We start from the raw sequence: 57671 nt of genomic DNA on the forward strand, positions 1-57671 counted from the left end.
CCTGGACCTGCTGCGTCCGATCTACGCGCAGACCGCCGCGTACGGCCACTTCGGCCGTGAGCTGCCGGACTTCACGTGGGAGCGCACGGACCGCGTGGAGGCCCTGAAGAAGGCCGCCGGCCTCTAGGCACCCCGGGGTACGCCCCGATCACTGCCGTCCTGAACGCCGGGCGGGCCGGAACTCCGGCCCGCCCGGCGTTGTCAGTGGCGTCTGGTAGGACTGTGGCTGTGAGCAGCGAGAACGGGCGGTCCCAGGGCAAGCCTCCGGAGCACGGGGAGCAGCTCGCGCTCATACGGGAGAGCGTGCGCGAGGCCAAGGCGAAGGCGCCCAAGGCCAAGCCGCGCACGTGGCGGAACGCCCCCCTGGCCAAGACGCTGCCGGTCGCGCGGGTGCTCGTGGACAAGGGGCCCGTCCACCTGGACCGGCTGTGGGACTACGCCGTGCCCGAGGAGCTCGACGCCGACGCCCGGCCCGGGGTGCGGGTGCGGGTGCGCTTCGGCGCCGGGACGCGCAATGTGCGCGGGGGCCGCCGCGAGGGCGGCGGTCTCCTCGACGGGTACATCGTCGACCGGGTGGCCGAGTCCGACTACCAGGGGCCGCTCGCCGCGATCGCCCAGGTCCTCTCGCCGGAGCCGGTGCTCGGCCCCGCCCTCTACGACCTCTGCCGGTCGGTCGCCGACCGGTACGCCGGCTCGCTCGCCGACGTGCTGCAGCTGGCCGTCCCGCCCCGGCACGCCCGCATCGAGGCCGAGCCCTCGCCCGCGCCGCTGCCTCCGCCGGGGGTGCCGGAGCCCGGGAGCTGGGCGCGGTATCCCACCGGGCCCGCCTTCCTCGACGCCGTGGCCCGGGGAGACGCCCCGCGGGCCGTGTGGACGGCGCTGCCCGGCCCGCACTGGCCGCAGGAGCTCGCGCGGGCCGCGGCGGCGGCGCTGTCGTCCGGGCGCGGCGCGCTGGTCGTCGTGCCGGACGGGCGGGACGCGGCGCGCGTCGACGCCGCCCTCGGGGAGCTCCTGGGGGAGGGCCGGCACGTGCTGCTGACGGCCGAGCTCGGGCCCGAGGAGCGGTACCGCCGCTGGCTCGCGGTCAGCCGGGGCTCGGTGCGGGCCGTGGTCGGCACGCGGGCGGCGATGTTCGCGCCCGTGCGGGACCTCGGGCTCGTCGCCGTCTGGGACGACGGGGACGGGAGCCACAGCGCGCAGAACGCTCCGCACCCGCATTCCCGCGAGGTGCTCGTGCAGCGCGCGGTGCACGAGAAGGCCGCGTTCCTGCTCGGCGGCTTCGGCTGCACGGTGGAGGCCGCCCAGCTGGTGAACACGGGGTGGGCCCTGCCGCTCGCCGCCGCCCGCGAGACCGTGCGGGCCGTCGCCCCCGCCGTGCGGACCGTCGGCGACTCCGACGAGGCCCGCGACGCGGCGGCGCGTGCCGCCCGGCTGCCCAGCCACGCCTGGCAGGCCGCCCGCGAGGGCCTCAAGCACGGGCCGGTGCTGGTCCAGGTGCCCCGCCGCGGCTATGTGCCCCGCCTCGGCTGCGAGCGGTGCCGCGAGCCCGCCCGGTGCGGGCACTGCGCCGGCCCCCTGGAGGCCGGCGGCGCCGAGGGTGCGCTGCGGTGCGGCTGGTGCGGGCAGGAGGCGCCCCCGGGCTGGCACTGCACGGAGTGCGGCGGCTCCCGGCTGCGGGCCCGGGTCGTGGGCGCGGGACGCACCGCCGAGGAGCTCGGCCGGGCCTTCCCGTCCGTGCCCGTACGGACCTCCGGGCGCGACCACATCCTCGACACGGTGCCCGACCGGCCCGCGATCGTCGTCTCCACGCCCGGCGCGGAGCCCGTCGCCGAAGGGGGTTACGCCGCGGCGCTGCTCCTGGACGGCTGGGCCCTGCTGGGCTTCCCCGACCTGCGGGCGGGGGAGGAGGCGCTGCGGCGCTGGCTGTCCGCGGCCGCGCTCGTGCGCGGGCAGGCGGAGGGCGGGGTCGTCGTCGTGGTCGCCGAGCCCACGCTGCGGCCCGTCCAGGCGCTCGTGCGCTGGGATCCCGCCGGGCACGCGATGCGCGAGCTCGCCGACCGCGCCGAGCTCGGCTTCCCGCCGGTGTCCCGGATGGCTTCGGTCACCGGCCCGCCGGAGGACGTCGCCGACCTGCTCGCCGCGGCGGAGCTGCCGGAGGACGCGGAGGTGCTGGGGCCGGTGCCGCTGCCCGTGACGGCCCCCGGCCGCCCGCGCCGCCCCGGCGACCCGCCGCCGGGGGAGCGGTGGGAGCGGGCCCTGCTCCGGGTCCGCCCCGGGCGGGGGGCGGCACTCGCCGCCGCCCTCAAGACAGCCCAGGCGGCCCGGCTCGCCCGCCGCGACGGCGAACCGGTGCGCTTGCGCGTCGACCCACCGGACATCGGCTGACGGCTCGCCGGGCGCCTCCGGAGGGGGTGCGACCGCGTCGCCCGCGGTCCGGCTCGGCACCGCCGGTCACCTCGCGGTGGGCTGAGCGCCGTTGCGGCGGAGGGGATGGGGGCGGCGCCCCCATCACCAGGCCACAGCGCGAGCCGGGGGGCCCGGCGCGTGGCACGCAGGATTCGGGGCTTCGCCCCTTGAATCCGCCGCGATGGCGATCAACCCCGATGGCGGGGTTCGGCGGTGCCGAAGCGACCTGAGGCGGGCCCGGCACCGCCGGATGCGTCGTTTGCGGCTGCTCGCCGCTGCGGCGGGAGTGGGGGCCCGGCGAGCAACCCCCGGCAACGTGCCCGGCGATGCCGGCCCGGGCCCGGGCCCGTCGTCCTGGGAGCCGCCCGCAGGGCTAGCCGTTGCGGGGGCCGGGGAAGGCCGGGGGGCGTTGTTCCTCGCGGTGGGCGGGGGCGGGCGCCTGGCCGGGGACCGTGCGGGCCGCCGGGACCACCGGCACCGGCGCCGGCTCGGCGGTGCGCACCGCCTCCGCGGCCTCCGCCGTGCCCTGCCCGTTGGCACGGCGCGCCCCGTAACGCCGGTGCACCGCCTGCTTGGTGACCCCGAGGGCCGAGCCCACCGCGTCCCACGAGAAGCCCAGCGAGCGGTCGAAGTCGACCGCGGCCGTCACCAGGGTCTCGACGCTGTCCCGCAACTCCTGCGCCAGCCGTACGGTCGGCGCGGGTGCCCGCCCGTAGACGACGAAGCCGGCCGAGGGGCCGGTGCGCCGCGGGCGGTAGACGTTGCCCAGCTGAGCGGTGAGGGTGCGCAGGGCGTCCACCTGCCTGCGGACCCGCTCGATGTCCCGGACCAACAGATGCAGGCTGGCCCGTGCCTGGGCGTCGTGGGTTGCGTGGTCGGCCATGAAGAAGCCTCTCGGACCGGCGGGGTAAAAGGACGGAAAAAGACGAGAGTTGACGCGTCAGTCGACGAGCAACGGACAGAGGGCCGCGGATGCGGCCCGATTCGGTCAATCTCTCTTGACCACAACGCGCCATTGGCCGCCGGGTCACGGTATGGGGGCGCACATCCGCCGGAATGAGGCGCGTGACAATCCGTACGCCCCCTCGGGGCCGGGCCCTTTAGACTGGTGGGCCGTTCCGCTCGGCGCTCGAGGAGAGGTAGTTCGCCACCCATGAGGCTCGTCTTCGCCGGTACCCCCGAGGTCGCCGTCCCCGCCCTCGACGCCCTGCTCGCCTCGGACCGCCACGAGGTCGTCGCCGTCGTCACGCGGCCCGACGCCCCCGCCGGCCGCGGCCGCCGCCTGGTGGCGAGCCCCGTCGCCGAGCGCGCGGAGGAGGCCGGCATCGAGGTGCTCAAGCCCGCGCGCCCGCGCGACGAGGACTTCCTCGCCCGGCTGCGCGAGATCGCCCCGGACTGCTGCCCGGTCGTCGCCTACGGCGCGCTGCTGCCGAAGGCCGCCCTGGACATCCCCGTGCACGGCTGGGTCAACCTGCACTTCTCGCTGCTGCCCGCGTGGCGCGGCGCGGCCCCGGTCCAGCACTCGATCCTCGCGGGCGACGAGGTCACCGGCGCCTCCACCTTCCTGATCGAGGAGGGCCTGGACTCGGGCCCCGTCTACGGCGTGGTCACCGAGGAGGTGCGGCCCACCGACACCAGCGGCGACCTGCTGACCCGGCTCGCGTTCGCCGGCTCCGGGCTGCTCGCCGCCACCATGGACGGCATCGAGGACGGCTCGCTCAAGGCCGTGCCGCAGCCCGCCGAGGGCGTCTCCCTCGCCCCGAAGATCAATGTCGAGGACGCCCGGATCGACTGGTCCGCGCCCGCCCTGCGCGTGGACCGGGTGGTCCGCGGGTGCGCCCCGGCGCCGGGCGCCTGGACGCTCTTCCGCGGCGAGCGGCTGAAGGTCATGTCGGTGGTGCCCGCCCCCGCCCAGGACGCTCTCGCGCCCGGCGAGATCGCCGCCGCCAAGAACTCGGTGCACGTGGGGACCGGTTCCCACGCCGTCGAGCTGCAGTGGGTCCAGCCGCAGGGCAAGAAGCCGATGAAGGCCGCCGACTGGGCCCGAGGGGTCCGTATCGCCGCAGGCGAGCGGCTCGGCGCGGCCTGAGGGCAGAGCGTAGGCTGGACACCTTCGCCACCCCAGCCCCGGAGCACATTTCGTGAACGACCGTCCCGCCCGCCGCCCCGCAAAGCCCTACCGCCGGCCCAAGAAGGACCCGGTGCGGATCCTCGCCTTCGAGGCGCTGCGGGCGGTCGACGAGCGGGACGCGTACGCGAACCTGGTCCTGCCGCCGCTGCTGCGCAAGGCCCGGGAGAAGGGCGACTTCGACGCGCGCGACGCCGCGCTCGCCACGGAGCTGGTCTACGGGACGCTGCGCCGCCAGGGGACGTACGACACGATCATCGCCTCGTGCGTCGACCGGCCGCTGCGCGAGGTGGACCCGCCGGTCCTGGACGTGCTGAGCCTCGGCGCGCACCAGCTGCTCGGGACGCGCATCCCGCCGCACGCGGCGGTCTCCGCCAGCGTCGAGCTGGCGCGCGTCGTCCTCGGCGACGGCCGGGCGAAGTTCGTGAACGCCGTGCTGCGGAAGATCACCGCGCACGATCTGGAGGAGTGGCTGGAAAAGGTCGCCCCGCCGTACGAGGACGATCCCGAGGAGCACCTCGCCGTGGTGCACGCGCACCCGCGCTGGGTCGTCTCCGCCCTGTGGGACGCCCTCGGCGGCGGCCGCGCCGGCATCGAGGACCTGCTGGAGGCCGACAACGAGCGGCCGGAGGTGACGCTGGTCGCCCGGCCGGGGCGTTCCACCACGGACGAGCTGCTGGCGGCCGCCGGTGAGGAGTCGGCGCTGCCCGGCCGCTGGTCCCCGTACGCCGTGCGGCTCGCCGAGGGCGGGGAGCCCGGGGCGCTGGAGGCCGTGGCGGAGGGCCGCGCCGGCGTGCAGGACGAGGGCAGCCAGCTGGTCGCCCTCGCCCTCGCCTCCGTGCCGCTGGAGGGGCCGGACGCGCGCTGGCTCGACGGCTGCGCGGGCCCCGGCGGCAAGGCGGCGCTCCTCGGTGCGCTGGCCGCCGAGCGGGGGGCGGCGCTGCTCGCCTCCGAGAAGCAGCCGCACCGGGCCCGCCTGGTCGGGCGTGCGCTCGCCGGGAACCCCGGCCCGTACCAGGTCATCGCCGCGGACGGCACGCGCCCGCCGTGGCGCGAGGGGGTCTTCGACCGCGTCCTCGTCGACGTGCCCTGCACCGGTCTCGGTGCCCTGCGCCGCCGCCCCGAGGCGCGCTGGCGGCGCCGCCCCGAGGACGTGGCGGGCTTCGCCCCCCTCCAGCGCGACCTGCTGCGGGAGGCGCTGCGCGCCGTGCGGGTCGGCGGTGTCGTGGGGTACGCGACGTGCTCGCCGCACCCGGCCGAGACGAAGGCCGTCGTCGACGACGTGCTCAAGCGCGAGGGCGTCGGCGCGGAGTGGATCGACGCGCGTCCGTACATGCAGGGCGTCCCGGCCCTGGGCGAGGGCCCGGACGTCCAGCTGTGGCCGCACCTGCACGGCACGGACGCGATGTACCTGGCCCTCCTCCGCCGCACCGCCTAGCGGCGGGCTTCCGGGTCCGCCCCAGCGGCTGGGTCCGGCACGGCCGGTCCGCGCCGCGGTGGCTGATCGCCGTTGCGGCGGAGGCAAGTGAAGCGGTTGCGCCGCTTCGGCCCGTCGTCGCGAGCCGGGGCCGGCCTCCGGCCGTGGCCCACGGCGGAGCGGTCGTGGCACCGCCGGTCCGCGCCGCGGTGGCTGATCGCCGTTGCGGCGGAGACATGTGAAGCGGCTGCGCTGCTTCGGCCCGCCGCTGCGAGCGGGTGCCGAAGAGGCCCGCGCCTCTTCTTGCCGCTGCCGCGGCGGCATACAAGTGAAGAGGCACCGCCTCTTCATTCCGGCCCCGGGGCCGGGGCCCGGGGAGAGCCCCGGGGGTGCGGAGGGCGCCGCACCGGTGGAGCCCGTGTCAGCGCCGCGCAGCGGACATGGCAGGCTTAAGGCATGGCCGCGCAGATCAACCCCAGCATCCTGTCCGCCGACTTCGCCCGGCTCGCCGACGAGGCCGAGGCGGTCAAGGGCGCCGACTGGCTCCACGTCGACGTCATGGACAACCACTTCGTCCCCAACCTCACCCTCGGCGTGCCGATCGTCGAGTCGCTGAGCCGGGCCACGGACACCCCGCTGGACTGCCACCTGATGATCGAGGACCCGGACCGCTGGGCACCGCAGTACGTGGAGGCGGGCGCGGGTTCGGTGACCTTCCACGCGGAGGCCGCGGCCGCCCCGGTGCGGCTGGCGCGGGAGATCCGGGCGAAGGGTGCGCGGGCCTCGATGGCGCTGAAGCCGGCGACGCCGATCGAGCCGTACGAGGACCTGCTGCCCGAGCTGGACATGCTGCTGATCATGACCGTCGAGCCCGGCTTCGGCGGCCAGGCGTTCCTGGACATCATGCTGCCGAAGATCCGCCGCACGCGGGAGCTGATCTCGCGGCACGGCCTGCAGATGTGGCTGCAGGTCGACGGCGGGGTCTCGGCGGAGACGATCGAACGGTGCGCGGAGGCCGGCGCGGACGTGTTCGTGGCCGGATCCGCCGTCTACGGTACGGAGGACCCGGCGGCGACCGTACGGGCCCTGCGCGCCCAGGCGGAGCGTGCCACGGCCGGTGCGGCCTGGGCCTGCGGGCACTGAGCGGGGTGCCGCGCTCGCCCGAAATGCTGAGCGCGAAGGTCAAGGTCTGATCAAGGACCGCCGTTTCTGACAGGATGACGGTGGAGTCCAAGCACGAACAGCGTGAAAACAGTGAGGAGACGGTGGTGTCGACGGGCCGTTCAGCCACGCCGATGGGGCCCGCCGAGCTGGTGCAGGCGGCGGCCATGGCCCGCCGCTTCTACCTCGAGGGCAAATCGAAGATCCAGATCGCCGAGGAGTTCGGCGTGAGCCGCTTCAAGGTCGCCCGGGTGCTGGAGACAGCGCTCGAACGCGATCTCGTGCGGATCGAGATCAGGGTCCCGGCCGAGCTGGACGCGGAGCGCTCCGACGCGCTGCGCGCCCGCTACGGCCTGCGCCACGCGGTCGTCGTCGAGTCGCCGGCGGACGCCGCGGACGACGCGCCCGACCCCGAGAACCTCGGCGAGGTGGCCGCGGACCTGCTCGGCGAGCTGGTGCACGAGGGCGACGTGCTGGGCCTGGCCTGGGGCCGCTCGACCATTCACATGGCCGCGGCGCTGCACCGGCTGCCGCCGTGCACGGTCGTCCAGCTGACCGGCGTCTACGACGCGGGCACGGCGGAGCGCGGCTCGGTGGAGGCCGTGCGGCGTGCCGCGCAGGTCTCGGGCGGCGAGGCGCACCCGATCTACGCGCCGATGCTGCTGCCGGACCCGGCCACGGCCGCGGCGCTGCGCGGCCAGACGGGCATCGCGCGCGCCTTCGACTACTTCGACAAGGTGACCGTCGCGGCCGTCTCCATCGGCTCGTGGGCGCCGGGCATCTCGACCGTCTACGACATGCTCACCGAGGAGGAGCGGGCCCACTACGCCTCCCTGGGCGCCGCCGCGGAGATGTCCGCGCACCTCTTCGACGCCGAGGGCCGCCGCATCGGCCGTGACCTGGGCGAGCGCTGCATCACGGTCGAGGCCGACCGGCTGCGCCGCATTCCGGAGGTCGTCGCGATCGCGGGCGGGCTGCGCAAGGCGGCGGCGATCGGTGCGGTGCTGCGCTCCGGGCTGGTCACCAGCCTGGTGACGGACACCGCGGCCGCGGACCACCTGCTGCTGGAGACGGGCCCGGGGCCGCGTCCGGCGCTGGACCGGGCGGATCCGGACGGCGCGTAGCGGGCGGGAGCGGGGATCCGTGCCCCGCGGGAGACGGAGTGAGCGGGCGGCGTGCCGGGGGCACGCCGCCCGCTTTTTCCTTTTCCTATTTCGGCGTTGTGAAAACGCAGGGCGGAACTTTGCATTCCATTGGTGATTTCACCGGTCGGCAGTCCGGTTTTTCTTTGTGTGACCGAGGTCATGAAGCGGCCTCCGGTTACCCCGGCAGCCGATTCCAGCTGCGAAGATAAGCAAACCCGAATAGTGTGAGTAGGCAAGATAGCTTGACACTACAAATTTGCCTCAGCAGACTCAATTTCCGTGCGCAGCCTCTTCCGGAAAGGACGTCCTGAAGGTGAATGACGACAAGACACTCCAGGTGCGGTCCTACCCATTCGGCGAGCCGGCCGGACTCGAATTGTGCCCGCTTTATGCGGAGCTCCGGGAGAACGAGCCGCTGAGCCGGGTGCAGCTGCCCTACGGGGACGAGGCCTGGCTGGCCACCCGCTACGCCGACATTCGCAAGGTGATGACGGACAACACCTTCAGCCGGGCGGCCACGCTCCACCGGGACGAGCCGCGGATCGGCGAGGAGGTCGTCGACCGCGGGCTGCTGTCGATGGACCCGCCGGACCACACCCGGCTGCGCCGGGTCGCCAACGCCGGCCTGACCCCGCGGCAGACCGAGCGGCTGCGTCCGCTCACCGAGCGGATAGCCGACGAACTGCTCGACGAATTGTCCCGCAAGGAATCCCCGGCCGATCTGATGGCCGAATTCATCAACCCGCTCGCCGTCACGGTGATCTGTGAACTGCTCGGCGTCCCCTTCGAGGACCGCGCGGATTTCCAGGAATGGTCGCAGGCGGTGGTTTCCACCACGTCGCTCCCGCCGGCGAAGATGAATGAATACATGGGGAACCTGCACAGCTATATGGCGAAGCTGGTCGCCGTCCGCCGCGACGAGCCGACCGACAGCCTCCTCAACGGCATGATCCAGGCCCGGGACGAGGACCCGGAGCGGCTCACCGAGGACGAGCTCGTGCTCGTGGCCGTGCGCCTGCTCGCCCCCGGCGTGCAGAACACCGTGCTCACCCTCGCCAACTTCGTGCTCGTGCTCATGCAGCACCCGAAGGAGTTCGAGCGGCTGCGCACGGACCCCGGGCTCGTGCCCGCGGCCGTCGAGGAGCTGATCCGCTACACCCCCTTCCACACCTCCACGATGTTCCCCCGCTACGCGACCGAGGACGTCGAGCTCGGCGGGACCGTCGTGCGCGCGGGCGAGGCCGTCGTCGGCTCGATCTGCGCGGCCAACCGGGACCGGGACGTCTTCTCCTCGCCCGAGGAGCTCGACTTCGAGCGCGGCCCCAACCCGCACCTGGGCTTCGGTCTCGGCGCCCACTTCTGCCCCGGCGCGCACCTGGCCCGCATGCAGCTGCAGGTCGCCATCGCCGCGCTCGCGCGCCGCGTGGAGGGCCTGCAGCTCGCGGTCCCCGAGGAGGAGCTGAGCTGGAAGCAGGGCATGGTCGTGCGCTGGCTCGACGCCCTGCCCGTCACCTGGTCCCGCATCACCGGCTGACCGCCCGCAACAGCGGCTGACCGGCCCGCGCCGCCCGGCCCATCGGCCCGCGCCGCCCGCACCCGGCCCCGCCGTCCTTCACCCTCACTCCTCTTCCACTCCTCTTCCCCCACGAAAGAGACGGGAACGACCGATGAACGCTGCGTCCACGGCCCTCGCGGCCCCCTCTTCCGCCCCTCTTGCCCCTCCCACCGCCCCTGCCGCCGACCCGTTCCCCCTCCTCGGCAACGACGCCGTCGTCTTCGCCGTGGGCAACGCCCGCCAGGCGATGCACTTCTACCGCACCGCGTTCGGCATGCGCGTGACCGCCTACCGCGGCCCGGAGACCGGCACGCCCGAGACCGTCTCCTACGTGCTGGAGTCCAAGGGCGTCCGTTTCGTCGTCACCTCGCCGGTCCAGCCGCACACCGAGGCCGGCCGCGTGCTCGCCGAGCACATAGCCGCCCACGGCGACGGCGTCACCGACGTGGCTCTGCAGGTCCCCGACGCCCGCGCCGCCTACGCCCGCGCCGTCGAGCGGGGCGCGCACGGCCTGGTCGAGCCGTACGAGCTCACCGACGGGTCCGGCACGGTCGTGCTGGCCCGCATCGCCGCCTACGGCGACACCGTCCACACCCTCGTCGACCGCACCCGCTACCACGGCCCCTACCTGCCGGGCTACGAGGCGGTCGAGCCCGGGCGCTTCGGCCCGCAGAGCGAGCCGCTGTTCGAGCTCATCGACCACGTCGTCGGCAACGTCGAGCTCGGCGCCATGGACAAGTGGATCGAGTTCTACCAGCGCGTCATGGGCTTCACCCAGATCCAGGAGTTCACCGACGAGGACATCGCCACCGAGCTGTCCTCGCTGATGTCCAAGGCCCTGGGCGACGGCAGCGGCAAGGTGAAGTTCAACGTCAGCGAGCCGGCCATCGGCAAGCGCAAGTCGCAGATCGACGAGTACCTGGAGTTCTACGGCGGCCCGGGCGTGCAGCACATCGCCCTCGCCACCGACGACATCGTCGGCACCGTCCGCGCGATGCAGGCGGCCGGCGCGGAGTTCCTCACCACCCCCGGCGCCTACTACGACGTCCTCGCCGAGCGCATCGGCGGCATGCGCGTCCCCGTGGAGGAGCTGCGGGAGCTGAACATCCTCGCCGACCGCGACGAGGACGGCTACCTGCTGCAGATCTTCACCAAGCCGGTCCAGGACCGCCCCACCGTCTTCTTCGAGATCATCGAGCGGCGCGGCGCCAAGGGCTTCGGCCGGGGCAACTTCCAGGCGCTGTTCGAGGCCATCGAGCGGGAGCAGGCCCTGCGCGGCAACCTCTGACCCGTCCCGCGAACCGGCAACCCCGTACCACCTCTGGAGAAAGCTGATCACATGACGGTGTGGTTCATCACCGGCGCCTCGCGCGGCCTCGGCCTGGAGCTCGTCCGGGCCGCGCTCGCCCACGGCGACCGGGTCGTCGCCGCGGTCCGCGACCCCCGCGCCTTCACGGGCACCGTGCCGGACGCCTCCGGCAACCTCCTCGTCCTGCCGCTCGACGTGACGGACGAGGAGCAGGCCCGGACCGCCGCGGCCCGTGCCGCCGAGCACTACGGCCGGATCGACGTGCTGGTGAACAACGCCGGGTACGGGGTGGTCGGGGCGGTCGAGGAGACCTCGGACGACGAGGTCCGCGCCCTGTTCGAGACCAACGTCTTCGGTCTCCTCAAGGTCACCCGCGCCGTCCTGCCCGTCCTGCGGGCCCAGCGCGCCGGCCACGTCATCAACATCGGCTCCGTCGGCGGCTTCGCCCAGGGCGCGGGCTCGGGAATCTACGGGGCGAGCAAGTTCGCCCTGGAGGGCATCACCGAGGCCCTGCACGCCGAGGTGGCCGCCCTCGGCATCAAGGTCACGGTCGTCGAACCCGGCCAGATCCGCACCGACTTCTTCGACCCGTCGAGCCTGCGCCCCGCGGCGCACACCATCGACGACTACGCGCAGACCGCCGGCGCCCGCCGCACCGACTTCGCCCGGACCAACCACCGGCAGCCCGGCGACCCGGTCAAGGCCGCGCAGGCCGTCGTGGCCCTCGCGCACAGCGCCGAGCCCCCGCTGCGACTGCCGCTCGGCAGCGACAGCGTGGCCCGTATCGAGGCCAAGCTCGCGCACGTCACCGGCGAGCTCGCGGCATGGCGGCACGTCGCCCTGTCCACCGATCACGACACCGCGGAGGCCCGGGCGTGACCGACGACCCCACCGGCAGCGCCACCGGCGATCCCGCCCGCCGGACCACCGGCGATCTCACGGAGCGGATCGAGAAGGCCCTCGCCGCGCCCGCGACCGACGACGCCTTCGACGTCCACGCCGCACTGGAGGACGTCCTCGCGGGCGTCGGCATGACGGCCGCGGACACCGGCGGCGCCATCACCTTCGAGGGCGCCGACCCCGTCGTCCCCTCCACACTGCGCCTGGGCGCGGCCGCCGGCATCGCCCTCGTCGCGAAGTCCGCCGCCGTCGCCAAGCTCTGGCGGCTGCGCGGCGGGCCGGGCCAGGACATCTCCATGGACCTGCGGGTGGCGCCGCACCGGCTGTGCCCCTTCTACGACCGCAAGTGGGAGCTGATCAACGGCAGCCCCCTCAGCGAGTCCTCCAACCCCAGCAACGCCCTGGGCTGGGCCTTCTACCGCAGCCGCGACGGCCGCTGGATGATGCCCCAGAACATGTACCCCAAGATCAAGGTCGAGGCGCAGCGGTTCCTGGGGGTCCCGGACGACGCCGACGCGGTGGCCGCCGCCATAGCCGCCCGCGACGCCCGCGAGCTGGAGGAGGCCGGCAACGCCGCCGGCATCGTCATGGCGATGCTGCGGGAGACCCGTGAGTTCCTGGCCGAGCCGCAGTACCGCGACGTCCTCGCCCACGCCCCGCTCATCGAGATCGAGAAGATCGGCGACAGCGACCCCGAGCCCCTGCCGCCGGGCGCGGCCCAGCCGCTCTCCGGCATCCGCGCCCTCGGCATGGGCCACGTCATCGCCGGCGCGGGCGTCGGCCGGGCCCTCGCCCTGCACGGGGCCGACGTGCTGAACCTGTGGCGGCCGGACGAGCTGGAGCACGAGCGCAGCTACATCAGCGCCAACGTCGGCGTCCGCTCGACCTACCTCGATCCGTACGCCGCCGAGGGATCCGGGCGCCTGCGGACCCTCCTGCGCGACGCGGACGTCTTCTACGCCAACCGCCGCCCCGGCTACCTCGAGCGCATCGGCCTGTCCGAGGAGGAGGCCACCGCGGCGCGCCCCGGCATCGTCTACGCGACGAACTCCCTGGCCGGGCGCACGGGGCCGTGGGCGGGCCGGATCGGCTTCGACCAGACGGCCGGGAGCCTCGTCGGCATCATGAACCTCGAAGGCGACGGCGAGCGCCCCCAGCTGCCGCCCGTCCAGGTCGTCAACGACTACATCACCTCCTGGCTCACCACCGTGGGCGTCGTCGAGGCGCTCAACCGCCGCGCGCAGGAGGGCGGCAGCTACCGCGTCCACGTCTCGCTCGTCCGGGCCGCCCTGTGGATCCTGAGCATGGGCGTCTTCGACCGGGACTACGCCCACCAGGTCGCCGGGGCGAGCCCCCGCCACCTCTACCTCGACCCCGAGACCTTCACCGCCGACACCCCGCTCGGCGCCTACCAGGGCGTCACGGACCAGGTCCGGATGTCGGCCACGCCCGGAAGCTACCGGCACGTCCTCGTGCCGCGCGGCTCCTCCCGGCCCGAGTGGCTGCCAGACGGGAGGAGGACCGCATGACCGGCCCGAGCAGAAGGTCCCTCCTCGCCGGGACCGTGGCGGCCGCGGCGGGCACCGCCGGCGCGCTCGCCGCCCGCCCCGCCGCGGCCGCCGCTCCCGCCGGGAGCCCCGCGGGCGGGTCCGGCTTCCCGGCCGTGACGGTCGGCCCCGGCGACCCCCGCTACGGCGACCTCGTCGTGGGCAACAACGCCCGCTGGGTGGGCCGGCCGGAGACGGTGCGGCTCGTCGCCACCACCGAGCACGCCGTCCGCGCCGTGCAGGACGCCGTCGACGGCGGGAAGCGGATCTCCGTGCGCGGCGGCGGGCACTGCTACGCCGACTTCGTCTTCAACCCGCAGGTGCAGACGGTCATCGACATGACGCCCATGAACGGCGTCTCCTACGACGCCGGGCGCAAGGCGTTCTGCGTCGAGGCCGGGGCGACCCTCCTCGACGTCTACGAGGCCCTCTACAAGGGCTGGGGCGTGACCATTCCCGGCGGCCGGTGCCACTCGGTCGGCGTCGGCGGGCACGTCAGCGGCGGCGGCTACGGCATGCTCTCGCGCAAGCACGGGCTCACCGTGGACCACCTGTACGCCGTCGAGGTCGTCGTCGTGGGCGCCGACCGCAGGGCGCGCGCCGTCGTCGCCACGCGCGAGGAGGGCGACCCGCACCGGGACCTGTGGTGGGCGCACACCGGGGCGGGCGGCGGCAACTTCGGCGTCATCACCCGCTACTGGTTCCGCTCGCCCGGCGCCCGGGGCGCCGACCCGGCCGGCCAGCTCATCCACCCGCCGAAGGAGGTGCTGGTCAGCGCCCTGGCCCTGCCGTGGAGCGCGCTGGACGAGAAGGCATTCACCGGCCTGGTGCGCAACTACGGCGCGTGGCACGAGAAGAACGCGGGTGCCGATTCGCCCTACGCCTCCCTGTGCAGCTTCCTGACCCTGTGCCACCAGGCCAACGGCACCGTCAGCCTGCTGACCCAGATGGACGCCGGCGTGCCGGACGCCGAGCGGCTGCTCCACGACTACGTCGCCTCGGTCACCGCTTCCCTGGGCAAGGGCGCGGCGCGGCCGCTGACGGCCCCGGTGGGGGAGAACCCCCCGATGCCGGACCTCTTCCACCCGCGCCGGCTGCCGTGGCTGACCGCCACGAAGTTCCTCGGCACGAACAACGCGGCGCTCGTCAACCCCACCCTGCGCGGCGCGCACAAGTCCGCGTACATGCGCAAGGGTTTCACCGACGGGCAGATCGCCGCCGTCCGCCGGCACCTGACCCGGACCGACCTGCGCAACCCGAGCTCGATGGTCTCGCTGCTGTCCTTCGGCGGGCGGATCAACGCGGCGCGGCCGGGGGACACCGCCTCCGCCCAGCGCGACTCCGTCTTCAAGGCCCTGTTCCAGTCGATGTGGGCGGACCGGGCCGACGACGACGCGAACGTGCGCTGGACCCGCGAGTCCTACGCGGAGGTCTTCGCCGCGACCGGCGGCTACCCCGTCCCGGGCCCGGCCACGGACGGCTGTTACATCAACTACGCGGACACCGACATCACCGACCCCGCGCACAACCGGTCCGGCGTGCCGTGGCAGACGCTCTACTACGGCGCCAACTACCCGCGGCTGCAGCGGGTCAAGGCCGCGTACGACCCGGGGAACGTCTTCCGGCACCCGCAGTCCATCGCTCTGCCGGCCACCCCGTAGCCCGGGCGCGGCACCGCGCCGGACAGGGCTTCACCGGCTCCATCCGAAAGAGGGCGTGAACCCGTGATTCGCACGATGGCAGTAGTCGGCACCGGACTGATCGGCACGTCCGTGGGGCTCGCGGTGAGCCGCCACGGCGTGACCGTCCACCTCATGGACGAGGACGAGACGGCGGCGAGGACCGCGGCGGCGCTGGGCGCCGGGGTGCTGGCCGCCCCCGCCGGGCCGGTGGACCTGGCGGTGCTCGCGGTGCCGCCCGGCCGGCTCGGCCCGGTCCTCGCCGAGCAGCAGCTGCGCGGCCTCGCCCGCGCCTACACCGACGTCGCGAGCGTGAAGGCCGCGCCGGAGCGGCACGCCCTGGCGGGCCTCGCCGACGCCTCCTCCTACGTGGGCGGCCACCCGCTCGCCGGCCGGGAGAAGTCGGGGCCGCTCGCGGCCCGGGCGGACCTCTTCGAGGACCGCTCGTGGGTGCTCACCCCGTCGGAGGCCACCTCGCAGGAGACCCTCAACCGGGCCCTGGAGACGATCGCGCTGTGCGGCGCCGTGCCCGTGCTGATGGGCAGCCAGGCCCATGACAGCGCCGTGGCGCTGACCTCGCACGTGCCGCACGTGGTGGCCAGCCTGATGGCCGCGCGCCTGCAGCACGCCCCGCGCGAGGCGGCCCGGCTCGCCGGGCAGGGGCTGCGCGACGTCACCCGCATCGCGGCGGGCGACGCCCGCCTGTGGGGGGACATCCTGCAGTCCAACGCCGCCGCCGTGGCCGGCGTCCTGCGGGAGCTCCAGACCGACCTCTCCGACCTCCTGGCCGCGCTCAACGAGCTGTCGGCCGCCCCGGCGGGCGAGCCCTCGCCCGGTCTCGCGCGCCTGGTCGACCTCCTCGACCGCGGCATCGCCGGGATGGGCACGATCCAGGGGCGCGGCGGTGCGCAGGCCGCCGGCCCGGTGCGGCTGCGGGTGGCCCTGGGGGACCGGCCGGGGGAGCTGGCGCGGATGCTCGCCTCGGTGGCCGACTTCGGTATCGGGGCGGACGACGTGTCGCCGCGCAGCGGGGGTGCTTCCGGGCTGGAGGTGGAGCTGGGCGTGGCGCCGCTCAGTGCGGAGGACGTGCTGCGCAGGCTCGTACGGGACGGCTTCGAGGCGGCCCGGGCCGACCGGCGCGTCCTGACGGGCGCCATGCCGTAACCCACCCACCGACGCCGGGCGGGGGCGGACCGGATTCATCCGGTCCGCCCCCGCTCTGTCGTGGGGAGGGGTCAGTGCGCCGACCGGGCCTTGCGGTGCTGTGCCGCCTTCGCCCGGTTCCCGCAGATGGCCATCGAGCACCAGCGGCGCCGCCTGCCCACCGACTTGTCGACGAAGCGGCCGCTGCAGTTGTGCCCGTCGCAGATGCGCAGCCGCGCGCGCGTGTCGCCGCTGCCGAGCAGGGTCGCGGCGTCGACGGCGATCCGGCACAGCGCGCGGCGGGCGTCGGACGGCGCGGTGTCCGTGCGGAAGACGGCGGTGCCGTCCTGCACGTCGAGGCGCGAGGGGTGCTCGCCGAGGCGCGCCAGCCACACGTTGATCGTGCCGGCCGCGGCCTCGGGGAACGGCTCGTCCGCGACGCTCGCCCGGTACCCGGCGTCGATGGCCTCGCGCAGCTCCCTGGCCTCCCGCAGCAGCGCGTCGTCCACGGCGACGTCCTGCGGGGTCACGCCCGCTTCGGCGAACCACTCGGCGAGGTCGCCGGGGCCCACCAGCAGTTCGCGGCCGCCTTTGAAGCGGTCCCGGAGCGTGTTGACGAAGTCGACGCTCAGCCGCCCGCCGTACCAGACCCAGCGCTCCGGCACTTGGCGATCTTGCACCTGTTCCACAGCCATAACCCCATGATAGGTTACGCGGACCGAGTAACCGTACTACCGGTTAGCAACCGGGGAAGAGGTTGTGCGATGACCCAGCAGGCAGCGGCGCAAGCGCCGAAGGGCGGGTGGGCGGGCGCGGCGAAGGTCTGGCTCCTGGCCCTCGGCATGTTCGCGATCGGCACGGACCTGTTCATCGTGTCCGGGCTGCTGCCCGCGCTCGGCGACGAGCTGGACCTGTCGACGGCCGCGGCCGGCCAGACGGTCACCGTTTTCGCCATCACCTACGCCGTCGCCGCCCCGATCCTGGCCAGCGTCACCTCCCGGCTCGACCGGCGCACGCTGCTGCTGGCCGTGCTCATCGTCTTCGCCGTGGGCAACGCCCTCTCGGCGTTCGCCCCGAACTACGCGGTGCTGCTCCTCAGCCGCGTCGTCGCCGGCGCGTCCGCCGCGCTCTACGCCTCCACCGCCTCCGCCGTCGCCGCCCGCATCACCGCGCCCGAGCGGCGCGGGCGGGCCCTCGCGATCGTCTACGCGGGCATGACCAGCGCCATCGCCCTGGGCGTCCCGATCGGCAACGCCATCGGCGAGCTCTCCTCGTGGCGCTGGGCGTTCGGCTTCGTCGCCCTGCTCGCCCTCGTCACGGCGCTCGGCGCCGCGGCCGGCATCCCGTCGGTGGAGGGCAACGCGGGCCTGGGCGTCCGCGAGCGCCTGGGCGCCGTGCGCATCAAGCGCGCCCCCACCGCCATGCTCACCACCACGCTGTGGGTCGTCGGCACCTTCGTCGTCTACACCTACCTCGGCACCGTGCTGGAGAAGGTCAGCGGCGCCGCCGACGCGGACCGGACCTGGCTGCTCCTGCTGTTCGGCATCGGCAGCTTCGCCGGCGTCATGGGGGGCGGCCGGCTCGCCGACCGCGTCGACTCCACCCGCGGCCTCGCCGCCACCGTCGCCCTGCTCGCCGCCGTCCTCGCGGCGCTCACCCTCGCCCTGCACTCCGTCGTCGGCGCCGCGGTGGGCCTCACCGTCTGGGGCCTGGTGCACTGGGCGAGCTTCCCGCTCATCCAGCACCGCCTGCTGGCCATCGGCGGGAAGAACGGGGACATGCTCCTGGCGCTGAACAACAGCGCCGTCTACATCGGGCAGACCGCCGCGGCCGTGGTGGGCGGGCTCTTCGCCGACGCCGGCCACCTGCGCCAACTGCCGCTGGCCGGCGCGGGCTTCGAGGTACTCGCCCTCGTCGTCCTCGCGATCGGCGCGCGGGCCGCCCGCCCGGCGGTGAGCGCCGCCGCCACGGTGACGGCCGCGCCGCAGACGTCCGCCGGAGCGGTGGACAGCCGCCCCTGACGACCGGGGCCAACTCATCGGCACACAGCGCCACAAAGGGGGATCCGGGCCACATGATGAACCTGCGACGCCTGAAATACTTCGTCGTGCTCGCCAAAGAGCTCCACTTCGGACGGGCGGCCGAATCGCTGGGGATCACGCAGTCGGCACTGTCGCAACAGGTCAAGGCCCTGGAGAAGGACGTCGGCGTCGATCTCATCACCGGCCGCGGGGCCAAGGGGGCCGAACTCACCGAGGCCGGCCGGGAGCTGGTGGAGGGCGCGGACCGCATCCTCTCCCTCTGCGACGACCTCACCGCCCGCCTGCAGGAGGTCGCGACCGGCCGGGCCGGCTCGATCGGCCTGGCCTACAGCCTCTCCGGCGCGTCCCTCGGGCAGCAGGACATCGTCGAGGAGTTCCGCAAGCGCTTCCCGGCCGTCCGGGTGGAGACCGACTCCGGCTGCTCGGCCCGCAACATCGAGATGCTGCGCGACGGCCGGGTCGACGTCGCCTTCATCCGGCAGGAGGCCAGCTGCCCCGAGGTCGACTCCTTCGTCCTCGCCGAGGAGGAGCTGGTGGCCGTCCTCCCCTCGGGCCACCGCCTCGCCTCCTCCCTGCGCATCACGCGCGAGCAGCTGCGGGAGGAGCCGCTCGTGATGTGGCCCAGGAAGCTCGCGCCGGAGCTGTACGACCGCATCGTCGGCCAGGTGTGGGGCGAGGTCTCGCCGCACATCGTCCAGGAGGAGCCCGACTACGAGAGCGTGTGCGCCTTCGTCGAGCGGGGCACGGCCGTGGCCGTCATGGACCGGCGGGTGGCCGAGCGGTTCGTCCGGCACGGCATGGCCGTACGCCGCTTCACCGGGCCCGTCCCGGTGACGAAGATCGCCGTGGCCTGGCGCCGGGCCACCCGGTCGCTGGTGGTGGACAACTTCCTCACCGTGGCCCGTTCCAACAGCCACCAGCTGGTCGGCAGCCACCGCACGCCGCGCGGCGTGCAGTACACGGATCTGGCAGGGGTGGAGCTCTCCGGCACCGCCACCGCGTAAAAACGGGCAAGCCGGGCGGCTCGGGCGAAGCCACAGGGCGCGCCCGGGCCGCTTGGCCGAAGTCACAGAATGCGACGCCAGTTCGCCACGGCGACCGGAAATCGTGGATGATGGGTCCAGGAACCTCAGCCCGATCCGGTGTCGGCCCGGTCTGACTCCCCACCCGCTCTGTACGTAAAACCGCAGGTGAGAGAGCCAGTATGCGTTTCCTTAATGACCAGAAGCCGCCGTACGACCTGACGTACGACGATGTGTTCATGGTGCCGAGCCGCTCCGCGGTCGGATCCCGCCAGGCCGTGGACCTCTCCGCGCCGGACGGGACCGGCACCACCATCCCCCTCGTCGTCGCGAACATGACCGCGATCGCCGGCCGCCGCATGGCGGAGACCGTCGCCCGCCGCGGCGGCCTGGTCGTCATCCCGCAGGACATCCCGATCGAGGTCGTCACCGACGTCATCTCCTGGGTCAAGAGCCGCCACCACGTGCTCGACACCCCGATCGTCCTCAGCCCCTCCCAGACCGTCGCCGACGCGCTGTCGCTGCTGCCCAAGCGCGCGCACGGCGCCGGCGTCGTCGTCGACGCGGACCACCGCCCCGTCGGCGTCGTCACCGAGCACGACCTGACCGGCGTGGACCGCTTCACCCAGCTGTCCGAGGTCATGTCCAAGGAGCTGCTCCTCCTCGACGCGGACATCGACCCGCGAGAGGCCTTCAACCAGCTCGACGCCGCGCACCGCAAGCTCGCCCCCGCGGTCGACAAGGACGGCCGCCTCGCGGGCATCCTGACCCGCCGGGGCGCCCTGCGCGCGACGCTCTACACCCCCGCCACCGACGCCGAGGGCAAGCTGCGCATCGCCGCCGCCGTCGGCATCAACGGCGACTTCGTGGGCAAGGCCAAGCTGCTGCTCGAGGCGGGCGTGGACACGCTCGTGATCGACACCGCGCACGGCCACCAGGAGTCGATGATCTCCGCGATCAAGGCCGTCCGGGCGCTCGACCCGCAGGTCCCGATCGTCGCGGGCAACATCGTCGCCGCCGACGGCGTGCGCGACCTCATCGAGGCCGGCGCGGACATCATCAAGGTCGGTGTGGGCCCGGGCGCCATGTGCACCACCCGCATGATGACCGGCGTGGGCCGCCCGCAGTTCTCCGCCGTCCTGGAGTGCGCCGCCGAGGCGAAGAAGTACGGCAAGCACGTGTGGGCCGACGGCGGCGTCCGTCACCCGCGCGACGTCGCCATGGCCCTGGCCGCGGGCGCGTCCAACGTGATGATCGGCTCCTGGTTCGCGGGCACCTACGAGTCCCCGGGCGACCTCCAGCAGACCGCCGACGGGCGCTTCTACAAGGAGTCCTTCGGCATGGCCTCGGCCCGCGCGGTCCAGAACCGCACCTCCGAGGAGTCCGCGTACGACCGGGCCCGCAAGGGTCTGTTCGAGGAGGGCATCTCCACCTCGCGCATGTTCCTCGACCCCGCCCGCCCGGGCGTGGAGGACCTGATCGACTCGATCATCGCGGGTGTCCGCTCCTCCTGCACCTACGCGGGCGCCGGCTCCCTGGCCGAGTTCGCCGAGCGTGCCGTCGTCGGCGTCCAGAGCGCCGCCGGCTACGCCGAGGGCAAGCCGCTGCACGCCAGCTGGCAGTAATCCCGCACGGCCCTGAGAAGGGGCGCGGTCCGATCCGGACCGCGCCCCTTTTTCGTGTTTTCCGGGGGAGTGTTCCGGTTCGCCGGGTCGCGCCCCTTTTTTGCGCCCCATGTACCGATTCATAATGTGACGTGCAACGATCACCTGTTCTGGCCACCCGGACGCAATGATCAGCCGGGCATACGCAAGAATGGTGCATTACGAGCGTGGGCCCTGACCTCGTAGGGTCTGCGCAGAACGTGGAGTGGCGGGTACCGCTTGCTCGGCGGTACCCCTCGCTACGGGATTGCTCTGCCATGTCGGCGCGCCCCGGGTATCGCCGCGGAATCCCCGCTTCCGGACCGGTACCCCCGACCGGCAGTCATGAACGGAGCAACCCCGTGTTGGACCAAGGCACTGCGCCACCTGCCACCGGCGGCAAGCAGCTTCCCCCGCTGCAGTCCACCGGCTTCGGCGCCCGCCTGATGCGCCGCAAGCCCGTCGAGCGTCTGGTCGCCGAGGGCGGCCAGGGCGAGGGCGGCAGCCTGCGCCGCTCGCTCGGCATGTGGCAGCTGACCATGATCAGCATCGGCGCCACGCTCGGCACCGGCATCTTCGTCGTGCTCGGCGAGGCCGTGCCCGACGCCGGCCCGGCCGTCGTGATCTCCTTCGTGCTCGCCGGCATCACCGCCCTGTTCTCGGCCCTGTCCTACGCCGAGCTCGCCGGCACCATCCCGGTCTCCGGCTCCTCGTACTCGTACGCCTACGCCACCCTCGGCGAGATCATCGCCTGGGTCTGCGGCTGGTGCCTGATCCTGGAGTACGGCGTCTCCGTGGCGGCCGTGGCCGTCGGCTGGGGCCAGTACCTCAACGAGCTCCTCGAAGGCACCATCGGCGTCACCATCCCGGCCGCCCTGGCCAACCCGCCCGGCGCCGACGGCGGCATCTTCAACCTGCCCGCCCTGCTCGTCGTGCTGCTCTGCATGGCCTTCCTGATCGGCGGCGCCAAGGAGAGCGCCCGCGCCAACACGATCATGGTCGGCGTGAAGATCGTGGCCCTGCTGCTCTTCTGCGCCGTCGCCTTCATGGGCATCCGCGCCGGCAACTACGCCCCGTTCATGCCGCTCGGCCTCGGCGGCGTCAGCGCCGCGGGCGCCACGCTGTTCTTCTCCTACATCGGCTTCGACGCCGCCTCCACCGCCGGTGAGGAGGCCAAGAACCCGAAGAAGGACCTGCCCAAGGCGATCATGCTGTCGCTGCTGATCGTCACGGTGCTGTACGTGCTGGTCGCGGCCGTCGCGGTCGGCGCCATGCCGTGGGGCGACTTCGAGGGCTCCGAGGCCGCGCTCGCCGGGATCATGAAGGACGTCACCGGCCAGAGCTTCTGGGCCGTGCTGCTCGCCGCCGGCGCCGTCATCGCCATCGCGAGCGTCGTGCTGACCGTCCTGTACGGCCAGACCCGCATCCTCTTCGCGATGTCCCGCGACGGTCTGGTCCCCAAGGCCTTCGCCAAGGTCAACCGCAAGGGCGTGCCGATGGCGAACACCGTGATCGTCTCGCTGTTCTGCGGCATCCTGGCCGCCGCGGTCCCGCTCGGCCAGCTCGCCGACGCCACCAGCATCGGCACACTCTTCGCCTTCGCCCTGGTGAACGTCGCCGTCATCGTGCTGCGCTTCACCCGCCCGGACATGCACCGCAGCTTCCAGGTGCCGCTCTCGGGCGTGCGCGTCCGGATCGGCTCGGCGAGGGTTCCGCTCGGCCTGATCTTCCCGGTGCTGGGCTTCGCCATGTGCCTCTACATGATGGCCAGCCTGGACGTCATCACCTGGCAGGTCTTCGGCGGCTGGATGCTCGTCGGTCTGCTGATCTACTTCTTCTACGGCATGCGCCGGTCGCGCCTGTCCGTCGAGGGGGTTGCCGGGGCCGTCCTGACGAAGGAGCCGGTGGCCGCCGAGGCCGGTGCGAAGCCCGCGGCGAAGTCCGTGGCCAAGGCCGGTACGACGCCCGCGACCAAGGCAGGTGCGAAGCCGGCGGTGAAGCCCGCGGCGAAGGCCGGCGCGAAGGCCGGTGCGAAGACCGGGGCCACGGCGGCCAGGAAGACCGCCGGCAAGAGCCGGCCGAAGTCGCGGAAGAAGGCGCGCGGCAAGAAGAAGTGATCTTCTCCGCGTCACTCCCGTGATCCTGCCCGCCGGGTCCGCCGTCCGCGGACCCGGCGGGCGGAGCGGGAACACGTGTCGGGATCACGGCCGGGTACGTGATCTACTGCTGGTAGTAGCAGTAGCTGGTTACCCGTAGAAATGTGATCCACCCGCCGTGCGATTGAATGAGCTCGACGAACGCATCGTGCACGCCCTGGCCGAAGACGCCAGGCGCTCCTACGCCGACATCGGCGCGGAGGTCGGTCTGTCGGCGCCCGCCGTGAAGCGGCGCGTGGACAGGCTCCGCGCCGAAGGCGCCATCACCGGGTTCACCGTCCGCGTGGACCCGGCGGCCCTCGGCTGGGAGACCGAGGGGTTCATCGAGATCTACTGCCGCCGCAACACCTCGCCCGAGGCCATCCACCGCGGCCTGTCGCGCTACCCCGAAGTGGCGTCCGCCTCCACCGTGACCGGCGAGGCCGACGCCCTCGTGCAGGTCTTCGCCTCCGACATGCGCCACTTCGAGCGCGTGCTGGAGCGCATCGCGGGGGAGCCCTTCGTGGAGCGGACCAAGTCCGTGCTCGTGCTCTCCCCGCTGCTGCGCCGCTTCAGCTCCGGCGCTCCCTCCTGAGCCCCGCAGCCACCGTCGCCGCCGGCCCTACGATCACCACGGCGGCCACCCGGTAAGCCGGCGCCACCGCGCCCGTGCACGCCGAGAGCACCTCGGCGCGCACGGCGCCGCCGTCTTGCTGTCAAGCGCAAGGCGTGAACGCCATACTTGCGTTATGAGCAAAGAAGCAGCTGAGAGGCGCGTCCCCGGATCGCCGACCGACCAGCTGGCCAGGATCGACCTGAACCTGCTCGTCGCCCTCGACGCCCTGCTCGCCGAGGAGAGCGTCACGGCCGCCGCCGAGCGGCTGTGCCTGTCCGGCCCCGCCATGAGCCGCACCCTCGGCCGTATCCGGCGCGCCCTCGGCGACCCCGTGCTCGTCCGTGCCGGCCGCCGGATGGTCCCCACCCCCCGCGCCCTGGCCATGCGGGCCGACGTGCGCCGCGTCCTCGCCGACGCCCGCTCCCTCTTCGCCCCCGCCGCGCCCGCCGACCCGTCCGGCCTGCAGCGGGCCTTCACCCTCAGCGGCCACGACAGCCACGTCCTGGCCTTCGGTGCCGCCCTCCTCGGCCGCGCCTCCAGGGAGGCACCGGGCGTCACCCTCCGCTTCCTCGCCGAGGACGCCGCCGGCGTCCCCTCCCTCCGTGACGGCCCCCTCGACCTCGAGATCGGCGTCATCGACCGCAACGAACCCGAGATCCGCGTCGAGCCCCTCACCACGGACCGCATGGTCGGCGTCGCCCGGCTCGGCCACCCCCTCCTCGACGGGCCCGTCACCCTGCGCCGCTACGCCGCCGCGAGCCACCTCCTCGACTCCCGGCGCGGCCGTCTCTCCGGGCCCGTCGACGAGGCCCTCGCCGCGCACGGCCTGCGGCGGCGCGTCGTCGGCACCGCCCCCACGCTCGCCTCGGCCCTCTTCGTCGTCGCCGGCAGCGACGCCGTCGGCCTCGTCCCGGAACGGGTCGCCCGCCCGGCCGCGGACGCGCTCGGCCTCGTGACCTTCGAAGTCCCCCTGGACCTCCCGCCCATCGAGGTCTCCATGGCCTGGCACCCCCGCCACGAGGCGGACACCGGCCACCGCTGGCTCCGCGACGTCGTCCGCGACACGGTCCGCGCGGTGGCCTGAGCCTCCCCGCACGCGCGGCCGGTCCGGCACCGCCGGACCGGCCCCGGGCACGGCTCCGCGCGCCTCGGCGAGGCCCCACGCAACGAATCGCGCCGAAACGGCGGAAAGGCGCAACGAATCATCCACCTCCACGCAACGGAGGCGCCTTGTCCGGTCAGGACGGCGGACCGTACCGTCAAGGCGTCTTAACGCGACGCCCCCGCAGGGGTACCGCACGCCCCCTCCGGACCAGGTGAAGTGAGGCCGTATGACGCCGCCGCGTATCGCGCTGTACCAGGGCCCCGCCGGCGTTCCCTCCTCCACCTCGGACAGCCTCGCCGCCCTCGACGGCGCCGCCCGCCGGGCCGCCGCCGCGGGAGCGCGGATCCTGCTCACCAACGAGCTGTTCCTCACCGGCTACGCCCTCGGGGACGCGGTCCGCGAGCGCGCCGAGCCGGCCGACGGCCCCGGCGCCCGCGCGGTCGCCCGCATCGCCGCCGAGCACGGCCTGGCCGTCGGCTACGGCTACCCCGAGCGCGACGAAGCCGACGGCGGCACGGTCTACAACGCCCTGCAGCTCATCGGCCCCGACGGCGCCCGTCTGGCCAACTACCGCAAGACCCACCTCTTCGGCGCGTACGAGACGGCCCACTTCCGGCCCGGCTCCGAGGCCGTGGTGCAGGCCGACTTCGCGGGCCTCCGCCTCGGCCTGCTGATCTGCTACGACGTCGAGTTCCCCGAGCCGGTGCGGGCCCACGCGCTGGCCGGCACCGAGCTGCTGCTCGCGCCCACCGCGCTGATGCGCCCGTACGAGATCGTCCCGCAGACGATCGTCCCGGCCCGCGCCTGGGAGAGCCAGCTCTACATCGCCTACGCCAACCGCTGCGGCGACGAGGGCGACTTCACCTTCGCCGGCCTCAGCTGCCTCGCCGCCCCCGACGGGACCGTACGGGCGCGGGCGGGCAGCGGGGAGGACCTGATCGTCGCCGACGTCGACCCGGCGCTGCTGAAGGCCTCCCGCGCCGAGAACACCTACCTGGGCGACCGGCGTCCGGAGCTGTACGCCTCACTCGTCTGACCCACCGCCTCCGGGCCCCTCAGAGCCGCAACCCCCACTTTTCGCAGGAGAGTTCAGCCGATGACGTCCATGGTGCCCACCGCCGCCCACGACGAGCCGTCGGAGCCGGCCCTGCCGCCGATCACCATGGTCGGCCCGGACTTCCCCTTCCCGTACGACGACTTCCTCGCCCACCCGGCGGGCCTCGGGCAGATACCGGCGACCGAGCACGGCGCCGAGGTCGCCGTCATCGGCGGCGGCCTGTCGGGCATCATCTCCGCCTACGAGCTGATGAAGATGGGCCTCAAGCCCGTCGTCTACGAGGCCGACAAGATCGGCGGCCGGCTGCGCACCGTCGGCTTCGAGGGCTGCGACCCCTCGCTGACCGCCGAGATGGGCGCGATGCGCTTCCCCCCGAGCTCCACCGCGCTGCAGTACTACATCGACCTGGTGGGCCTGGAGACCAAGCCCTTCCCCAACCCGCTGGCGCCCGACACCCCGTCGACCGTCGTGGACCTCAAGGGCGAGTCGCACTACGCGCACACCATCGACGACCTGCCCCCGGTCTACCGCGAGGTCGCCGAGGCGTGGAACGCCTGCCTGGAGGAGGGCGCGGACTTCTCCGACATGAACCGCGCCCTGCGCGAGCGCGACGTGCCGCGCATCCGCGAGATCTGGGCGAAGCTGGTCGAGAAGCTCGACAACCAGACCTTCTACGGCTTCCTGTGCGAGTCGGAGGCGTTCAAGTCCTTCCGGCACCGTGAGATCTTCGGCCAGGTCGGCTTCGGCACCGGCGGCTGGGACACCGACTTCCCCAACTCCATCCTGGAGATCCTGCGGGTCGTCTACACCGAGGCCGACGACCACCACCGCGGCATCGTCGGCGGCAGCCAGCAGCTCCCGGTGCGGCTGTGGGAGCGCGAGCCGGAGAAGCTCGTCCACTGGGCCCCGGGCACCTCGCTGTCCTCGCTGCACGGCGGCGACCCGCGCCCGGCCGTGACCCGTCTGCACCGCACCGCGGGCAACGGCATCACCGTCACCGACGCCTCCGGCGACATCCGCACCTACAAGGCGGCGGTCTTCACCGCCCAGTCGTGGATGCTGCTGTCGAAGATCGCCTGCGACGACTCGCTGTTCCCCATCGACCACTGGACGGCGATGGAGCGCACCCACTACATGGAGTCCTCCAAGCTGTTCGTGCCGGTGGACCGGCCGTTCTGGCTGGACAAGGACGAGGAGACCGGGCGGGACGTCATGTCGATGACGCTCACCGACCGGATGACGCGCGGCACCTACCTCCTGGACGACGGGCCCGACAAGCCGGCCGTCATCTGCCTCTCGTACACCTGGTGCGACGACAGCCTCAAGTGGCTGCCGCTGTCGGCGAACGAGCGCCTGGAGGTCATGCTCAAGTCGCTCGGCGAGATCTACCCCAAGGTCGACATCCGGAAGCACATCATCGGCAACCCGGTCACCGTCTCCTGGGAGAACGAGCCCTACTTCATGGGCGCGTTCAAGGCCAACCTGCCGGGCCACTACCGCTACCAGCGGCGCCTGTTCACCCACTTCATGCAGGACCGCCTGCCCGAGGACAAGCGCGGGCTCTTCCTCGCGGGCGACGACATCTCCTGGACCGCCGGCTGGGCGGAGGGTGCCGTGCAGACCGCGCTCAACGCCGTGTGGGGCATCATGCACCAGTTCGGTGGAGAGACCGACCCGTCCAACCCGGGCCCGGGCGACCGCTACGACGAGCTCGCGCCGGTCGAGCTGCCCGAGGACTGACCCGGGCTCCCTGACCGAGGCCCCCCGAGCCCCCCAGCTCGGGGGGCCTCACCCCAAGGGCGTGAGCAGGCAGCGCCCCACCAGCCCGACGCTCGAGTCGATCCGGCCGGTCAGCTCCTCGGCCACGTCGGGCAGGCCGCGCACGGCCCACAGCGCGCGGAAGGACGCCCACGCCCCGCGCCGCGCCGCCTGCAGGGACCACGAACCCACCAGGTGCGTGAGCGGATCGGCGACGTCCAGCAGATCCGGCCCGGGCATCAGGTCCTCGCGGATCCGCTCCTCCATGGCGACCAGCAGCCCGCCCACCCGCTCGAAGTCGGCCTCCATCAGGTGGGGTCTGCCGCGCAGTGCGCGGCAGGTGTCGACGAGGGCCAGCGCGAGGTCGTGCCCGATGTGGGCGTTGATCCCCGCCAGCGCGAACTGCAGGGGCTGGACGGCCGGATGGCCCCGCAGCTGGAACAGCGGCCGCCAGCACGCCGGCGGCTCCCGGCCCGCCGCCGTGTGGTCGACAGCGGCCAGGTAGCGGGCCGCGAACCGCACGGCGAGCTCCGTGGCCGCGGCCCCGTCCGTGAACCCTCCGGCCCCCGCCTGCTCGGCGACCCGCTCCGTGACCCTCAGGTACACGCGGTTGAAGACGTGCACCCCGTCCCGCGGCGGCAGGGCCCCGTCCAGCATCCGCATCTGCGCCAGTACGTCTTCGATGCCGGCGGGTGCCGCGGGCTTCGCCCAAGTCAGCGTCATGCACACAGAGTGACATGTGAATACGTAGAGTAGGGGATCGTGCGCGGTAGTTGACCGGAACGGATGAACGGGCAGGCCCTCCCGGCATATGCGCGCAGGTCCGCGAACCCGTACCCCCGTGCCCGCGCACCCGCGACGATCCGCGGCAGCGCCAGGGCGTCGAGCACGGGCCCGCCGTCGTCGCTGCCGACGTGCATCTGGATCACGGCCCCCGGCGTCAGTGCGTCAAGGGCGCGGCGGACGGCCCGGTCGACGGTCATGCCCCGGGAAGCGCCGAGGTAGCCCTTCGTGTCGGCCGTGAATTCGAGGTCCGCGAAGCCCAGCGAGTTGACCAGTGCGACCTTGTCCGCGGGCGCCTCGCTGTACGGGAAGCGGAAGAACGGCAGGGGTTCCACCCTCCCGGCCCGCCGGATCGCCCGGTCCGCGCGCAGCACCTCCTCCTGCGCCTCCCGGGCGCCGATGCGGTCGAAATACGGGTGGCTGTACGAATGGTTGCCCAGCCCGAACCCGTGCTCCGCCATGGCCCGCACGGCGCCGGGGTGCCGGTCGGCGAAGTCCCCCGTGGGGAAGAACGCCGCGGGCACGCCCAGCCGCGTGAGCGTACCGAGCACCTCCGCGATCCCGGCCTCGTCCCACGCCGCGTTGAACGTCAGCGCGACGACGGGACGGGTGGCCGGCAGGCGCCTGACGTCCGAGCCGTAGAGGTCCGAGACGGGGGAGGGGGCTGTGGCGCGGGACGGGGGAGGGACGAGGGCGAGCACGGCGGCGAGGACCAGGAGCAGCGTGACGACCGGCGTCCTGGGCGGAACGGATGCGGTGAGTGGTCTCATGCCCCGTCAACGACGCGCCCGCGGGCGGCGGTGCGCGGCCGACGCCCGGCGGAGGAGCGCGGTGGCCTCGGCCGTACGGCCCAGCTGTTCGAGGCAGTGCGCCTCGTCGTTGAGGCTCGCGAGGGTGTCGCCGTGCGCGGGCCCGAGCACGCGCTCCCGGCCCCGCGCCACATGCTGGTAGGCGACGAGCGCTTCCTCCCAGCGGCCCAGCCACCCCAGGGCGACGGCCACTTCGCGGCGGCTGACGAGTGCGTCGGGGTGCTCGGGGCCGAGCACGTGTTCCCGGAGCTCGCAGACCAGACGGGCCTCCGCCAAGGCCTCCTCCCAGCGGCCGAGCCGGCCGAGGTTGACGCCCCGCACGTGCCGGGCACGCAGGGTCTCCGGAGCCTCCGGGCCCTCGACGCGCTCACGGTCCGCGACGAGCGCCTCGTAGACCTCGAGGGCCTCCGCGCTGCGGCCCAGGCGCCCGAGGCAGATGCCCGTCTCGTAGCGGGCGGCGAGGGTGTCGGGGTGGTCGGGGCCGAGCACCCGGCCCCGGGCCTCGGCGACACCGGCGTACATCGCGAGGGCCACTTCCCACCGGCCGAGCGCACCGAGCGCGCAGCCGACCTCGCAGAGCGTGGCGAGGGTGTCGGGATGCTCCGGGCCGAGCGTACGGGTCCGGGCGGCCGCCACCTGGCACGCCATGGGGTACGACTCCTCCCAGCGCCCCAGCCGCCCGAGGCTGTGCGCGAGATTGTGCCGGCAGAGCAGCGTGTCCGGGTGCTCCGGGCCCATCGTGCGCTCCCGGGCGCCCAGCACCTCGGAGTACAGCTGGAAGGCCTCGAAGTGCCGCCCCAGCCTGCCCATGACGTAGGCCATCTCCTGGCGTGCCGCGAGCGTGTCCGAATGCTCGGGGCCGAGCACCCGGGCACGGGCACCGGCGAGCTGCCCGAAGAACCCCAGCGCGTCGGCGTGACGGCCCAGCCTGGACAGCGCCAAGGCCATCTCGTACTGACTCTCCAGGGTTTCGGGGTGCTCCTGCCCGAGCAGCCGCTCGCGGGCCGCCGCAACCCGCCGGTGCGCGCTGAGCGCCCGGCTCCAGTTTCCCTGCCGGCTGTGGGAGAGCGCGAGTGCGTGACTCTCCTGCAGGAGGCCGAGTAACTCCAGCGAGGCGGAGGCGGGATGCGGCGGGGCGCCGGACTTCAGCACCCGGGAAGCGACGTCCGGGGACACGAGCTCCTCACGGGGATGCCACTCGCCGCCGACGGCCGTGCGCACCAGCGTGAGCCGGCTTCCGTAGCCGATCGTCGTCCCGTCCATGCCCTGCATCCGGCGGCACGCCTTCAGGGTCCCCTTCAGCAGCAGCGCCATGGGGTGCTCCGCTCCGAAGCCGGCCGTGGCGATGCGGCCGGCCTCGTCGAGGGCCTCCTCCGCGTACGCCATGCGACCGGGCGACTCCATGGCCCGCGCGAGGTCGAGCTCGGCGCACGCGTGGTTCGTCCGCGCGGTGATGGTGAGGGGGTGGCGGTCGCCGAAGCAGTCCGAGGCCTGTCGCGCAGCCTCCTCCAGTGCCCGTACCGCGCGCTGCAGCCGTGGAAGATCGTCCGTCCGCCGCACGGTCTCGTACTCCGCGCAGGCCAGGTCGGCCACCACGGTCACGGTCTGCGGGTGGCGGGCGCCCAGCTCGGCGGCCGCCCGGGCCGCGACGGTGGCCAGCACGTCGGTGACCTGCGCCATGCGCTCGTGGGCCCGCAGCGACCGCGCCCATTCGAACTCCACCGCCGCCCGGAAGGCGAGCGCCGAGATGTCCGCGGACTGCTGCGGCTCCGGCGCGCCCAGCGCCCGCCGGTCGGCTTCGCGCACGCCGTCGGCCACTTCGCTGAGCTGTACCGGGTCGTTGCTCCAGCGCGCGAGCGCCAGGTCGACCGAGGAGAGAAGGAGGCGCACTTGACGCTCGTCGCCTCCGTCGAGCGCGAGGCGCGCGAGCCCCACCACGAGCTCGGCCTTCTCGAAGTCGCCGGCGCGCGCGTGGACGGCGGCCAGGTTGGCGAACGTCTCGGCCCGTACGTGCTGTTCGGCGTCGTGTTCCCGCGCGGCTTCCAGCGTGCGGCGTGCCTCTTCCAGCTCCCCGAGGTCGACCATCCTCGCCGCCAGCTTGTTGAGCGCCGCGGCTTTGGCGGAGCTGTCGAGGGCGGGGGAGTGCGGCACGGCGAGAGACCCGGAGCACAGGATCAGCAGAGCGTCCCGGCGCCATCCCAGCGCCTGCAGGAGCGTCGCCAGATAACAGACGTCCTCGACGGCGCCGGGGCGTCCCGTGGCAACGACGCGGCGCGCGGCCCCGGCGGTCACGGCGAGTGCCGTCCACCCCACGCCCCCACCGGTCACCGCCTCCTCCGCCCGCCCGATGGCTGCCCGCAGTTCGTCCGTCACGACGCCTCACCCCCCAGCGCCAGGTCGACGACGTTCTTTGCGATGTGCACCTGCAGCCCGGCGACCTGCCCCGGGTCGATGAGGCCCCGTTCCGACCACTCCTTGAGCGCACTGAGCAGCGCCTCGCCCTTGGCGACCGCCATGTCGACGGAGACGGGAGCGGGCTCCGCTCCGGGAGGGTCGTTCACCGGGACCGGCACCGGGACCGCGACCGGCGGCGGAACCGCCGCCCCTCTCGTAGCGGACTGCTCCTCGTGCCGGCCCACCGGTTCCGCGACGGTCGAGGGCGGCTCCAGCGCCCGCAGCAGGTGGTCCGTCCGGAAGTGGGGGAAGCGGCTCATCACCTCCCGGAGCGGCACGGCGAACAGCACGTTCGCCGCACGGTCGGGTGCCTGCCGGTCCGGGTACTGCTCGATCAGGACGCCCAGCAGGGCCGCCCCCCGCTCCGCCGTGGTCACGCGCTCGACCGGCCCGCCGGAGTACCCCGAGTAGTCGCCGAGCGCCTGCTCCGCCACGAGTTGCATCGCCTGGATGCGTCCGCCGCCCACGCACGTGTAGTCGACGGCGTCCGCGTCGACGCGCCCGCCCAGGTGGGGATCGCTCAGGGACGGCCGGTGCAGGCCGCGCCAGCGGTCGCCGCGGCGGGGGAGGTCCCCGACGGGCAGCGTCAGCGGCACCAGTTCCGGTTCGAGGACCTCGATCAGGGCGAGGTCGGCCTCTTCGATGCGCCGGCAGACGCGCCCGCCGACCGCGGTGCCGTCGCCGAGGCGCACGCTGACGCGCTCCTCGTCGCCGGACAGGTACCGCAGGCAGTGGTCCGCCGTCAGGACGAAGCACCGCGTGAGCAGGAACCCCGCGCCCAGGGGCCTGTCCGCCTGGTAGAGGTCGACCGCGTAGCCGGATCCGGGCACCGCGGGCCCCTCAGGCGCGTTCCACCGTCAGCGTGACTTCGAAGGACGCCTCCGCGGACGCCTTCGAGAGGATCACCCCGGCTTCGGCCGTGAGCGTCACCCCGAAGGTGACCTGCAGGCTGCCGACGCGCCAGCCGTCGCGCTCCGGGATACGGGCGAGGGCGTCCTGCGCGATCGAGGACGCGGAGGTGATGGCCTGCTCCAGCTCCTCGGAGCGCTCCTCCAGGGAGGCGGTGCGGCGGGTCCGGCTGCTGATCTGCCGGGACCCCTGCGCGTCCAGTTCCACCGTCTCCACCCGGACCAGCGGTACGGACATGGCAGGCTCCCCCGATTACTCCATGAGCTTCACCGGCCGTGACGCGGCGGCTCGTTCAGCCTAGCCACGCGGGCCACTCGCGGCAGGGGAATCGGGGGAGTTCCCGGCGGGGAGGACGGACGGGCCGCCCTCCCCGCCGGGCAGCCCCTAGCCCGCAAGGACGCCGCTGCGCTCCCGGGGCCTGCGCGGCACCCGCGGGTCGGCGACCCGGACGGCCGCCGCCGGGACCTCCTCCCGGTGGGAGGGGTCGCGGACCTCGCCCACGAGCTTCTCCAGGACGTCCTCCAGGGCCACCAGGCCCAGCACCCGCCCCGAGGCGTCCGTGACCGCCGCCAGGTGGGCCGCGGCCCTGCGCATCACCGTCAGGGCGTCGTCCAGGGGCAGTTCGGCCCGGAGGGTCTCCACGCGCCGCCACACGTGCTGCGGCACCGCGCGCTCACGGTCCTCCAGGTCCAGGACGTCCTTGACGTGGAGGTAGCCCATGACGGCGCCGCCGGGCGCGCACACGGGGAAGCGGGAGTAGCCGGTCCGTACCGTCAGCTCCTCGATGCCGCGCGGCGTGACGGACGGGTCGACCGTCACCAGTGAGGCCGGGGCGAGGAGCACGTCGGTGACCGGGCGGCTGCCCAGCTCCAGGGCGTCCTCCAGGCGCTCCTGCTCGGCGGGTTCCAGCAGCCCCGCCTGGCGGGAGTCCTCGACCAGGTGGGTGAGCTGCTCGCTGGTGAACACGGCCTCCACCTCGTCCTTGGGCTCGACGCGGAAGAGCCGCAGCACGCCGTGCGCGCACGCGCCCAGCAGGCGGGTGACCGGCCGGCAGACCCGTGCGAAAGCCACGAGCCCCGGGCCCAGCCACAGCGCCGCCCGGTCGGGCGCCGACATGGCCAGGTTCTTCGGCACCATCTCGCCGATCACCAGGTGCAGGAAGACCACCGCGGCCAGCGCGATGACGTAGCCCAGCGGGTGGATCAGCCCGGCGGGCACCCGGGCCGCCTCGAAGACGGGTTCCAGGAGCGCCGCCACCGTCGGCTCGGCGACCGCGCCGAGCGTCAGCGAGCAGACGGTGATGCCGAACTGGGCGGCGGCCATCATCTGCGGCAGGTTCTCCAGGCCGGTCAGGACCGTACGGGCCCGTGCCGAACCCTCCGCGGCCTTCGGCTCGATCTGGCTGCGGCGCACGGACACGAGCGCGAACTCCGCGCCCACGAAGAAGCCGTTGGCGAGCACCAGCAGCGCGGCGAAGAGGAGTTGCAGCACGCTCATCGTGCCTCCCCCCTGCCGGTGGCGGTGCGGGCGAACCGGACCCGTTCGGCCCGGTGGTGGGCGACCAGGCGCACCGAGATCCGCCAGCCGGGCAGTTCGGCGGTGTCGCCGGCCGCGGGGATGCGGCCCAGCAGCCCGGCGACGAGCCCGGCGACGGTCTCGTACGGGCCGTCGGGCGCCTCCAGGCCGATGCGGCGCAGGGCGTCGACGCGGCAGCCGCCGTCGGCCTCCCACCCGGCGCGGCCGTCCTCGCAGGCCACGGGGGCCAGTTCGGGCCGGTGGGCGTCCTCGGCGTCGTGCTCGTCGCGGACTTCGCCGACGAGCTCCTCGACGATGTCCTCCAGGGTCACCACGCCCGCCGTACCGCCGTACTCGTCGACGACGACGGCTATCGGCTGCTCGCTGCGCAGCTGCTCCAGCAGCGGCTGCACGGGCAGTGTGCCCGGTACGAGCATCGGGGGGACGGCGATGCGCCCGACGGGGGTGCGCAGCCGCTCGTCGGCGGGGACGGCCAGGGCGGCCTTGAGGTGGACCATGCCGGTGATGTCGTCCAGGCGCTCCCGGTAGACGGGGAAGCGCGACAGGCCCGTGGCGCGGGTGAGGTTGAGGACGTCCTCGGCGGTGGCCGAGGACTGCAGGGCGCTGACCTTCACGCGGGGCGTCATCACGTGCTGGGCGGTGAGGTCGCCGAGCGAGAGGGTGCGCACGAAGAGGTCGGCGGTGTCCTGCTCCAGGGCGCCGGCGCGGGCCGAGTGCCGGGCCAGGGAGACGAGTTCGCCCGGGGTGCGGGCGGAGGCCAGCTCCTCGGCGGGCTCGACGCCCAGGGCCCGTACGAGCCGGTTGGCGACCGCGTTCAGCAGGGTGATCACGGGCCGGAAGAGGTGGGCGAAGGCGTGCTGCGGGCCGGCGACGAACCGCGCGACCTGCAAGGGCCGGGAGACCGCCCAGTTCTTGGGAACGAGTTCGCCGATGACCATCTGCACGGCCGAGGCCACCAGCATGCCGGTGACGACGGCCACACCGGGCGCGGCTCCGGCGGGCAGGCCGGTGGCGGAGAGCGGCCCGGTGAGCAGGTGGCCCAGGGCGGGCTCGGTCAGCATGCCGACGACCAACGAGGTGATGGTGATGCCGAGTTGGGTCCCGGAGAGCTGGAAGGAGAGCTCGCGCAGGGAGGCGACGACGGTGCGGGCCCGGCGGTCACCGCCGGCCGCGGCCCGTTCGGCCTCCGGCTTCTCCACGGTCACCAGGCCGAACTCGGCGGCGACGAAGAAGCCGTTCGCCAGGATGAGGAGGAGTGCTGCCGCGAGCAGCAGCAGGGACACGGTGATACTCATGCCGCCGCCTCCGTGGGGTGGGCGGCGGCGCGGGTACTACAGGACGATCCGTCCATTGCCGGAGGGAGTCACTCCTCGGGTCGCAGGTGCCCCGCGGGCCGCGCTGTTCCACGGCCGTTTCCTCGTGCGGGGCGGGGCAGGGGTGTGCCCGTGGCACCAGAGTAATCAAGGAACCGCACTCACAGGCGGGCCGCCCCGCTCGGGGAACACCTGGGAAACCGGACGTGGATCAGGTGGCGGAGTGCCCCGTGCCGTGCTCCTCCACCAGGGCGCGCAGGGCCCGGGCGTTGGCGACGGCCTGCTCCTTGGCGATGCCGGGCTGGATGCCCATGGCCGCCAGACTCGTGCCGTCGGCCAGGTCCAGATGGACCCAGGCGTCGCCCGGGCGCAGGGTGACCCGGACGATCTGGGCCCACGCCAGCTGCCGCTTGGTGGTCAGGTTGACCACCGTGACGCCGTCGCGGGTGGCGACCACCTTGGGGCGGCTGAGCAGCCCGAGGAAGGCGAAGACGAGCAGGCCGGTGCCGATGAAGGAGGCCCGGTCCCCGGCCGTGGCCGTGTCGAGCAGGAAGGACACCGCCGTGAGGACGGCGAGCAGGGCCGTGCCCAGGCTCATCAGCACGATCCGGGTACGGGTCGGGCGGAAGGTGACCGGGAGCCCGGGCAGGCCGGACGGGGATGCGGGCGTGGACACGTCGCTGGTGCTCTCGCTGGGTGGGGAGGGGGCCGGGCCGGTCAGAGGCGGCAGGCGTGGATGTTGGTGGTGAGGATGGCGCGGGCGCCCAGCTCGTACAGCTCGTCCATGATGCGCTGGGCGTCGCTGGAGGGGACCATCGAGCGGACCGCGACCCAGCCCTCGTGGTGCAGCGGGGAGACGGTCGGCGACTCCAGGCCGGGGGTGAGGGCGACGGCGCGCTCGACGTGCTCCACCCGGATGTCGTAGTCCATCATCACGTACCGGCGGGCGACGAGGACGCCCTGCATGCGGCGGAGGAACTGCTGCACCTTGGGGTCGTCGGCCGGCGCGCCGGAGCGGCGGATGACGACGGCCTCGGACTTCAGGATCGGCTCGCCGATGATCTCCAGGCCGGCGTTGCGCAGGGTGGTGCCGGTCTCCACCACGTCCGCGATGATCTCGGCGACGCCGAGCTGGATGGCGGTCTCGACCGCGCCGTCGAGGTGGACGACGGCGGCGTCCACGCCGTTGTCGGCGAGGTGCTTGGTGACCAGGCCGGAGAAGGACGTGGCGACGGTCATGCCGCCGAACTCGCTGACGTCCTTGGCCGTGCCCGGCCGGGTGGCGTAGCGGAACGTGGAGCCGGCGAAGCCGAGCTGCATGATCTCCTCGGCCTGCGAGCCGGAGTCCAGCAGCAGGTCGCGGCCGGTGATGCCGATGTCGAGCTTGCCGGAGCCGACGTAGACCGCGATGTCGCGCGGGCGCAGGAAGAAGAACTCGACGTCGTTGGCCGAGTCGACGAGGACGAGCTCCCTGCGGTCCTTGCGCTGGCGGTAGCCGGCCTCATGGAGCATCGCCGACGCAGGCTCGGAGAGAGAACCCTTGTTGGGAACGGCGATGCGCAGCATGAGGTCGGTTTCCTTCGTGCGTGGGGATGTACGGGATGCGGGGCGGAACTGCGGTGGCACCGGGGGCCGGTGCCGGCGGGGTCAGAGGTGGGAGTAGACGTCGTCCAGGGAGATCCCGCGGGCGACCATCATCACCTGAACGTGGTACAGCAGCTGGGAGATCTCCTCGGCGGTGGCGTCGGCGCCCTCGTACTCGGCGGCCATCCACACCTCGGCGGCCTCCTCGACCACCTTCTTGCCGATGGCATGGACGCCCTTGCCCACCAGCTCGGCGGTGCGGGAGGTGGCGGGGTCGCCGTCGGCCTTCTGCTGGAGCTCTGCGAACAGCTCCTCGAACGTCTTCTTGGACATGGTGCGTCCTACCCTACGGGGTCCGCCCCCGCTGTCAGTGCCAGGGCTCGGACACCGAGCGCAGAAGTACCGCCGTGGCGACGGCGGCGGTGACGGCCTCGTGGCCCTTGTCCTCGTTCGATCCCTCGAGTCCGGCCCGGTCCAGGGCCTGCGCGTCGTCGTCGCACGTGAGGACGCCGAAGCCGACGGGCACGCCGGTGTCCACGGACACCTGGGTGAGGCCCTGGGTGACGCCCTGGCACACGTAGTCGAAGTGCGGGGTGCCGCCGCGGATGACGACGCCGAGGGCGACGATCGCGTCGTAGCCGCGCCCGGCGAGGACCTTGGCGGCGACGGGCAGCTCCCAGCTGCCGGGCACGCGCAGCACGGTGGGCTCGTCGATGCCGAGGTCGTGCAGCGCGCGCAGGGCGCCGTCGACCAGGCCGTCCATGACCTTCTCGTGCCACTGCGCGGCGATCACGGCCACCCGCAGGTCCTGGCAGTTCTTCACACTCAGCTCGGGGGCGCCCTTGCCGCTCACGTCGTTCTCTTTTCGCTCGGTGTCGTGCTCAGTGGGGGTGGTGCTCGGTCGGTGAGGTGATGATCACTGGTTGCCGCAGGCGGACACGCGGTCCGCGTCCAGCCAGGGCAGGTCGTGGCCCATGCGGTCCCGCTTGGTCCGCAGGTAGTGCAGGTTGTGCTCGCCGGCCTGGACGGGCATGGGCTCGCGGCCGGTGACGCGCAGGCCGTGGCGCACGAGGGCGGCGGTCTTGTCGGGGTTGTTGGTCAGCAGGCGCAGCGAGCGCACGCCGAGGTCGGTGAGGATGCGTGCGCCGGCAGCGTAGTCGCGCGCGTCGGCGGGCAGGCCCAGTTCGAGGTTGGCGTCGAGGGTGTCGCGGCCGTCCTCCTGGAGCTCGTAGGCGCGCAGCTTGGGCAGCAGCCCGATGCCGCGGCCCTCGTGGCCGCGCAGGTAGAGGACGACGCCGCGGCCCTCGCCGGCGATCCGCTCCAGGGAGGCGTGCAGCTGGGGGCCGCAGTCGCAGCGCAGCGACGCGAAGACGTCCCCGGTCAGGCACTCGGAGTGGACGCGCACCAGCACGTCCTCGCCGTCGCCCAGGTCGCCGGCGACGAGCGCGATGTGCTCGACGCCGTCGGCCGCGGAGCGGTAGCCGTAGGCGCGGAAGTCGCCGAAGGCGGTGGGCAGCCGGGTCTCGGCCTCGCGGTGCACGGCGGCCTCCGCCGCCCGGCGGTGGGCGATCAGGTCCTCGATGGAGATGATCGCGAGGCCGTGCTTGCGGGCGAAGGGGATCAGCTCGGGCAGGCGCAGCATCGCGCCGTCCTCGCCGGCGATCTCCACGATCGCGGCGGCCGGGCGCAGGCCGGCGAGCCGGGCGAGGTCGACGCCGGCCTCGGTGTGGCCGTTGCGGACCAGGACGCCGCCGGGCTTGGCGCGCAGCGGGAAGACGTGGCCGGGCCGGACGAAGTCGCCGGGGACGGCGGCGGGGTCGGCGAGCAGGCGGATGGTGGTGGCCCGGTCCGCGGCGGAGATGCCCGTGCCGGTGCCGTGCGCGCGGGAGGCGTCGACGGAGACGGTGAAGGCCGTGCGCATGGACTCGGTGTTGTCCGCGACCATCTGCGGCAGGTCGAGCCGCGCGACGTCGCCCTCCTCCAGGGGGACGCAGATCAGGCCGCGGCACTCGCTCATCATGAAGGCGACGATCTCGGTGGTGACCTTCTCCGCCGCAACGACGAGGTCGCCCTCGTTCTCGCGGTTCTCGTCGTCCACGACGACGACGGGCCGGCCGGCGGCGATGTCCGCGATGGCACGCTCGACGGAGTCGAGCGCGAACTCGCCGCTCAGGGGCCAGTCCTCGGTCTCCAGAATGGTCATGCGCCTGCTCCCTTGTTCGCTTCTCCGCCCGCGCGGCGCAGCGGTGCGGGTGTCGTGGTCGGCTGCAGCCCGGTGGCCGCGCGTGCGTCGCTCACGAAAGTGCTCCTTCCAGTGCGGGCTTCACGCTCTCGCGGGAGCGCAGCCACCAGTCGCGCATGCCCCACAGGACCAGGGCGAAGTAGATGACGTAGACGAGGCCGGAGAAGGGGAGGCCGCTGCTGAAGGCGAGCGGGACGCCCACGATGTCGACCAGCAGCCAGGCCACCCAGAACTCGACGAGCCCGCGGGCCTGGGCCACCATCGCGGCGAGCGTGCCGACGAAGATGTAGGCGTCGGGCCAGGGGTTCCAGGACAGCTCCGGCACGGCGGTGAACAGGGCGCCGACGGCCAGCGTGCCGAGCGCAGTGCCGGCCAGCAGCACCGTGCGCTCGCGCCAGCCGGCGAAGCGGACGGCGATGGAGCCGTCCTGGGCCTGCTGCTTGCCGCGGTGCCACTGGCGCCAGCCCCACACGGCGACGCCGATCACGAGGAGCTGCTTGCCGATGCCGCCGCTGAGGTGGGCCGAGGCGTACGCGGCCACGAGGATGACGCCGGAGAGGAACTGGACGGGCCAGGTCCATATGGAGCGCCGCCAGCCGAGGGCGAGCGCGGCGAGGCCGATGGTGTTGCCGATCGCGTCGGACCAGATGACGTGCTGCCCGAAGGCGCTGAACGCCTCGCCGTTGAGCCAGCCGATGGCGCTCATGCGACGGTCTCCCCGGTGCCGCGGGCGGGCGTGCCGAGCAGCCGCTCGACGTACTTGGCGAGGACGTCCACCTCGAGGTTGACCGGGTCTCCGGGCTGCTTGATGCCGAGGGTGGTCAGTTCGAGCGTGGTGGGGATGAGGCTGACGGTGAAGTACTCGTCGCCCGCCTCGACCACGGTCAGGCTGATGCCGTCGACGGTGATGGAGCCCTTGTCGACGACGTAGCGGGCCAGCCCGGCCGGCAGGCCGATCTTCACGATCTCCCAGTGCTCGCCGGGGATCCGCTCCAGCACGGTGCCGGTGCCGTCGACGTGGCCCTGGACCAGGTGGCCGCCGAGGCGCCCGCCGAGGGCCATGGGCCGTTCGAGGTTGACGCGCGAACCGGGGACGAGGGCGCCCAGGCTGGAGCGCTTGAGGGACTCGGCCATCACGTCCGCGGTGAACTCGCCGTCGGCGGTCTCCACGACGGTCAGGCACACGCCGTTGACGGCGATGGAGTCGCCGTGCTTGGCGTCCTGGGTGACGATCGGGCCGCGGAGCCGGAAGAGGGAGCTGTCGCCGAGGTTCTCGACGGAGACGACCTCGCCCAGTTCTTCGACGATTCCGGTGAACACTGTCAGTTCTCCTCAGGGGCGGTGGCGGAAGCGGTGGGGACTGCGGTGATCCGCAGGTCGGGGCCGAGCCGGGCGACGTCGGTCACCTCCAGGCGCAGGGCCTGGGCGATGGTGCCGATGCCGGCGTCGCCGAGGGCGGCCGGCCCGGCGCCGAGCAGGGCGGGGGCGAGATAGCCGACGACGCGGTCGACGGCACCGGCGGCGACGAACGAGCCGGCGAGGGCGGGGCCGCCTTCGAGCAGCACGGAGCGGACGCCGCGCGCGTGGAGCTCGCGGAGCAGGGCGTGCACATCGAGGCCGCCGTGGCCGCCGCCGGCCGCGGCGCGGGGCAGGCGCACGACGTCGGCGCCGGGCAGGTGGGTGGTGTCGGCGTGCTCGCCGACGGCGATCAGGGTCGGTGCCGCGTCGTCCAGGACGCGGGCGCCGGGGGTGACCGTGGCGTGCGTGTCGATGACGACGCGCAGCGGCTGGACGGCACCTTCGCGGTCGCGCACGGCCAGGTGGGGGTCGTCGGCGCGCAGGGTGCCGGAGCCCACCACGACGGCGTCGGCCTCGGCGCGCAGGCGGTGGACGTCGGCGCGGGAGTCCGCGGAGGTGATCCAGCGGCTGGTGCCGTCGGCGGCGGCGCTGCGCCCGTCGAGCGTGGCGGCGTACTTCCACAGCACGAAGGGGCGCCCGTGGAGCACCGAGGTGAGCCAGGCGGCGTTGCCCTCGGCGGCTTCGCCGGCGAGGAGGCCGCCCTCGGTGTCGACACCGGCGGCGGCCAGGGTGGCCGCGCCGCCGGTGGCGGCGTCGGTGGGGTCGGCGACGGCGTAGACGACCCGGCCGATGCCGGCGGCGATCAGGGCCTGGGCGCAGGGGCCCGTGCGGCCGGTGTGGTTGCAGGGTTCGAGGGTGACGACGGCGGTGGCGCCGCGCACGTCGTGACCCGCGGCGGAGGCCGCGGCGAGCGCTTCGACCTCGGCGTGCGGCCCGCCGGCGCGGCGGTGCCAGCCCTCGCCGAGGACGGTGCCCCGCGGGTCGAGGACGACGCAGCCGACGACGGGGTTGGGGCTCGTCGCGCCAAGGGCGCGAGCGGCGAGCGCTACGGCGCGTCGCATCGCGTCTGCTTCGGTCGCGGTGGCCACCGGGTCCTCCTGCCTCTTCGGGCACGGACTCCGGGGCTGTCGTACGGGACGACGATGAAGAAGCGGGTACGCCGCAACGGGGGACACCACGGCCCTTGCGGGGCCGTGCGGGAAGGGCCGCCCGTGAGGGCGGGCCACCTGCGACGGTGTGCCGATGCATACCCGCCGCGCACTGCCTCCCATCCGGACTTTAACCGTCGGTCCAGGAATTTCACCTGGTCAACCGGCCGCTGGCTGCGGACGGGTCGCGGACTGTAACCGCCGGTTCGGACTTTCACCGACCCCGGAGTGCGCTGCGTTTCTGAATTTCAGGTCATGCTACATGCGTACGGCCCGCGGCTTCTCGAAACCGCTGGTCGACGGGACCGAGCGTACGCCGGGCGGCGGCGCGGTGTCCACGGCGATGTGACGCACTGGACACGCCGGACGGAAAGCGGGCGGGAGGGCCGCGGAGGCCCTGTGCGGCGGCCCCGTGGCGGAGCGCCGGGCTCCGTATTTCGGGCCCTTCCCGGACTTGGTCCGTACCTATTGACGCACTGGTCTAGTCCTCTTAACCTCTGCCACACCTCCGAGGAGTACGGCCCGCCGGTGGGCGCACACCGGCGGGCCACAGCACGACGCTCACCCCCGCCCGCCCGGCCGCGCCGGGCACCCCACCTGGAGGACCTGATCGTGTTGTTCCGAGAGAACCGGGAGCGCCGGGAGAGATCCTGTACCGGCCCCCGCGCCCGCCGCGGGATCACCGTCGCCGCCGTCGGCACCGCCCTGGCCGGGCTGCTGATCGGCACGGTCTCGGCGACCACGTCGCACGCCGAGGATCACGCCGCCTGCCGCCCCGACGGCCTCTACACCACCCCCGGGACCGACGTCCCCTACTGCTCCGTCTACGACTCCGCCGGCCGCGAGAAGATGGGCACCGACCACCAGCGCCGCGTCATCGGCTACTTCACGGGCTGGCGCACCGGCAAGGACGGCACCCCCGCCTACCTCGCCCCCGACATCCCCTGGGACAAGGTCACCCACCTCAACTACGCCTTCGCGCACATCGGCCCCGACGACAAGGTCTCCGTCGGCGCGGACGGCGCGAACAACCCCGCCACCGGCATGACCTGGCCGGGCGTCCCCGGCGCCGAGATGGACCCGGACCTGCCCTACAAGGGCCACTTCAACCTGCTCAACAAGTACAAGAAGCAGCACCCCCAGGTGAAGACCCTCATCTCGGTGGGCGGCTGGGCCGAGACCGGCGGCTACATCGACGAGAACGGCAAGCGCGTCGACTCGGGGGGCTTCTACAGGACGGCGACCAACGCCGACGGCTCGGTCAACCAGGCCGGGATCGACACCTTCGCCGATTCGGCCGTCGCCTTCGTCAAGAAGTACGGATTCAACGGTGTCGACATCGACTACGAATACCCCACGTCGATGAAGGACGCCGGAAACCCCAAGGACTGGGCGCTCGCCAACGCCCGGCGCGGCGGCCTGAACAAGGGCTACGCGGCGCTGATGAAAACTCTCCGCGAAAAGCTCGACCGGGCCGGCGCCGCGGACGGGAAGCACTACCTCCTCTCCGTCGCCGCACCCTCCTCCGGATATCTGCTGCGCGGCATGGAGACGTACCAGACCACGAAGTACCTGGATTACGTCAACGTGATGTCGTACGACCTGCACGGCGCCTGGAACGAATTCGTCGGGCCCAATGCCGCGCTCCACGACGACGGAAAGGACGCCGAGCTCGCCAAGTGGGGCGTCTACACCACCGCCCAGTACGGCGGGATCGGCTATCTCAACGGCGACTGGGCCTACCACTACTTCCGCGGATCCATGCCCGCGGGCCGGATCAACCTCGGGCTGCCGTACTACACGCGCGGCTGGAAGAACGTCACCGGCGGCACGAACGGCCTGTGGGGCACGGCGAAGACCACCTCCTGCCCGGCCGGCTCCGGGCTCACCACCTGCGGCGACGGCGCCGTCGGCATCGACAACCTCTGGCACGACAAGGACGACGCCGGCAAGGAGTCCCCGGCCGGCTCCAACCCGATGTGGCACGCCAAGAACCTGGAGAAGGGCGTCGTCGGGGACTACGCCGGGAAGTACGGCTTCCCCGCCGGCACCAAGCTCACCGGCACCTACGCCCGTAACTACGACGCTGGCCTGACCGCGCCCTGGCTGTGGAACGCGGAGAAGAAGGTCTTCCTGTCCACCGAGGACGAGCAGTCGGTGAAGGCCAAGGCGCAGTACGTCGTCGACAAGGGCCTCGGCGGGACCATGGTCTGGGAACTCGCCGGCGACTACGGCTGGAACGCCGCCAAGGGGCAGTACGAACCGGGCACCACCCTCACCACCGCGATGTACGACGCGTTCAAGGCCGCCCCCGCCTACGGCGCCCGCCGCGCGACCACCGAGCTGCCCTCCCAGGCGCTCGACGTGGACGTGAGCTTCACGAACTTCCCGCTCGGCGACAGCAACTACCCGATCAACCCGAAGGTCCGCATCACCAACCGGACCAAGGCCACGCTCCCCGGCGGCACGGAATTCCAGTTCGACTACGCCAATTCCGCGCCCGGGAACGCCAAGGACCAGTCCGGCTGGGGACTGAAGGTCATCCGCAGCGACCACACCGCAGGCAACAACATCGGCGGCCTCAAGGGCGACTACAACCGGGTCTCCGTCAAGCTCCCCGCCTCCCAGCCGCTCGCGCCCGGCGCCTCCGCGGACCTCGACTTCGTCTACTACCTGCCGGTGTCGACCCCGTCCAACTGGAGCGTGAGCTTCGGTGGCAGGACCTACGCCCTGGCCGGGGACCACGCCCGCGGCATGACCGTCGTCGACCCCGGCGGCCCCACGCCCACCCCGACGGGGACGCCGACCGGCACCCCCACCGGCACCCCCACCGGCGGCACCTGCACCGCGCCCCAGTGGGACAAGGGGGCCGTCTACAACGGCGGCGCCACCGTCTCCTGGAAGTCCCACTCCTGGAAGGCCCGGTGGTGGACCCAGGGCGACGAGCCCGGCACCACCGGCGAATGGGGGGTGTGGCAGGACGCGGGCGCCTGCTGAGCCCGCGGCCCGGTCCGCATCCGGGGCCCGTGGCGGGGTCGACCCGCGCGGGCCCCGTCCGGGAGGATGAGGCGCCATGGACGCGAGAGACCGGACCGGCGGCGGGACCCGGGACCGCACCGACGGCAGGCTGCGCCGCGCACGGTTCGCCGTGGCCGCGGTGTTCGCCGTGCACGGAGCGGTCACCGGCAGCTTCGCCACCCGCATCCCCTGGATCCAGAGCCACTTGGACCTCGGCTCCGGCGAGCTGGGCCTCGCGCTCGTCCTCCCCGCCATCGGCTCCTCGTGCGCCATGCCGCTCGCGGGACGGATCAGCCACCGCTTCGGCTCCCGGGCCGCGCTGCGCGCCCTGATCGCCCTGTGGTGCGCCTCCGTGGCCCTGCCCGCGCTCTCGCCGGGGCTGCTCGCGCTCTGCGGGGCGCTGGCCGTCTACGGGGCGACGTCCGGCATGGCGGACGTCGCCATGAACGCGCTCGGCGTGGAGACCGAGGAGCGGCTGGGCCGCTCGATCATGTCGGGCCTGCACGGGATGTGGAGCGCGGGAGCGCTCGCGGGGTCGGCGGCCGGTGCGGCCGCGGCCCACGCCGACCTCGACGCCCGGGTCCACCTGGGCGTCGCGGCCGCCGTGCTGGCCGTGCTCGGCGCGGCGGCCTGCCACTGGGTGCTCGACCTGCGCACCGCCGCCGACGAGCACCCGCCGCCCCGGTTCGCCCTGCCGCCCCGGTCGGCGCTCGTCATCGGCGCGGTGGGCTTCTGCGCGGTCTTCGCCGAGGGCGCGAGCCTGGACTGGTCGGCGGTCTACCTCCGGGACGTGATCGGCTCCGGCCCCGGCGTCGCCGCCGCCTGCACCACGGCGTTCTCCTGCACGATGGCCCTCGCCCGGTTCGCCGGGGACCCGGTCGTGCGGCGCTTCGGACCCGTGCGGACCGTGCGGGCGAGCGGGGTGCTGGCCACGGGCGGCGGGGTGCTGGTGGTGACGGCCCCGGGCGCGCCGTCCGCCATCGCCGGGTTCGCGCTGATCGGCGTGGGCATCGCCGTGGTGGTCCCGCTGGCCTTCGCGGCGGCGGGGCGCAGCGGGCCCGCGCCGAGCCAGTCGATCGCGGGCGTCGCGACGATCACCTACACCTCGGGGCTCGTGGCCCCGGCCGCCATCGGCCAGATCGCGGACGCCAGTTCGCTGGTGACGTCGTTCGGCCTGGTCACCGTCCTGGCGGCGGGGCTGGTGGCCGGGGCGGGCGTGCTGCGGGCCCGGGATCCGGAGCGCACGGCGGAGCAGGGGACGGAGCAGGGGAAGGAGCAGGGGAAGGCGCCGGGGGAGCGGTCGAAGGCCGGGTGAACGATCCGGCCCCGGGGTCCGGAGCCCCGGGTCGCGGGGCTCCGGACCCCGGGGCCGGAGGGAAATCCCGGACGGGCCGGGCGGCGGGCCGGTGAGGTCCGTCGCCACGGCCCGCGCCGTGGTGCCGAGGAACAGGTGTGACTAGAAGATGCCGCCGAGGATGCCCCAGCCGCCGCCCCAGCCGCCCCAGCCACCGTGGTGGTGGCCGCCGCAGCTGCGGTGGCAGTCGTCGTCCCAGCCGCCGTGGCCGCCGCGGTGGTGGCCGCCGCCCCAGCCGCCCCAGCCCCAGTCGTCCCAGCCCCAGCCGTGGTCGCAGTCGTCGTGGTCGCGGTGGTGGCCGCCACCCCAGCCGTTGTGGTTGTGGTGGCCGCCGTTCCAGCCGTTGTGGTTGTGGTGGCCGCCGTTCCAGCCGTTGTGGTCGTGGTGGCCGCCCCAGCCGCCGTTGTGGTGGTTGTCGCGGCCGTTGTCGTGGTCGCGGCCGTGGTCCCGGCCGTGGTCACGTCCGTGGTCGCGGCCGTCACGGTCGTGGTCGTCGTCGTGGAAGGCGACAGCCGGCGTGGCGGGGGCGGCCTGGGCCACTCCGGCGGCCGGAACGATGGCGACTGCGGCGATGATGGCAGCGGCCGCGGCGCGGCCGGCGAGCTTACGCATGTGTTTTCTCCTGAGTTGCAGGAATCGGACAATGGCACCGATACCGTGCGTAGAGCGGAGAACATCATGGGAGGACGGTCATACAGTCCTACGGGCGACTGATTGCGCCGGTTGCAGCAAATCCCCGCGGTGGAGGACGGGTCGGAGGACCGGCGGACGGGCCGGGGGAGCGGCGGACGCGCGGGAGCGGGCGGCGGCGGGCCCGGGGCTCGGCGGCGGGCGAGGGCGCGGAGGCTCGGCGGCGGGGCCGCGGGCGGGGCCGGGTGGGCCGGAGCACCGTCCGGCCCGGCTTAGCATGAACCGGATCATCACCCCCCTCACATGACCTTCGGGAGCTTCCATGGGCCTCGGCGTGCGCTGGACCCTGCACGGTGACGGGCGCACCCCCGCCCCTGGGGCCGTCGTCCGGCCCGACGAGCGGCTCTCGTGGCCGCGGACCGCCGGCCTCGGCGCGCAGCACGTGGTCGCCATGTTCGGCGCGTCCTTCGTGGCTCCGGTCCTCATGGGCCTGGACCCCAACCTCGCGATCATGATGTCGGGCGTCGCCACCGTCCTGTTCCTCCTCGCGACGCGCGGCCGGGTGCCCAGTTATCTGGGGTGCAGCCTGTCCTTCGTCGGCGTCGCCGCGATCATCCGCGCGCAGGGCGGCGGCAGCGCGGCCGTCACCGGCGCGATCTTCGTGGTGGGTGCGGCGCTCCTGCTGAGCGGTCTGGTCGTACAGAAGTTCGGCGCGAAGATCATCCACGCGGCGATGCCGCCGGTGGTCACCGGCGCCGTGGTCATGCTGATCGGCTTCAACCTGGCGCCCGTCACGGCCCGCACCTACTGGCCGCAGGACCAGTGGACGGCGCTGCTGACCATGCTCTTCACCGGCCTCGCCGTGGTGTGCCTGCGCGGCTTCTGGTCGCGCGTCGCGATCTTTCTCGGCCTGGTCTTCGGCTACGCGATCTCCTGGCTCTTCGACCGCCTCTTCGGCAAGATCCACTCGGTGAACGGCGGCCCCGAGGCCGTCGACCACTGGCGCCTGGACCTCTCCGCGGTCTCCAAGGCCGACTGGATCGGCCTGCCGTCGCTGCATGCCCCGAGCTTCGGCTGGTCCGCGGCCCTGGTGGCGCTGCCGGTCGTCATCGCGCTGATCGCCGAGAACGCGGGCCACGTCAAGGCCGTCGGCGAGATGACCGGCGACCGGCTGGACGACCAGCTGGGCACCGCGATCTCCGCGGACGGCGTGGCGACGATGCTCTCCACCGCCGTCGGCGGCCCCGCCAACACCACGTACTCCGAGAACATCGGCGTGATGGCGGCCACCCGCGTCTACTCCACCGCCGCCTACTGGGCCGCGGCCGGCTTCGCCCTCCTCTTCGGCATCTGCCCGAAGTTCGGCGCCGTCGTCGCCGCGATCCCCGGGGGCGTGCTGGGCGGCATCACCGTCATCCTCTACGGCATGATCGGCCTGCTCGGCGCGCAGATCTGGGTCCACAACAAGGTCGACCTGCGCAACCCGCTGAACCTGGTGCCCGTCGCCGCGGGCGTCATCATCGGCATCGGCGGCGTCAGCCTGAAGATCAGCGAGAACTTCGAGCTCAGCGGCATCGCCCTGGGCACGATCGTGGTCCTCTCCGGCTACCACGTCCTGCGCGCCCTGGCCCCCGCCCACCTCAAGACGCAGGAGCCCCTGCTGGACGAGGGGACGAGCAGCTACGACGCCGAGGCGGAGTCCGCTGCCGCGGGGGAGAAGGACGCGGGGTAAGCCGCAGCGGCGAGGGTCCGGCGGAAGGCGGGGGCGGCCGAAGCCGCTACGGCGCCGGGTCCTGCGGATCGCGGGAGCCGTCGCGCCGGGCGCCCCAGCCGGGCCCCGACAGCACCTCCCCGTAGGCCTGCATCAGGTCCGGCAGGCGCAGCGTGGCCAGGTCGTCGCGGGTCGGGGTGCCCGGGTAGCCGGACAGCCGCAGGTCGCGGTACGCGCAGCTCTTCTCGTACAGGGTGCGCAGGAAGCGGCCGTTGCCCAGCTCGTCGATCCAGCCCTGGGCGACGACGTGCGCGCTGATGCTGCGCAGCTCCTCCAGGGCCTCCTCGTCCCAGCCGTCGCCGTTTTCGGCGGCCAGCACCTCGCCGATGCTGGTGAGTTCGGAGGGGCGGTAGCTGGGGAAGTCGACGCGTGTGGTGAAGCGGGAGCCGAGGCCGGGGTTGGTGGCCAGCAGCCGGTCCATGCCCTCGGGGTAGCCGGCGAGGATCACCACGAGCCGGTCGCGGTTGTCCTCCGCGCGCTTGAGCAGCACCTGCAGGGCCTCGTCCCCGTAGGCGTCGCCCTTGGAGTAGCCGGAGTTGGAGAGGCTGTACGCCTCGTCCACGAAGAGCACCCCGCCGAGCGCGGAGTCGATCAGCTCGTTGGCCTTCACGGCCGTCTGGCCCAGGAACTCGCCGACCAGGTCGGCGCGCTGGGCCTCGACCAGGTGGTCGCCGCCGAGCAGCCCGAGGGCGTAGAAGACCCGGCCGAGGATCCGGGCGACGGTGGTCTTGCCGGTGCCCGAGGGGCCGGAGAAGACGAAGTGGCGCTTGGGCGGCTGCACCGGCAGCCCCTGACCGGCCCGCAGCCGGGCCATGTGCAGCTGGGCGGAGAGCGCCCGCACCTGCCGTTTGACGGGCTCCAGGCCGACCATCCGCTCCAGCTCCGCGAGGGCCTTGGCCAGCAGGACCGGGTCGGAGGGGCCCGGCAGCGGCTTGCCGGTGGGCTGGGCGGGGACGCGGGCCTTGCGGCGTACGTCGTCGGGTCCGGCGTCCGTCTGCAGGGTGCCGGCGGGCTCGGGGTCCGTGCCCGTCAGCACGTCCCGGCCGTCGAGGGTGTCCGGGACGGCGGCGGGCGCATCGGCGGGTGCGTCGGCGGAGGGGGCGGGCGGGACCGGCCCGGCCGGCTCCTCGCCGGGCCCGCCGAGCGGCACCGGGGAGAGGTCCAGGCCGTCGTCCAGGCCGTCGCCGTCGGCGATGGCGGTGAGCCGGGCCGAGGTGTCCATGAAGGACGGGTCGACGCGGTGCACGGCCCGGTACAGGGGGAGCGCGGCGGCGCTGCGGCCGGTGCCCTCGTGGGCGCGCGCGAGCCAGTAGCGCAGCTCCTTGCGCTGGGGCTGCTCGCTGCGGCAGCGCATCAGCGCCGAGGCCAGCAGCGGCTCGGCCTGCCCGTACATCTCCAGCCGCACCCGCGCCATGCCGCCGAACAGCCCGGCCTCGATGCCGAGCAGGGGATCGTCCAGCAGTGGCTCGGTGTGCCGGACCAGCTGCTCCCAGTCCTTGACGAGGTAGGCGCGGCAGGCGTGCAGGAAGCGGGCCTGGGGGTCGGTCTCGACGGGCGGGCAGCCGGCCAGGGCCCGGTCCAGCTCGGGGACGTGCCGGCCGTCGAGCCAGTGCGAGGCGTGCGCGAGCAGCAGGTCCCGGCCGGTCTCCAGGACGGGCTGGACCCACCAGCCCAGCCAGTACCAGGAATTGAGGGTGCGCCGGTGGCGCGTGCGCTGCTCGCCGAACCGGTCCCGGTGGCGGTACATGCGCAGCAGCGCGGTGGTGGTGTCCGCACGCAGCGCGTGCAGGCCCAGCCACGCGTCGGCCATGCCGGGGTCCACCCGGACCGCCGCCCGGAACTCCTCCTCGGCCTGTGCGTACGCGCCCATGGTGTAGGCGTCGACGGCGCGCAGCCAGGCGAGATCGGCCGGGGCGGGTGGGCCCTGCATGCCGAAATCCATCACGTCCCCCACAAACCGTGCCCCCGTAGCGTGCTGCCCGGCGAGTGCCAGGCGCGCCTTGCCGAACCGCTGTGCTGTGGACGGGAGTTGACCAGTGTGTGCCGGTGCACCCGCCGATAGGGGCACCGAGTCGCATCGTACCTGCGCCGTTGGCCCGGGCCGAAGGGTGCCGCACCGCCCTTCGCGGCGGAAAAGCGATCCCCGGCGGTCATCGGACCGCCCCGGGGGATGGTCACCCAGGGTGAGGAGGCCGGCGGGGCAAAGTGCCCAAAAGGAGAATACGGAGTGGTACGAAGCCCCCGATCACGGGGGAACAACCGGGGGCTTCGCGTCCGCTGGCGGCCTCGACCGGCCGCACAATGAGAACGTAAGTCCTGTACGCCCCGTCGGTCAAGCGGAGTTGGCGCAGTCGGCGGGGATCGGACCGCGAGACCCGGCGGACCGCCCGGCGTTGCTCACGGAGCGTGATGATCAGGTTCGTCTGTGCGGGGTTGTGGTCGTTTTGTGCGGCCCCGGCAGCACCTCGTACCCCCCTCCGCGCTGGAGAATCAGCAGTTCTGCGTACGGGCGCGTCGGGTCGGCGGCGAAATGCCCGCGCTCCGCCCGCATCCAGCCGTCCCAGAAATCGGACAGCTCTGCGCCGTCACGGAGTTGACCCCTTTCCCAGGAGTGCTCATGCGGCAACTCCATCCACAGCAGGCACGCGAGGTGGGGCCGCAGCGCGCGGCGTCCCGCGCCGACGCCCTCCACCAGCACCACCGGCTCCGGCGCGATCTCCCGCTCGCCGGCGAACCGGCGGGCCACCCAGTCGTAGGGGCGGAAGCGCGCCGTCTCCCCGCGGCCGAGGGGATCGAGCACCTGCTCGCGCAGCCGCCCGGTCCACTCGAACAGCTCCTCGTGCGTCGCGAGATCATCCAGATGCAGTACGGGCGCGCCGCCGAGCGCCGCCGCGAGCCGTCCGCTGAAGGTGGTCTTCCCGGATCCCGCGTGCCCGTCGACGGCCACCAGGCGGACGGGGCCGAGGGACGGGGGCTGCGCCAGCAGCCAGGGGGCGAGCTCGTCGAAGGAGGCCGGGCCGTTGCGGAGCGGAGCATTCACCGGACCAGCCTAGGGGGAGGGCGGGGTGGATCACTCGATGGTGGGGGTGGGTGGCGTGGGATTGACGGTCGGGGTGGTCGTGGCGCTTATGGCGGTCGGGGTTGGCGGTGGCGGTCGTGGCGGTCGGGGTCGGTGGTGACGGCCGTGACGGTCGGGGTTGGCGGTGACGGCCGTGACGGTCCTTCTCTCGTCCTGCCGGTATCGGGGGCGGCGTGACGGGGAATCAGTGGCGCACCGGCGCGCGGAGTCCGTGCGTGCGCCTCATGCGCAGTGCACCCGCACTTCCATCCGCACACCAGTACTTCCATCCGCACACCGCAGACGACTGGGGGACCAGCGCCATGTCCAGCAGCATGCCCAGCAGACCCACCCCGCGCCGTACCGTGCTCGCCGCCGCCCTGGGCGCCGCGGCGGCCGCGTCCCTCCCGGCCGCGTCCTCGGAGGCCTCCTCACAGGCCTCGCCCGGGACGTCCTCGGGGCCACCCGGATCCGGCTCGCCGGGATCGTCCGGCTCCTCCGACCCCGTGTCCCCCTCCTCTTCCTCCGTCCCCGGGAGCGCAGCCGTCGACTACTACGCCTGGACCTCCGCCGACGACTGGCGCCGCGGCACCGCCGACGGCACCCGCGTCCGTACCGGGCGGCGCGACGGCCTGGTCCTCGACCGGCCGGCAGGCACGCTGGAGTACACCGACCCGCACACCGGCACCAAGGCCTCGTGGGAGTACGCCACCTGGACCGCACCGGTCCGTACCCCTCCCGTCCCCGCGAGCGAGGTCATCGCCTCCTGGAACGCCCACGCGCCCGCCGGCACCTGGATCCAGACGGAGGTGCGCGGCACCTACACCGACCGCACCCGGACCCCCTGGTACGTCATGGGCCGCTGGACGGCCGGAGACGGCCCCGGCGACATCCGCCGCACGTCCGTCGACGGCCAGGGCGACGGCCGCAGCAACGTCTCCACCGACACCCTCGCCGTCGACGACCCGGCCTCGGGCCTGCGCATCGCCTCGTACGAACTGCGCCTGACCCTCTGCCGCAGGGCCGGCAGCCGCCTCACGCCCACCGTGTGGCGGCTCGGCGCGATGGGCTCGGACGTCCCCGACCGGTTCACCGTGCCCGCCTCCGCGCCGGGGAGCGGCGCGGGACACGAACTGCGCGTGCCGCGCTACTCGCAGGAGATCCACAAAGGGCAGTACCCGGAGTACGACAACGGCGGGGAGGCCTGGTGCAGCCCGACCTCCTCGCAGATGGTCCTCGCGCACTGGGGCCGGGTGCCCACCGCCGAGGAGCTCGCGTGGGTCAACCCCGACTACGCCGACCCCCAGGTCTGCCACGCCGCCCGCTTCACCTACGACTACCAGTACAAGGGGTGCGGCAACTGGCCCTTCAATGCGGCCTACGCGGCGACGTACCGCGACGTGCAGGCGGTGGTCACCCGGCTGCGCTCGCTCGGCGACGCCGAGAAGCTGATCCGCGCGCGGATCCCCGTCATCACCTCCCAGTCCTTCCTCGCCTCCGAACTCGACGGGGCGGGCTACGGCACGGCCGGCCACCTGATGTGCGTCGTGGGATTCACCCGGCAGGGCGACGTGGTCGCCAACGACCCGGCGAGCCCGACGAATGCGGCGGTCCGGCGGGTCTACAAGCGCCGCCAGTTCGAGAACATCTGGCTCAGGACCAAGCGCTACAACGCTCAGGGGCAGGTCAGGAGCGGTTCCGGCGGCGTCTGCTACCTCTACTTCCCCGTGCAGCCGGAGGAGCGGCAGCGGCGGGTGCTGCGGGAGCTGGGGATCCGCTGACGGGCGGAGGCGGCACCTCCGTACGATCGGGCGCGGACAGACGTGTGCGTCGTACGTCGTACGGAAGGAACCATGACTGTGCATCAGAGAGCCGCTGCCGCCGTCTCCGACACCACCTCCACCGACTCCGTCCCCCCGGAGATCCGCCGGGCCCGGCCGGAGGAGCGGGACGCGATCAGCCTGCTGCTGGGGGAGTCCTTCATGGAGGACCCCGTCAGCGGCTGGGTCTTTCCCGACGAGGCGCACCGCCGCGCCGTCCACCCCGGGTTCTTCGGGGTGTTCCTGGACGCGGCGCTGCGCGACGGGTGGGTCGACGTGATGGACGACCTGTCGGCGGCGGCGCTGTGGATACCGGTGCAGGCGGAAGGTGCCGGTGAGGCCAGTGATGCCGATGGGGGCGGTGGAGGTGACGACGAGATCAGCGAGCTGCTGGCGATGGCGGATCCCGAGAACGACCGCGCCCGGATCGTCGCCGAGCTGACGGAGGCCGCCCACCCCGGCGACCGCGCGCACTACTACCTGCCGACCATCGTCGCCGCTCCCGGCCGGCGCAGCGAGGGCCGGGGCAGGGCGCTGCTGACGACCGTCCTCGACCGGTGCGACGAGGAGGGCATGCCCGCCTACCTGGAGGCGAGCAGCGCCCGGAGCAGGGGGCTGTACGAGCGCCTCGGCTTCGTCCTCACCGGTACGCCCATCGACCTGCCGGACGGCGGGCCGCGGATGTGGCCGATGTGGCGGGAGCCGCGGGAGGCGCGGGGCTGACGTGGCGTCGGTGCGGGCCCTCCCGGGAGTGCTGCGGGGCGGCCCGCGCCGGAGCGCTACCAGGGCTTCCCGGGACGGCATCCGGACATATTTCCCCTCCGGGTCATTTGTTGGCATGATCGGCTATTGGCATGATCGACGCCGTGCGGACGAGGGTGAATGACAGCTCAATGCGGATCGCCGATTTCCGCTTGCCGCTTCCATTCGAACGAACGATCAGTAGCCTCTGCTCACATGTCCCCGAGACGAGCTGGAGCAAGAGACTGATGGAGCGTCCCACCTGGGCCCCCCAGGGCATCGACCTGTCCGTGCCGAGCGTGTCCCGGATCTACGACTACTACCTGGGCGGCTCGCACAACTTCGAGGTCGACCGGGAGGCCGGCCGGCGGGCCATGGAGGCCTTTCCCGGGCTGCCGAAGATCATGCAGGCGAACCGGGCCTTCATGCGGCGCGCCGTGCGCCACGCCGTCGGCGAGGGCGTCACCCAGTTCCTCGACATCGGCTCGGGCATCCCGACCTTCGGCAACGTCCACGAGATAGCCCAGGCGGCGGACCCGCGCTCGCACGTGGTCTACGTCGATCACGACCCCGTCGCCGTCGCCCACGGCCGGGCCGTCCTGGAGGGCGACCCGCGCTCCGCCGTCCTGCCCGCGGACCTCCGCAAGCCCCATGACATCCTGACCAGTGACGAGGTCGGCAGGCTCCTCGACCTGGACCGGCCGGTCGCACTGCTGCTCGTGGCCGTCCTCCACTTCGTGGAGGACCAGGACGACCCGTGGGCGGCGGTGGCCGAGCTGCGCGACGCGCTCGCGCCGGGGAGCCTGCTCGTCCTCACGCATGCGACGACCGAAACCGGTCCGATCAAGCCGGAGGAGGGGCAGGGAGTGTCGGGCGTCTACCGCAACGTGGGCTCGCCGCTGCTGATGCGCTCGCGCCCGGAAGTGGCGCGCTTCTTCGACGGCTTCGAGATGGTCGAGCCGGGACTCGTGGCCATGCCGGACTGGCGGCCCGACCCCGTGGAGAGCGCCGACGGAGCCGACGACGACCCCGCCATGTATGTCGGCTTCGCGGGCGTGGGGCGCAAGCCATGACCCGTAAGCCGCGCGGCGAGAAGCCGAGCGGATCCGGAGACGGAACGGCAGGGCCGGTTACCGGTGGCCCTGCCGGGGCAGAAGTCACAAGGCCTCGCAGGGGGATCGAGGCCGGGACCGAGGGCGCAAGCGGAATCAGAAACGGAATCGAAAGCGGAAGCGGAACCGAGGTCGGGGTGGGTATCGGGAGCGGGGCGTTGTCGCCACTGGACACGGCGGCCGCGGGCAGGGTGGCGGGCCGTTGCGGGCGGGATGGCGACGGGTCCGGCGGCCGGGACGGGTCCGGCGGCCGGGACGGCGACCGCGACCCGGGCGTGATGCCGGAGGGCGCGCCGGGGGTGGACGGCGCAGGTGGTCCGGACGGTTCGTGGGCACGCAATGCCCACGCCCAGATGGACCGCGACGTACGAGGGCCGGGCGGGGGAGACCCGGGCCTCGGCGGGGAAGGAACCGCCCCGGAGACTTCCGGACGGGCGTGCGGCCGGATGCCTTCCGCCCGCCCCTTTTCCGGGCAGACGCCTTCCGGAAGTGCCCACTTCGCGCCCGGCCGGACGCCCTTCGTCCCCGTAACCGGTCAGGCGCCCATCGAGCCCGTGACCGGTCGGACACCCACAGAGCCCACTGAGCCCACTGAGCCTCTGCCCTCCGGGCAGGACGCCCTCCGTCGCTTCGCCGCCGTCTGGAGCCGGGCCGTCTACCCCGCGACGGCCACCTCCATGACCCGCGCCGAGTTCGAGGACTACCTCGTCCCGCTCGCCGCCATCCTCCGTACGGCGCTCCGCTCACAGCCCTTCGACCCCGAGCCCGCGGCCGAGGTCGGCGTCGCGCTCGTCCGCGCGCACTGCACCGACCCGGACGCCCTGTCGCTGATCCTGGGCGCGGTCGACTCCTACCTCGTCCTGTACTGCCCGCCGGACCGGAACCTGCCGGACGAGGAGAGCCGCGCCCGCTGCTCGCGCCTGCAGCACACCGTCGCCGCCGGCTTCGCCCGCGCCCTGCGCGAGCGGACCCTCGCCGAGCAGGAGGCCCTCTCGCGCGCGGCCCTCGCCGCGCAGGCCGAGACGGAGCGGGCGCTGCACACCAGCGAGGAGCGGTTCCGCGCCGTGTTCGAGGGCGCCGCCATCGGCGTCGGGATAGCGGACGTCGACGGCCGCATCATGGACGTCAACGACGCGCTCAGCCGCATGTTCGGCACCAACGCCGCCGAGGTCACCGGCCGGAACGTCGGTGAGATGGTCCACCCCGACGACTCGCCCGACGTCTGGGGCCTCTACAGCGAACTCGTCCGCGGCGAGCGCGACTACTACCGCGTCGAGAAGGCGTACTACCGCGGCGACGGCAGCGTGCTGTGGACCGACCTGTCCGTCGCCCTGCTGCGCGACGCCCACGGCCGCCCCCAGTACCAGCTCGCGCTCCTGGAGGACATCACCGAGCGCCGCCTGCTGCACGAGCAGCTGCGCTACGAGGCCACGCACGACGCCCTCACCGGCCTGCCCAACCGCACGCTGTTCTTCGAGCGGCTCGACCGGGCCCTCGCCCCCGGCGGTGACCGCTTCGGCGTCTGCTACCTCGACCTCGACGGCTTCAAGGCCGTCAACGACAGCCTGGGCCACGCCGTGGGCGACCGGCTGCTCGTCGCCGTGGCCGAGCGGCTGCGCTCGTGCGCCGAGGAGCCCGCGGAGCTCGTCGCCCGCCTCGGCGGCGACGAGTTCGTGGCCCTGCTGACCGGCCCCACCGCGCAGGAGGACGCGACCGCCCTCGCCCGCCGGATGCTGTCCGCGCTCGCCGAGCCCGTACGCCTGGACGGCCGGGACCTGTCCGTACGGGCCAGCATCGGCATCGTGGACGGCGCGTCCGGCGCGAGCGGCGCCGCGGAGGTGCTGCGCAGCGCCGACATCACCATGTACCGCGCGAAGGCCGCGGGCGGGAACCGCTACGAGCTCGCCGACGCGGACTCCGACGCCCGCGCCATCGCCCGGCACGACCTGACCAACTGCCTGCCGGCGGCGCTCGACAACGGCGAGTTCTTCATCGAGTACCAGCCGCTCGTCCGGCTGCACGACGGCACGGTGCGGGGCGCGGAGGCGCTCGTGCGCTGGCTGCACCCCGTCCACGGCGTGCTGGGACCGGACCAGTTCATCCCGCTCGCCGAGAGCACCGGCCTGATCGTGCCCCTGGGGCGCTGGGTGCTGCAGGAAGCCGCACGGCAGGCGCGCGCCTGGCGGGCCGAGGGCACATGCGAGGGCCCGATGCGGGTCAACGTCAACCTCTCGCCCTCGCAGCTGCGCCACCCCTCCCTGG

The 57671-nt window shown here is 73.5% G+C and carries 47 protein-coding genes and 1 riboswitch (1 of these 48 running past the window's edge); of the genes, 27 read left to right on the forward strand and 20 right to left on the reverse strand.

The annotated features are described in order from the left end of the window. Both ACFPP6_RS28495 and ACFPP6_RS28500 read left to right on the forward strand, forming a co-directional pair. On the forward strand, positions 1–127 hold a 127-nt coding region (locus ACFPP6_RS28495; RefSeq protein ID WP_382048548.1), incomplete at its 5' end, for a methionine adenosyltransferase domain-containing protein. 101 nt (positions 128–228) lie between these two features. After that, on the forward strand, positions 229–2385 hold the full coding sequence (locus ACFPP6_RS28500) for a primosomal protein N' (RefSeq protein ID WP_382048229.1): 2157 nt from the start codon (positions 229–231) through the stop codon (positions 2383–2385). Positions 2386–2779: 394 nt separating this feature from the next. Here ACFPP6_RS28500 and ACFPP6_RS28505 read toward each other — a convergent pair whose 3' ends face one another. Next, entirely contained in the window at positions 2780–3289 is a 510-nt protein-coding gene (locus tag ACFPP6_RS28505; RefSeq protein ID WP_382048232.1) for a hypothetical protein, read from the reverse strand. A 270-nt stretch (positions 3290–3559) separates the two neighbouring features. Here ACFPP6_RS28505 and fmt point away from each other — a divergent pair, with 270 nt between their 5' ends. From fmt to ACFPP6_RS28555, 10 genes are all read left to right on the forward strand, one after another. After that, positions 3560–4495, forward strand: coding sequence for a methionyl-tRNA formyltransferase (gene fmt / locus ACFPP6_RS28510; RefSeq protein WP_382048234.1), 936 nt, complete (start codon positions 3560–3562; stop codon positions 4493–4495). A 52-nt stretch (positions 4496–4547) separates the two neighbouring features. After that, complete coding sequence (locus ACFPP6_RS28515; RefSeq protein WP_382048237.1) at positions 4548–5972, forward strand: RsmB/NOP family class I SAM-dependent RNA methyltransferase; 1425 nt, start codon at positions 4548–4550, stop codon at positions 5970–5972. 435 nt (positions 5973–6407) lie between these two features. Beyond that, complete coding sequence (rpe, locus tag ACFPP6_RS28520) at positions 6408–7094, forward strand: ribulose-phosphate 3-epimerase (protein ID WP_058047774.1); 687 nt, start codon at positions 6408–6410, stop codon at positions 7092–7094. 152 nt (positions 7095–7246) lie between these two features. Beyond that, a complete protein-coding gene (locus ACFPP6_RS28525; protein ID WP_173864883.1) occupies positions 7247–8236 on the forward strand; it encodes a sugar-binding transcriptional regulator in 990 nt (329 codons plus the stop codon). Positions 8237–8570: 334 nt separating this feature from the next. After that, positions 8571–9791 (forward strand): cytochrome P450, encoded by a 1221-nt coding sequence (locus ACFPP6_RS28530; protein WP_382048239.1) that lies wholly within the window; start codon positions 8571–8573, stop codon positions 9789–9791. Between the two features lie 133 nt (positions 9792–9924). Next, positions 9925–11100 carry a 4-hydroxyphenylpyruvate dioxygenase gene (gene hppD, locus ACFPP6_RS28535; RefSeq protein ID WP_382048244.1) on the forward strand — a complete coding sequence of 392 codons (1176 nt, stop codon included), beginning with the start codon at positions 9925–9927 and terminating at the stop codon, positions 11098–11100. Positions 11101–11151: 51 nt separating this feature from the next. Next, complete coding sequence (locus ACFPP6_RS28540) at positions 11152–12000, forward strand: oxidoreductase (protein ID WP_382048247.1); 849 nt, start codon at positions 11152–11154, stop codon at positions 11998–12000. Then, entirely contained in the window at positions 11997–13550 is a 1554-nt protein-coding gene (locus ACFPP6_RS28545) for a CoA transferase (RefSeq protein WP_382048250.1), read from the forward strand. Before ACFPP6_RS28540 ends, ACFPP6_RS28545 begins: the two co-directional genes overlap by 4 nt. Continuing rightward, a complete protein-coding gene (locus ACFPP6_RS28550; protein WP_382048253.1) occupies positions 13547–15229 on the forward strand; it encodes an FAD-binding oxidoreductase in 1683 nt (560 codons plus the stop codon). The genes ACFPP6_RS28545 and ACFPP6_RS28550 overlap by 4 nt, the downstream gene beginning before the upstream one ends. A gap of 75 nt (positions 15230–15304) precedes the next feature. Beyond that, positions 15305–16411 carry a prephenate dehydrogenase gene (locus ACFPP6_RS28555; RefSeq protein WP_382048256.1) on the forward strand — a complete coding sequence of 369 codons (1107 nt, stop codon included), beginning with the start codon at positions 15305–15307 and terminating at the stop codon, positions 16409–16411. A 71-nt stretch (positions 16412–16482) separates the two neighbouring features. Here ACFPP6_RS28555 and ACFPP6_RS28560 read toward each other — a convergent pair whose 3' ends face one another. Further along, complete coding sequence (locus ACFPP6_RS28560) at positions 16483–17085, reverse strand: CGNR zinc finger domain-containing protein (RefSeq protein ID WP_382048259.1); 603 nt, start codon at positions 17083–17085, stop codon at positions 16483–16485. A gap of 69 nt (positions 17086–17154) precedes the next feature. Between ACFPP6_RS28560 and ACFPP6_RS28565 the strand changes: the two genes are divergently transcribed. The 8 genes from ACFPP6_RS28565 (at position 17155) to ACFPP6_RS28600 (ending at position 27750) form a co-directional block, all read left to right on the forward strand. Further along, positions 17155–18411, forward strand: coding sequence for an MFS transporter (locus ACFPP6_RS28565; RefSeq protein ID WP_382048262.1), 1257 nt, complete (start codon positions 17155–17157; stop codon positions 18409–18411). A 53-nt stretch (positions 18412–18464) separates the two neighbouring features. Continuing rightward, positions 18465–19436 (forward strand): LysR family transcriptional regulator, encoded by a 972-nt coding sequence (locus ACFPP6_RS28570; RefSeq protein ID WP_382048265.1) that lies wholly within the window; start codon positions 18465–18467, stop codon positions 19434–19436. Between the two features lie 200 nt (positions 19437–19636). Continuing rightward, complete coding sequence (locus ACFPP6_RS28575; protein ID WP_382048268.1) at positions 19637–21079, forward strand: GuaB1 family IMP dehydrogenase-related protein; 1443 nt, start codon at positions 19637–19639, stop codon at positions 21077–21079. Positions 21080–21459: 380 nt separating this feature from the next. Beyond that, positions 21460–23214 (forward strand): amino acid permease, encoded by a 1755-nt coding sequence (locus tag ACFPP6_RS28580; protein ID WP_382048271.1) that lies wholly within the window; start codon positions 21460–21462, stop codon positions 23212–23214. 157 nt (positions 23215–23371) lie between these two features. Next, positions 23372–23827 carry an Lrp/AsnC family transcriptional regulator gene (locus tag ACFPP6_RS28585; protein ID WP_030365350.1) on the forward strand — a complete coding sequence of 152 codons (456 nt, stop codon included), beginning with the start codon at positions 23372–23374 and terminating at the stop codon, positions 23825–23827. Positions 23828–23981: 154 nt separating this feature from the next. After that, positions 23982–24932, forward strand: a complete 951-nt coding sequence (locus tag ACFPP6_RS28590; protein ID WP_382048275.1) for a LysR family transcriptional regulator — start codon at positions 23982–23984, stop codon at positions 24930–24932. Between the two features lie 247 nt (positions 24933–25179). Then, positions 25180–25989: a carbon-nitrogen hydrolase family protein gene (locus ACFPP6_RS28595; protein WP_382048278.1), complete on the forward strand. Its 810-nt coding sequence runs from the start codon at positions 25180–25182 to the stop codon at positions 25987–25989. Between the two features lie 60 nt (positions 25990–26049). Continuing rightward, positions 26050–27750 carry a flavin monoamine oxidase family protein gene (locus tag ACFPP6_RS28600; RefSeq protein ID WP_382048281.1) on the forward strand — a complete coding sequence of 567 codons (1701 nt, stop codon included), beginning with the start codon at positions 26050–26052 and terminating at the stop codon, positions 27748–27750. 48 nt (positions 27751–27798) lie between these two features. On the opposite strand, the gene ACFPP6_RS28605 is transcribed toward ACFPP6_RS28600, so the two are convergent. From ACFPP6_RS28605 to ribD, 15 genes are all read right to left on the reverse strand, one after another. After that, positions 27799–28491, reverse strand: coding sequence for a DUF5995 family protein (locus ACFPP6_RS28605; RefSeq protein ID WP_382048284.1), 693 nt, complete (start codon positions 28489–28491; stop codon positions 27799–27801). Further along, a complete protein-coding gene (locus tag ACFPP6_RS28610; RefSeq protein ID WP_382048287.1) occupies positions 28488–29321 on the reverse strand; it encodes a polysaccharide deacetylase family protein in 834 nt (277 codons plus the stop codon). Before ACFPP6_RS28610 ends, ACFPP6_RS28605 begins: the two co-directional genes overlap by 4 nt. A 6-nt stretch (positions 29322–29327) precedes the next feature. Then, complete coding sequence (locus ACFPP6_RS28615) at positions 29328–31733, reverse strand: tetratricopeptide repeat protein (RefSeq protein WP_382048290.1); 2406 nt, start codon at positions 31731–31733, stop codon at positions 29328–29330. Continuing rightward, the gene (locus ACFPP6_RS28620) at positions 31730–32644 is read right to left on the reverse strand and encodes a trypsin-like peptidase domain-containing protein (RefSeq protein ID WP_382048293.1); all 915 of its coding nucleotides are present in this window, start codon (positions 32642–32644) and stop codon (positions 31730–31732) included. Before ACFPP6_RS28620 ends, ACFPP6_RS28615 begins: the two co-directional genes overlap by 4 nt. A gap of 10 nt (positions 32645–32654) precedes the next feature. Continuing rightward, positions 32655–32960: a CU044_2847 family protein gene (locus tag ACFPP6_RS28625; RefSeq protein WP_382048295.1), complete on the reverse strand. Its 306-nt coding sequence runs from the start codon at positions 32958–32960 to the stop codon at positions 32655–32657. 147 nt (positions 32961–33107) lie between these two features. Then, positions 33108–34220, reverse strand: coding sequence for a hemolysin family protein (locus ACFPP6_RS28630; RefSeq protein WP_382048298.1), 1113 nt, complete (start codon positions 34218–34220; stop codon positions 33108–33110). After that, on the reverse strand, positions 34217–35548 hold the full coding sequence (locus ACFPP6_RS28635; RefSeq protein WP_382048551.1) for a hemolysin family protein: 1332 nt from the start codon (positions 35546–35548) through the stop codon (positions 34217–34219). The genes ACFPP6_RS28630 and ACFPP6_RS28635 overlap by 4 nt, the downstream gene beginning before the upstream one ends. A 235-nt stretch (positions 35549–35783) precedes the next feature. After that, the gene (locus tag ACFPP6_RS28640; protein WP_382048301.1) at positions 35784–36248 is read right to left on the reverse strand and encodes a PH domain-containing protein; all 465 of its coding nucleotides are present in this window, start codon (positions 36246–36248) and stop codon (positions 35784–35786) included. A 41-nt stretch (positions 36249–36289) separates the two neighbouring features. After that, positions 36290–37138, reverse strand: coding sequence for an ATP phosphoribosyltransferase (hisG, locus tag ACFPP6_RS28645; protein WP_179080054.1), 849 nt, complete (start codon positions 37136–37138; stop codon positions 36290–36292). An 81-nt stretch (positions 37139–37219) separates the two neighbouring features. Next, positions 37220–37489, reverse strand: a complete 270-nt coding sequence (locus ACFPP6_RS28650) for a phosphoribosyl-ATP diphosphatase (protein ID WP_058047755.1) — start codon at positions 37487–37489, stop codon at positions 37220–37222. Between the two features lie 34 nt (positions 37490–37523). Beyond that, positions 37524–38009 (reverse strand): 6,7-dimethyl-8-ribityllumazine synthase, encoded by a 486-nt coding sequence (gene ribH / locus ACFPP6_RS28655; protein WP_179080053.1) that lies wholly within the window; start codon positions 38007–38009, stop codon positions 37524–37526. Between the two features lie 63 nt (positions 38010–38072). Next, positions 38073–39359, reverse strand: coding sequence for a bifunctional 3,4-dihydroxy-2-butanone-4-phosphate synthase/GTP cyclohydrolase II (locus ACFPP6_RS28660; protein ID WP_382048305.1), 1287 nt, complete (start codon positions 39357–39359; stop codon positions 38073–38075). Positions 39360–39450: 91 nt separating this feature from the next. Next, the gene (locus ACFPP6_RS28665; RefSeq protein WP_382048307.1) at positions 39451–40104 is read right to left on the reverse strand and encodes a nicotinamide mononucleotide transporter family protein; all 654 of its coding nucleotides are present in this window, start codon (positions 40102–40104) and stop codon (positions 39451–39453) included. Continuing rightward, entirely contained in the window at positions 40101–40718 is a 618-nt protein-coding gene (locus ACFPP6_RS28670; protein WP_382048309.1) for a riboflavin synthase, read from the reverse strand. The genes ACFPP6_RS28665 and ACFPP6_RS28670 overlap by 4 nt, the downstream gene beginning before the upstream one ends. A 2-nt stretch (positions 40719–40720) precedes the next feature. Continuing rightward, the gene (gene ribD, locus ACFPP6_RS28675) at positions 40721–41845 is read right to left on the reverse strand and encodes a bifunctional diaminohydroxyphosphoribosylaminopyrimidine deaminase/5-amino-6-(5-phosphoribosylamino)uracil reductase RibD (RefSeq protein ID WP_382048312.1); all 1125 of its coding nucleotides are present in this window, start codon (positions 41843–41845) and stop codon (positions 40721–40723) included. A 165-nt stretch (positions 41846–42010) separates the two neighbouring features. Beyond that, positions 42011–42141: riboswitch (FMN riboswitch) on the reverse strand. Positions 42142–42583: 442 nt separating this feature from the next. Between ribD and ACFPP6_RS28680 the strand changes: the two genes are divergently transcribed. Next, positions 42584–44902 carry a chitinase C-terminal domain-containing protein gene (locus ACFPP6_RS28680; protein WP_382048554.1) on the forward strand — a complete coding sequence of 773 codons (2319 nt, stop codon included), beginning with the start codon at positions 42584–42586 and terminating at the stop codon, positions 44900–44902. A gap of 76 nt (positions 44903–44978) precedes the next feature. After that, positions 44979–46238 carry an MFS transporter gene (locus tag ACFPP6_RS28685; protein WP_382048314.1) on the forward strand — a complete coding sequence of 420 codons (1260 nt, stop codon included), beginning with the start codon at positions 44979–44981 and terminating at the stop codon, positions 46236–46238. A 141-nt stretch (positions 46239–46379) separates the two neighbouring features. Here the strand turns inward: ACFPP6_RS28685 and ACFPP6_RS28690 are convergent, their stop codons facing one another. Then, a complete protein-coding gene (locus ACFPP6_RS28690) occupies positions 46380–46889 on the reverse strand; it encodes a hypothetical protein (RefSeq protein ID WP_382048316.1) in 510 nt (169 codons plus the stop codon). Positions 46890–47229: 340 nt separating this feature from the next. On the opposite strand from ACFPP6_RS28690, the gene ACFPP6_RS28695 reads away from it, so the two are divergent. Next, positions 47230–48639, forward strand: a complete 1410-nt coding sequence (locus ACFPP6_RS28695) for a uracil-xanthine permease family protein (RefSeq protein WP_382048318.1) — start codon at positions 47230–47232, stop codon at positions 48637–48639. Between the two features lie 46 nt (positions 48640–48685). On the opposite strand, the gene ACFPP6_RS28700 is transcribed toward ACFPP6_RS28695, so the two are convergent. Both ACFPP6_RS28700 and ACFPP6_RS28705 read right to left on the reverse strand, forming a co-directional pair. After that, positions 48686–50620, reverse strand: coding sequence for an AAA family ATPase (locus ACFPP6_RS28700; RefSeq protein ID WP_382048321.1), 1935 nt, complete (start codon positions 50618–50620; stop codon positions 48686–48688). A gap of 471 nt (positions 50621–51091) precedes the next feature. Further along, positions 51092–51718, reverse strand: coding sequence for a uridine kinase family protein (locus tag ACFPP6_RS28705; RefSeq protein WP_382048324.1), 627 nt, complete (start codon positions 51716–51718; stop codon positions 51092–51094). 341 nt (positions 51719–52059) lie between these two features. Here ACFPP6_RS28705 and ACFPP6_RS28710 point away from each other — a divergent pair, with 341 nt between their 5' ends. The 4 genes from ACFPP6_RS28710 to ACFPP6_RS28725 form a co-directional block, all read left to right on the forward strand. Further along, a complete protein-coding gene (locus tag ACFPP6_RS28710; protein WP_382048327.1) occupies positions 52060–53517 on the forward strand; it encodes a peptidase C39 family protein in 1458 nt (485 codons plus the stop codon). A 72-nt stretch (positions 53518–53589) separates the two neighbouring features. Further along, positions 53590–54279 (forward strand): GNAT family N-acetyltransferase, encoded by a 690-nt coding sequence (locus tag ACFPP6_RS28715; RefSeq protein ID WP_382048330.1) that lies wholly within the window; start codon positions 53590–53592, stop codon positions 54277–54279. 266 nt (positions 54280–54545) lie between these two features. Then, on the forward strand, positions 54546–55370 hold the full coding sequence (locus tag ACFPP6_RS28720; RefSeq protein WP_382048333.1) for an SAM-dependent methyltransferase: 825 nt from the start codon (positions 54546–54548) through the stop codon (positions 55368–55370). 593 nt (positions 55371–55963) lie between these two features. Next, a protein-coding gene (locus tag ACFPP6_RS28725; protein WP_382048336.1) for a putative bifunctional diguanylate cyclase/phosphodiesterase crosses the window boundary here: on the forward strand, positions 55964–57671 show its 5' portion. Its footprint extends 464 nt past the window's final position; the window shows 1708 of its 2172 coding nt (coding positions 1–1708); its start codon is at positions 55964–55966; its stop codon lies off the right edge, out of view.

It is taken from the genome of Streptomyces aureoversilis (assembly GCF_042657885.1).
GTDB lineage: Bacteria > Actinomycetota > Actinomycetes > Streptomycetales > Streptomycetaceae > Streptomyces > Streptomyces aureoversilis.

Excerpts from the sequence above, each read along its gene's own strand:
- hppD (WP_382048244.1), top strand. The coding sequence starts at position 9,925 with ATGAACGCTGCGTCCACGGCCCTCGCGGCCCCCTCTTCCGCCCCTCTT.
- ACFPP6_RS28540 (WP_382048247.1), top strand. The coding sequence starts at position 11,152 with ATGACGGTGTGGTTCATCACCGGCGCCTCGCGCGGCCTCGGCCTGGAG.
- ACFPP6_RS28625 (WP_382048295.1), bottom strand. The coding sequence starts at position 32,960 with ATGTCCGTACCGCTGGTCCGGGTGGAGACGGTGGAACTGGACGCGCAG.
- ACFPP6_RS28525 (WP_173864883.1), top strand. The coding sequence starts at position 7,247 with ATGGGGCCCGCCGAGCTGGTGCAGGCGGCGGCCATGGCCCGCCGCTTC.
- ACFPP6_RS28600 (WP_382048281.1), top strand. The coding sequence starts at position 26,050 with ATGACGTCCATGGTGCCCACCGCCGCCCACGACGAGCCGTCGGAGCCG.
- ACFPP6_RS28595 (WP_382048278.1), top strand. The coding sequence starts at position 25,180 with ATGACGCCGCCGCGTATCGCGCTGTACCAGGGCCCCGCCGGCGTTCCC.
- ACFPP6_RS28610 (WP_382048287.1), bottom strand. The coding sequence starts at position 29,321 with ATGAGACCACTCACCGCATCCGTTCCGCCCAGGACGCCGGTCGTCACG.
- ACFPP6_RS28590 (WP_382048275.1), top strand. The coding sequence starts at position 23,982 with ATGAGCAAAGAAGCAGCTGAGAGGCGCGTCCCCGGATCGCCGACCGAC.
- ACFPP6_RS28650 (WP_058047755.1), bottom strand. The coding sequence starts at position 37,489 with ATGTCCAAGAAGACGTTCGAGGAGCTGTTCGCAGAGCTCCAGCAGAAG.
- ACFPP6_RS28700 (WP_382048321.1), bottom strand. The coding sequence starts at position 50,620 with ATGGATTTCGGCATGCAGGGCCCACCCGCCCCGGCCGATCTCGCCTGG.
- ACFPP6_RS28505 (WP_382048232.1), bottom strand. The coding sequence starts at position 3,289 with ATGGCCGACCACGCAACCCACGACGCCCAGGCACGGGCCAGCCTGCAT.
- ACFPP6_RS28575 (WP_382048268.1), top strand. The coding sequence starts at position 19,637 with ATGCGTTTCCTTAATGACCAGAAGCCGCCGTACGACCTGACGTACGAC.
- ACFPP6_RS28630 (WP_382048298.1), bottom strand. The coding sequence starts at position 34,220 with ATGAGCGTGCTGCAACTCCTCTTCGCCGCGCTGCTGGTGCTCGCCAAC.
- ACFPP6_RS28710 (WP_382048327.1), top strand. The coding sequence starts at position 52,060 with ATGTCCAGCAGCATGCCCAGCAGACCCACCCCGCGCCGTACCGTGCTC.
- ACFPP6_RS28690 (WP_382048316.1), bottom strand. The coding sequence starts at position 46,889 with ATGCGTAAGCTCGCCGGCCGCGCCGCGGCCGCTGCCATCATCGCCGCA.
- ACFPP6_RS28685 (WP_382048314.1), top strand. The coding sequence starts at position 44,979 with ATGGACGCGAGAGACCGGACCGGCGGCGGGACCCGGGACCGCACCGAC.
- ACFPP6_RS28720 (WP_382048333.1), top strand. The coding sequence starts at position 54,546 with ATGGAGCGTCCCACCTGGGCCCCCCAGGGCATCGACCTGTCCGTGCCG.
- fmt (WP_382048234.1), top strand. The coding sequence starts at position 3,560 with ATGAGGCTCGTCTTCGCCGGTACCCCCGAGGTCGCCGTCCCCGCCCTC.
- ACFPP6_RS28550 (WP_382048253.1), top strand. The coding sequence starts at position 13,547 with ATGACCGGCCCGAGCAGAAGGTCCCTCCTCGCCGGGACCGTGGCGGCC.
- ACFPP6_RS28665 (WP_382048307.1), bottom strand. The coding sequence starts at position 40,104 with ATGAGCGCCATCGGCTGGCTCAACGGCGAGGCGTTCAGCGCCTTCGGG.
- hisG (WP_179080054.1), bottom strand. The coding sequence starts at position 37,138 with ATGCTGCGCATCGCCGTTCCCAACAAGGGTTCTCTCTCCGAGCCTGCG.
- ACFPP6_RS28715 (WP_382048330.1), top strand. The coding sequence starts at position 53,590 with ATGACTGTGCATCAGAGAGCCGCTGCCGCCGTCTCCGACACCACCTCC.
- ACFPP6_RS28695 (WP_382048318.1), top strand. The coding sequence starts at position 47,230 with ATGGGCCTCGGCGTGCGCTGGACCCTGCACGGTGACGGGCGCACCCCC.
- ACFPP6_RS28570 (WP_382048265.1), top strand. The coding sequence starts at position 18,465 with ATGATGAACCTGCGACGCCTGAAATACTTCGTCGTGCTCGCCAAAGAG.
- ACFPP6_RS28565 (WP_382048262.1), top strand. The coding sequence starts at position 17,155 with ATGACCCAGCAGGCAGCGGCGCAAGCGCCGAAGGGCGGGTGGGCGGGC.
- ACFPP6_RS28560 (WP_382048259.1), bottom strand. The coding sequence starts at position 17,085 with ATGGCTGTGGAACAGGTGCAAGATCGCCAAGTGCCGGAGCGCTGGGTC.
- ACFPP6_RS28605 (WP_382048284.1), bottom strand. The coding sequence starts at position 28,491 with ATGACGCTGACTTGGGCGAAGCCCGCGGCACCCGCCGGCATCGAAGAC.
- ACFPP6_RS28660 (WP_382048305.1), bottom strand. The coding sequence starts at position 39,359 with ATGACCATTCTGGAGACCGAGGACTGGCCCCTGAGCGGCGAGTTCGCG.
- ACFPP6_RS28555 (WP_382048256.1), top strand. The coding sequence starts at position 15,305 with ATGGCAGTAGTCGGCACCGGACTGATCGGCACGTCCGTGGGGCTCGCG.
- rpe (WP_058047774.1), top strand. The coding sequence starts at position 6,408 with ATGGCCGCGCAGATCAACCCCAGCATCCTGTCCGCCGACTTCGCCCGG.